This is a genomic window from uncultured Psychroserpens sp., from assembly GCF_947503375.1.
Lineage (GTDB): Bacteria > Bacteroidota > Bacteroidia > Flavobacteriales > Flavobacteriaceae > Psychroserpens.
This window is the reverse complement of the sequence record NZ_CANNDQ010000006.1, coordinates 1-57671: the sequence shown is the minus strand read 5'-3', so window position 1 is coordinate 57671 and position 57671 is coordinate 1. Positions and strand designations below refer to the sequence as shown.

Genomic DNA, 57671 nt, shown 5'->3' with positions numbered 1-57671 from the left:
AACTTTCGCTTTCCATAACATGACACCAATGGCAAGCTGAGTAACCCACCGAAATAACTATTAGTTTATTCTGATCTTGAGCCAGTTTTAAAGATTTAGAGTTCCAAGCCTTCCAGTCTACGGGATTGTAAGCATGTTGAAGGAGGTATGGACTTGTTTCATTGATTAGCTCATTTACATGATCCTGTTTTTTAGCAGTAGCTTTATCCTTATTACAATTGCTAACTAAAATTAATAATAAAGTAAGGAGGCTAATTTTCTTCAACATAAATTAAGTGATACTATTAAATTCTATACAAAAATAATCTATAAAGCGATTTTACATCATAAAAAAGCGTGTTTAAAATGATATAAACACGCTTTTTATATTTGTAAAAAATAAGAATATGTACTTATTCTTTAATTAGTTTTACAGTTTTGGATCCATTTAATCCTTCAATTCTTGCAAAATACATTCCTGGATTTAATGTAGATCCGTCAATCTTAACTTCTGTACTATTGGTAGATAAGTTAACAACTTGTTTGCCTAAAATATCATATAATACTACTGAATTAATTGTTGTACTACTTTCAATGTACCAACTATCTGAAGAAGGGTTAGGGAATACTCTCAATTGTGAAGCATCAAATTCTTCAACAGATAATACTGTTGGCATGTCTACAGTAAGTAAGAAATTATCAATATACAGAAAACCTGCATTATCTACAGATTGTCCTAATGGATCAAATTTCCATTGGAAGAAGTCAGCACTTGAAAAACCTAAACCAGTAAAGTAAGACATAGGTATTATAACTTTAGTCCAAGCTTCTTCAACAGTAGTTTCATTAACACCAACCTCATAAACAAATCCTGTTACGTTTGGATTATTGTGTATCATTTCTAATCGAAATCCTGGACTTCCATTTGTAGCAGTATACCAATAATCAAAAGAAACAAAGCCGTAAGGAGTGGCATCAACTGGACCTTCACCTTGTCCATAACCCGCTATACCTGTGTCAAAACGCCAAGCCGAATTTACATCAGCACTAGGGTCTAAATCCAACTCAACTGGAGGTGTACCAAAACCGTAAGCAAATGGCCAGTTAGTAGTATAGTTAGTAACATCACCTGCTAAGTTACCATTATAAATGCTAAACGTTTCACCATCAGGAGAGCCGGGCAATGGTGCTGGACCTGCTGGTTCTGGTGGACATGCAGGACATGAAGAACCACCACAATCAACACCTTCCTCATCTTGATTCATTATGCCATCACTACACGTTTCTATAGGCAACGCTTGACCAGCAACAGCAGTAATATTATCTACATAAACAATGAAATCTTGTCCATTGTTCCAAATAGGGTTTGGAGCATCTCCACCACTTCCTGCCCAATTAGGGAAGAAATTAATTTGACTGTATTCACCATCAGGCAAACTTTGGCCGTCAAGTACTTGATCGAATGTAAACGTTAAAGTTTGCCATGTTCCATTACTTGTATCATAAGTTGCACTAGCCGCTGATGAACTAGCCGTATTGAAAACATTGTCATCTACTCTAGCTAACATGTTAAAGTTTTGTGTACTGTATACATCAACTTCAACAGTAACATTAGATGTGGACAAATCAATCAAATTATTTTGCATAATTAGATTTGCCTGTTGCCATGGGTCTCCTGCAGCAGAAGAGATGATTTCTCCTACCATGTTTGTTCCATCCAAAGGATCTACAATAACATTTGCACCACCTAATCCATTGTCGGTAGTCCAAACAGCGTTACCACCTTCAAAATCTTCTAAATTAGCTTGTGCGAAACCTACAGAAGCAACCAAAAGACATAATAAAAATGTAATTTTTTTCATACTTTTTTGAGTTATTATTAATTATTGATACAAGAAACTGAATTTAATTGAATTATTCACTCATAGCCACCTATACAAAAACTATACAAAAAGAATTTTATGATAAAAACAACTATCTTGTGTATTTCTATAAATCCCTGATTACAAAATAATTAGAATGATAAATCTATTTAAACAAAGAAAACAGCATCCAATACATTAAGAGTTTTAACGTTTAATTCTAAAAAATGACGGATAAGAATTATTGTTAGTTACAATAATGCCTGTATCATTTTTGAAAGTTAAAAGTTCTATATTTCTACTATCTTCAGGAACATAGAATCCGCTTTTTAGAGGTGGTACATATTCAAAATTATTATTACCATCGCCAAAAAACACAGCTCCAAATCCAGCATCATAACGCGTTGTTTCTACCTCTACTCCATAATGATTACCAACTGTGATTATATCTTTGTTTCCATCTTTATTAATATCTAAAACTAGAGAAGATTTTATTGGAGATATTTGAGCTTCATTAGGGAGTGGTTTTTTTACTAATTTTCCGTTTTCATTCAATAGAATGATACTTTCAAAACTTTTTATTTCATAAACTACTGCATCTTCTACTTTGTCTTCAGGTAGTATATCTATCAATTTTGAAGAAGCAAAACTGTGATAATCTTCAAATTTTTCAGCTACATAAGGCATTTGCTGACTTGTACATTCTCTTCCTCTAAGTGGCACATAATCATCTTTATAAAATTTTGCAAGAACTACATCATTAGTTCCATTATTATCAAAATCATTAGCGAAAACTTTAAAAGGATGCTCATTTGAAGCCTTAAACTTATTGTTTTTACCTAAATTACCAATGATGTAATCGTCATCACCATCATTATCTATATCATTGCTTGTGATAGACCACCAGATACCTCTTGTGTTATTAAGTCCATATATTTCAGATTGGTCTTCAAAAACACCATTTTGATTTTTCAGTAATTTAATTTCCATCCACTCACCAACTATCATCAAGTCTTGATCGTTGTCATTATCTATATCAGTAAAAATGGCATCTGTAACCATACCTATATTTTCTAGCGCAGGTGCAATATCTAAAGAAGCTTTAGTAAAATTTCCTTTTTCATTAATCAATAAATAACTTGTTGCTGGGAATGTATATTTACCTTGAATAAGGCGAGTACCAACAAAAAGATCTTTATCACCATCATTATCTATATCTGAAGCTTTTATACATTGTGTACTTTGAGCAATATTTGGCAAAGCTCTTTCTCGTTTAACAAAATCTCCAGAGCCATTATTAATATATAATCGGTCTTTAAGTAATTCATTACCAATATTGAACTCGTTTCCTCCACTAGCTATGTACAAATCAAAATCGTTATCATCATCAACATCAATGAACAGGCAACCCATATCTTCAGAGGCTTTATCATTTTCCCAAGGTTGAGACTTACTTTTCACAAACTGTCCATTATCTTTTTGCAAATATAATATTCCACTTTGTCCGGCTGCACCTCCAATGAACATGTCATCTAATCCGTCACTATTTACATCTCCAACAGTAGTAAAAGGTCCATTTTGTGACAGCTTATGTGGTAATAAAATCTGTTCTTGAAAATCATCAAATTCATTTTCTTTGTGTCTATAATCAACACCAATTTTGTTGTTGCCAATTTGAGTAAAGAAGGTTTCTGAATTTTCTTTTTCAACTGAATTCAGCTTTGCATCAGAAAATTTAGCCATTATTTTTTGATTAGCGCTAATATTTTCAAAAACATTCATTTTTCCATTAGGCCAAAAAACTTCAACCTTTTCTACTTCAGTATCTTTACCTAAACCGAAAAACAAATTATGCTCTACTGAAGAGATAAAACCGCGTGTTACGGTATTTTCTGCAAATTGAATTTTACCATTATGATAAATAACAGCTTTAGCTCCAATTCCAAATTTATTTTTATCAGAACCTTCTAATTTGATTTTTAAAAAATTACCTGTGGCTTTATTTTCATAAATAAATGCTGGAGCGTCAATATTATTAGTTATTACATCTAAGTCGCCATCGTTATCTAAATCTCCATAAGCCATTCCATTAGAAAAACTTGGTGTATCGAACCCCCATTTTTCAGTTACTTTTTCAAATTCTAAATTTCCTTTATTTCTGTAAGCATAGTTAGAAATTTGCTGAGAAGGTGTGTCTTTACTCAATTGGAAAAGATCTTCCGCAGTAGCATTTTTGCCAAGATTTTGAACTTTGTTTCTGTAGTCATTATTATCAACATCTTTTTTTATGCCATTAGAAATAATAATATCTTTCCAGCCATCATTATCTAGATCAACTATAAGACTCGCCCAACTCCAATCTGTAAAAGATATGCCAGCCATGTTAGCAATATCAGAAAAACTCCCTAAGCCAGTATTTATTTGTAATGCATTAGTCATATATTGATAATGAGCCCCAGCCTCTACTAATGTATTAAATGCTTCTGTACTCATAGAAGCCATATTGGTTTTTGATCTGTAATGATCCTCAGGAGTCATATCTGTTGTTATTAGATCTAATAACCCATCATTATTGATATCACCGGTATCCGACCCCATACTTAATTGAGTGATATGTTTTAGCTTTTCATTTATAACGTTGCGAAATGTACCATCTCCATTATTATAATACATAAAGTCTGGTTCAGCATAATCATTTGCTACGTACAAATCCATCCATCCGTCATTATTAAAATCTGAAGCATTGACACTTAATCCATAAGCTACATTTCTAGAAATACCAACTTGATCTGAAACATCTATAAATTTTCCATTTTCATTTCGGTACAATCTATCCCTAAAATATTTGAATTGTTCTTTAGGTATTTTATTAATTAGCAATAATTTTTTATCAGCGACTTGATTTACTTGATACATATCTAAATCACCATCATTATCCATATCAAAAAAAACAGCTTGTGTAGAAAACCCAACATCTGCTAAACCATATTTAATAGCAGATTCTGTAAATGTCAAATCTTGATTATTAATATATAATTGATTTCTACGATCTTCAAGTTTGGAAGAATTACCATTACGACTAATGTAGATATCGAGATAACCATCTGCATTTACATCTGCCATAGTTACACCCCAAGTCCAGCCAGAGTTTTTCCCAACTTTAGATTTTTTTGTTATATCTTCAAATTGAAAATTACCTTTGTTAAGGTATAGTCTATCAGCAACTTGATTTCCTCCAAAGAAAACATCAGGCAAACCATCATTATTTAAATCTCCTATAGCTACACCAGATCCAACATACATCTGACTGTAGTAATAATGATTAAAAAAAGTTGATTCTTTTATCGTGTTGCTAAAATCTATACCCGTTTTTTCTGGAGCTAATAGTGTTAAGCCTCCAACTAATTCTTCTGGATATAAATTCCTCTGAGGCTCTTGCTCACAATTATAAAATAAGATGAGTACCAGTAATAACAACGCATAGCGAATCTTTATCTTTTTCATTTATAGTAAAAATTAATTAAGTAAAGATAATGAATTAATGATGTTTGATTTATCACTTTAACGCTTCTTTTAAAGAAATGTACAAGGGGAAAATCTAAAATTTTAATTTCTCATACTTGTCCCAAAGCCCCCAATATGCACCTACATCTCCCTCATCACCAGTTTTCCATGATTCATCGAATGATGAGAAGTAAAAGATTGGGATTTCATTTTGTTTGGTCCAATTAATAGCATCTATAAAATACTTCATAGCAGCTTCAGGACCTGCTACAGCTCCTTTAAGGCTTCCGCCTTCGCTTGGCCATCCGGTTTCAGTTATAATAATTGGTTTGCCTTGTGCAGCATCAACAACCTGACCATACATTGCTTGCATGTGGCCTAATGCATACTCTATTGGACAGCCTTCCCAATATGGATATAAATTGGCTAATATGACATCAGAATGCTCCACTAAAATAGGGTGACGTGAAAACTCATAATACGCATCTACATAACCAACAGGAATATCTAACCCAGAAAGCGCTTCCTTAACGCGAACGATATACGCTACCAATTCTTCTAAAGACAAATCATTTCTATACAACACTTCATTTCCTACTGCTGCCACATCTACGTGTCCATCTTTTGCAAGTTGTATTAAACCTTCTATTTCCTTTTCATTATCTTCTTTGTTATCACTCAACCAAGCGCCAACTAAAGTTCTCAAACCATGCTTTTTTGCTGCTAAAGGAACATATTCATTACCTTCTATACAAGAAAATGAACGAATCGCTTCAACGTATGGTTTTAATATTCTTACTCTTCTTTCGACTTGCTCAAAACTAATATTATCGCCTGGTTCTTGCCCATCTTCATACATGCTGAAACAAATTCCATGAAAACCGTCGTCTAAAGTTTTTCGCCATAACTTCTTGAGCTCTTCTATAGATAACTCTGATAGGTTAATTCCTTGAGTAGCTATTTGGCTATATCCTTTGTGCTTATAATAAGATTCTTCTCTATATGACATTTTTTTTCTTTATTTTTTATAATTCGCCTCGTCGTTCCACTAATTCTGCTTTAATTTCTCTAGCCCTTTTTTCTGAAAGACTATACTTCCACATTACCCAAACAGCTAGAGCTGCTGTCAATGACGGTACTAAAATATCAGCAATTCTAAGGTTAGTCATAGTTTCTACAGATTGTTCTGTTGTATTTGGATCAAATCCAACAATACTCAAGATTACACCTCCTAGAACAAGTGCAATAGACTGACCTATTTTTACCATCAACCAATAAATAGCTCCAAACGTACCTTCTTTACGAGGCATACCATTCTCTAATTCATCTAGATCACAAACATCAGCAGTCATTGACATCATCAACGTGAATAGCCCTCCCATACCAAAGGCGAACAAAGGAATTGGAACAAAAATAAGCCATGGCACTTCACTACCTGGATCAATACTAAACCAGGACATTCCTATATTTTCAAGTACAGGATTTAAAGATTCAAAAATAGAGCTAACACCTGAGTTCAAACTTTTACCAAATCCAGTTTGATTAAACTGGTTGTTTAATTCTTTATCAAATCCCCACCACTTTAGGAGATAACCAACAATAGATAAAACAGTAGAAATTATAAATGCTCTTCGCTTCCCCCACTTATTTGCCATTCTTGAAATAATAGGTATAACAATAAATGCCGTTATAATAGCATTTATAGTATTGAACCAAGCTGGCCATGTTCCTGCCAATTCATAACTACCATTATACATATAAAATACAATGATAAAAACTCCAAATGCAGCCACAAGTTGAAAGCCATTGAACACCAAAAATGTAGCACCACAAAGCTTCATAAAAGGCTTGTTTTTAGACACTTGCTTGATTCCATCAAATAAATCTTTCATATTTGAAGCTAAAGATTTTAGTGAGATTTCTTTACGATTCTCCATATTTGCTGAATCAATACCCTTACAAAATAATGCTGGTAAAATACCAAACACTATACATAAAGCACCAACTATAAGTGCCATTGTACGTACCCCTTCAGTTTGTGTATTAAAGGTATTTGAATCTGGAATAATTACATATAACCAAGGCACAATCATCCAAGCAATTTGCCCCATGGTGTTAGAAAAAGCCATTAAGCGTGTACGCTCGTTATAATCGGAAGTCATTTCATATCCCAAACCTACTAAAGGTGTAGCAAACATTGTATTTCCAATGAGAAATAACAACTGAAGAATCATGACATGCCAGATAATGTATGATTGAGATGCATTATCATCTATTTGCCACATTAAGAAAAATAATATCCCGCTTATAATAGCACCTATAAATATATATGGTCTTCTTCTTCCCCATCTTGATTTTGTATTATCAGAAATGAAACCCATTATTGGGTCGGTTATTGAATCAAATATTCTAGGTAAACCTCCTAAAAGTCCTGCCCATAAAGGGTCAACTCCCCAAGCAGTCAATAAAAAGAATTGGATAAAAACACCAAGAGTGCCTGGAAGAATATTCAATATAAAATGACCAGCACCGAAGGCAGCTTTCTGACCTACTGGAACTTTATCTTTTGCTGCTGTTTTAATATTTGACATAATTATTTTGTTTTAGTTGGTATCATAATCGTTTGAATTGCTTGAGGACTTATTTTTATATCTACAGTACTTTCATTTAAAGAAAGTGAAAATGCTTTTTCTGACATGCCCTCATTAAAAACCACCACAGCAATTGAATCATCTGGGTTTTTAGCAGCGGTAACCATCAAATCTTTATCTGGGTTTTCTACATCAATCACTACAGCACCAGGTCGTATATACTTACTAAAATGCGCCATTGTGTAATATAGAGGCGTGAAGTATACTTCATCTGCATCTGGATCTACAATAACTGGCGCTACACACCAGTTTTCGAACCAATTAGGTCCGCCTTGTCTGTCAAGAACCATATTCCAATCTACCCATCCGTCAACCCAATTGTTCAAACAGCCTATAATATCTCTTGCATAACGATTAACTGGTGCATATTTTGGATGTAAATATTTTTCATCTTCGGCAGCCCAATCCCAACCCCAATCTGTGGCTTCTTTAGACCAATACCAAATATCATCTTTCCATTTTGGCACTTCAGAATCTACACAGCCCTCGGTTTCAATTAGCAATTTATCTGGAGCCTTTGCATGTGCATACTGAAGAGCTTCAGGGAAAAAGTCATACGTACTTTCATACCAGTGGATTGCAGTTCCGTCGTAATATTTTGAAGATGCTTCATTTGCATACATTACATCAACCCATTCTTTTAAGCCTGCCCTGTTTTGATCATAGCCTAAAATAATCTTGTCGCCTTTACCGTCTGCTTCTAATTTAGGGCCTAAGTGATACTGTACAAACGTTGTCATCTCTTCAGGAGTAAAATGCATGCTTTCCCAATTATTACCATTACCATGAGGTTCATTCTCTACTGTAAAACCCCAAATATCGATACCTTCAGCTTTATATGCGTCTAAATATTTTGAAAAGAACAAAGCCCAAGTATCATAATATTTTGGAAGCAGTTTTCCTCCTACCCATTCATTATTATCTTTCATCCATGGTGGAGCTGTCCAAGGAGATGCAAAAATATCGAAACCATCCTCTGAAACAGCCATAGCATCTTTTATCATTGGAATGAGATCATCCATATCTTCTTTAATCGTAAAGTGCTCCAAATACATATCCTCTTTAACAGGAGCATAAGAGTATTGACTTAATGAAAAATCACAAGAATTCATGTGTGTTCTAGTTAAAGAATAGTTTGCACCTTCTCTACTGAAATATGCTTTCAATATTTTATTCCTGTTCTCTTTACTAAGTTTATTTAATAAATATGCTGAAGACTCGGTAAATGCACCTCCAAAACCAGTAATGGTTTGAAATTCCTTTTCAGGTGATATTTTTAAAACTATTAAAGAATCTGCAGCAGTAAATTTGGCAACCTTTGTTAATTTATTACCACTAGCAGAAGTTTCATAAACTTCTACTTCTAGCAGATCTACTAACTCTTCTTTTTTTTCATGCGTTTCTTTATAGCTTGCCATAATTAGTACTAAAAGGGAACAAATTAAATAGTTAAATGCTTTCATATTGAACTGTATTATTTGACATACTTATCGATGTGCCATAATTTCATTTAGTGTGGGTGGCACCAATACTTCTTGTAACAATGCGTTTTTATCTCCATTATAGGTCTTCGTTATTGGATTTCCATTTCTTGTTAATCCTTTAAAAATCCCTTTATCTACTAAGTCCCATATTGGATATTTAGCTTTTCCATCAATTGTAAATAATCCAAAGTGGTTTTCAGAACCATTTGGGTGGTGTGCATCTTTCCATTGTTCATTGAAAGCTTCAAAGTAAAAACAAGATATCCGAGCCGAATTGGTCCATTCTCTCATGAGTTTATGGTACAAGCCTTGTTTATATTCATCTGTTGCTCTAGAGCCATTTGCACCATAAAACCCTTTAGACACTGTTGCCCAACCCGTTTCGCCTATGTGTATAGGTTTCTTTACCCCTAAACTTTTCATATAATTGGCAACACTATCATATTGGTGTTTTGAAAAATTAATTGCACGTTTCATAGCTGCATCAATTTTTTCTATATCAGAAAGATTTTCTTCGCTTTCTGGAACACCCCAAAATTCAGGATTATAATGTGAATTATGGTAAGGATAGGTATGCATGGAGATGTAATCTACAGCTTTGACCAATTTCTCAAGATCTTCAACATGGTATTGGTGTTCTCCACCACCCCAAGAAGCAAAATCATCTGAACTAGTGATCCATAAATTCTTAGGTAATTTTCCAGATTTTTTTAAATCCTGTAAATGGTTTACCCATTTTAAAATAACATTTGGCTGCACATAATAACTTGTAGCCCATTTTACCATGGCTTCATTGCCAACGGCTAAAACCTTAATGATATCTGGGTATTGATTAGCCAAGGCTACAGCTCTTTCAATTTCTGCAGCATTATTGGGACTTTCAATATCATGATTTATTGGTTGGTCTGTCCATGCGTTTAAACAATCTATCCATGCGCCAAGCATTACATACATTTCAAAACTAGAATCTTCTTGTTTAAGTTCTGTGATTGCTTTCAAAATATTAGAAGCATGAGGCAATTGTACATTATAAGTTCTTAGTATTTTGATGCCCATTGCCGACAATATTTTCATATCATCTTTCAATTCTTTTAAGGTAGGTTGACTGTCTCTAGACTTTTTACGATAACCTCCATAGGATATTGCTAAATAGTTCGGATTTCCTAATATATCTTTAGCTGTCACTGTTTTTAGTGTCTGCATTTCTTCTTTTTTAGATTTAGAGTTTTTTTCACCACAAGACATTATGAAAATTGAACAAACAGTTACTAATATAATTTTAACTTTCAATTTCATAAGCGAATTGTTTTTATTTTAGCCGATCTGGATTAATATTAACAACAATTTTTTCGATTGTGCCTAATCTTTGAAAAACAGCACTACTTGTTTCTTTATCCAAATGAAGTTGGTTAAACGTACTGTTTTGATTATTGTCTTTAAAAACAGTGATTCCTTCTTCTTGACTAATATTATATATAATTGGTATTTGACAATATGTAAATGCTAACGAATTGATATCCAATGGGATTTCTTTCGCATTTTGCTTGAGGTCGACGTAATGATATACTTTAGGTTCTTGTATAAATTCATCTTTTCTCAACATGCATGGATTGAATGTTAACTGTCCGTTCTTTATAAAGACACCTAATTCTCCAATACGAGACAATATATCTTCTTTTACTTGACCAGTCATTCCTGGTTGCTGAGCTCCTTTTCCAGATGGTGTATGAGAATAAGGGTCAGTAGGAAAGGCACCATAAAGTTTTGGAGGCTTGTGAGCTCCTATTCCTTCGTTAATTTCGTAATAATGCTCTAATAGTCGCCCAATAATCTCTTCGCTTTCATTGTCATTTATGGCTTTTAAACAACATTCCTGTACTGCTAATTGTAACTTAGAAACCATATGCCAATAAATTGAACCCAATCCTTCATAACCATAGAATGTTCCTGAACGACCAGTAAATGCTTTATGGTTAAAGACTTCTTCGAAAGTTTTTAAGAGTTGTGATCTTTCATTTTCTATTAATGGTTCATATTTGGTTCCTATCAAATCGTTCAATGCTTGTTTTAAACTGCTAGCATTATTAAAATTACCATTGAAATGATAAATTCCATTGATATCCTTAACTATTATTTGCTTATGTTCATCATTGACTAATTTCTGTAATAAACTTGAGTTTTCGACTGCAGCTTTAGGAATTCTGTTTTTTTGCAAGAACCTTGGCAACTGCTTGTTTGGGTATAACAAATAACTATATTGATCTTCTCTAAACAATTCACTCGCTTTTAATGCATCAAGTAACTTGAGTGCTGCCTTGGAGGATACATAACCAGAACTTAAAGCTGCTACTTGACCTTCTAACATTTCATCTAAATAAGAAATAGAAATTTCATAGTCGTTTTCAAGAGTCATTAGGTTATAAGCATGGTATAAATTATCTGTTCGCTTATTGGCATCAATAGTATGATCTAAATACTTTAAAGTAATTGTAATGAAGTGTTTAAGGCTATCTTTAGAAATACTAGTCTTGTTTCCCGTAAATGCTTTTTCATATATCGTAGTTCTGTAAACGCTTCCTGCTTCACCTAGACCATCGAGAATTGTTTTTCTTTCTTTATTTGAAATAGAATTTGATAGTAAGTCTTTATGAGTTTCTAAAGTACTCAATACACTATTGAAAAACACTGATAATTCTTCAGAAATCAGGATTTCGTTTTCATTTTCATTTTCATTTTCATAAGAGACTATTTTATGAAAGAAATTTAGAAAACGCCTAAGATAATTTAAGGTTACCATTGAGACACCATTGCCAACTAATGCGTTATTAGCATCATTCCACTCAGGACGCTGGGTATTTAACCAAATACCTGCTTCAGGAATAAAATTTGACATTTTAGCTAGAACAGTTGCCAATATCTTTTCGACAAAATTGACCTTACATATAAAGAAATTTTGATCTCTAAGTAGTGCACCATCTGCACCTAATTCAGTTCGCTTTACATGAATTTTCTCATCCAACACTTCATCAAATTCAATAGTGTCTTTTGGGTTTTCAAGGATCTCTTTATAAGGTTTTATCTTGTAAGGAACATTAGCATAAACGAATAAATCTTTACTGAAATAGCTTGATAATTTGCCTGGATCATGATCTTCTATAAATTCTAAAAATTTTAATAGATAGATAATTTGATGGTCTCCCCAATATCCAATGTATGACCAAGGGTCGTCTGGCTCAATGACCTCCCAATCAAAACCGTCTTTTGTTACTCTGTAAGGGTTGTAGCCGTCAAAAGTAGTCGCATTTAAAAATTTATGGATCATACTTTCAATAAATTCAGGATATGCATGTGCTAAGGCTTCCCAATTTTGAAAAATATCACGCCAATTTCCCTCATAATCTAGTATTTTAGAGCCATCTATTTCGCTGCGTGTGTTTATTGAAAATTTATTCCAAGGTCTACTTGGGTCTCCATGACGACGACTAAACTTCAATGGCATATACTCTAAGCACAAACGACGAAAATTTTTATCGTCACTCTGATAGCCAATGGTTTTAAGTTTCGAAAGTGTAAATACATCTGGCAAAGAATTTAATACTCCTGCAGCTTTAGAGAATACTTTTCTATTAGCTGTAGAAAGGTAATTACTGAAATCCCATTTTTCAATATTATAATTATCGTCAAAAATTCCACCACGCATAATATTGAAAAGGGTATTAGCAAAGTGTCGTGTATCTCTTTGTTTGTCAGCTGTTAATTGAATTCCATCTGAAGATGCATTAAGTTGAATCAATCGTTTTGTTCCAATATTAATATCTGCTTGAATAGTCTCAACTAACTGCGAATCAGTCTTAATGAGGTTTATAATTTGAGCTATAGAGGCATGGTCTTGATTAACATTTCCAATGAGCATCCATTCTTTTTCAGAATTTGCCACTAATGTTATATTGGCATTGATAAAATAGGCTCCTTTTTCTGCTCTAACATCTACTTCATTTTGTATAGGTTCTTTAGATCTGAAGTTTTTAAGTTGCAATGATGATAATAAGTATTTTGGATTCTCAAAACCTACAGACCATGCTATATTAGACTTAAGAGCTTCACTTGGTTCAGCTTTATCCACAATGATTGCACTCAAAGCAAATATCCCTAAGCCGACCTCTTTTTCTAATTCACTTTTCTTGTATGCGTCAACTAAATTACTTACTCTGGTTTGAGTATCTGAAGGTACTCCGTATGGTAAAATATTTTGAAAGCCGTCAAGCATAGAAATTTCAACCTCAGAGGAAGAATTATTAATTAGCTTAGATTTTTTTACGAATCCAAAATTACTACTTGAGTTCCATTGATATCGAAACGTTAAATCTAGATCGTGGTTGATCTCTTCAAAGATAATTTTATTACCATATATATTCTTGTATAGGTTTCTACTGGTTTGATAAACACCTTCTTGTCGTATAGAAAAAGGCTCCCAAAGCTTAGTATCGGCAGTATCGGTCTTCACTAAAAAGATAGACTTGCTTCCAGTAATTTCAGCAGATTCAGTTATTTTATCATCTGTGTAATATGGGAAGAATGCATTCTCGCTATCTTTTCTTCCTGCACTTAAACCGCCATTGCTTGATATAAACATCCAATGATTAGAATCACTTACTATACTCATGAAAAATGGACGCATTTTGTCATGATTGGAAATTTTTAGATAGGACTCATTATCAATAGTTACCGACTTAAGTCTTACTGCTTTATCTTGTAAAGTTTGTGTATTGGGCATTAGCTAATTGCTTAAATTTTTATAGTTTAAAAAATCAATCAGTACTAACTGTGATCTTAAAAAAATTATCTATGATTTAGTTGATCTAATACGGCTTTAGCATAAAATGCTAAAGCCGTTATTTGTATTAATTATTGTTGAATTATATCATCAAAGTAGTAAATATCTCCATCACAAGTGGCATTCCTTTCGAAATAAATTATCATACTTTCAAATGTTCCAGAAGGAACATCCGTAAAATCAAAAGTAAGCTCTTGCCATTGACCTAATTGAGTGATAGTGGCAACTCTATCTTGCGATGGTTCTGTGTTAGGGAATGGCATAAACTCTAATCTTAATGTTACTTCTGTAAGTTGTGTTTCTGCCAAAACTTTCATTGTAAAAGTTTTATTAGTGATCGTAGAAAAATCTAAAGGAGCATCCAATGCAATACCTAAGCCAGCAAATGTTTGACAACCAGTTGTTTTTTCAAAACGTTGTACAAAACAACTAGGGTTTACGTTATCTATAACTGGGTTATCTACTACAAAACCCGCAGTGTTTCCAAAGGCATCAAAGGTTCCATCTGTAGTGAGAAATGTCCAATTTAAATCACCATTTGCAGGATTTATATTTTCCGCTGTTTCATCTGTACAAATAGGAATATCAATTACAAATGTTTCTTCAAATGTGTCAGAATTACCGTTTATATCAAAAGCAGTTAAAGTCACTACAAAAGTACCATTGGTTTCAAACCTTTGTACTGGATTAATTAGTGTAGATGTATTTCCATTATCAAAATCCCAAAAATAACGCTCAGCATCATTAGAAATATTATTGAACGAAATGGTTCTGGAATCTACATTAGCAATGAACCTAGCTTCTAGATTAATAACTACAGATACATCATCATCTTGTTTACAACTGAATAGTGTAACAGCGAGTATTGCCGTAAATAAAATACTTATTTTATGGTTTAAAAATCTCATTTTTCTCTTATTAAATTAATTATAAACTCTAACATAATCTACATACATACTTTGCGGAAACTCCGTTTCTGCATTTGGTGCACCTGGCAAGCTGCCTCCTACTGCCATATTAATAATGATATAGAATGGACGACCATTAAAAACCCACTCTCCCGAATTTGCAGGAGCATTAAATGTTAATGCTTCTTCTGCGGTTATTTCAGGAGTAATAGTTTGATATAAGTCTCCATCTACATAATAGTTAATATAATCAGGACCCCATTCTATTCCGAATATATGAAACCCTTCATCAAATCGATCGTTCTCTAGCGTATATTCTTTGGAGATAGAGTCACCAGCATTGTAACCTGGCCCGTGAACACTACCAAAAACCACCGTAGGACGATCACCAACATATTCCATGATATCAATTTCTCCACATTGTGGCCAAGCGTTTTGGTCACAATCATTACCTAATAACCAAAATGCTGGCCAAATTCCCTTTCCAACAGGTAGGCGTATACGTGCTTCAAAGCGACCATATCGTTGTTCAAATAAACCTTGAGTAGTTATTCTCGCTGATGTGTAATTAGAACCCATGAATGATTCTTCTCTAGCTGTTAGCACCATTACACCATTTTCAATCGTAACATTCTCAGGTCTATCTGTATAATATTGTAACTCGTTATTACCCCAACCTGGAATTCCTTGGTCTGTTCCATCACCAAGATCATAAGTCCATCTTGTTGGATCTGGTGCTCCTTCTACACTAAACTCATCTTGCCAAACCAAATTTGTAAGTTGAGCTACTTCCTGAGTTTCATCTGTATCACAGTTTGTTAGACAAAGCATTGCACAAACACACAGAATCTTGAAACTGTTAATTCTTAAGTTATTATATTTAAAGTTCATCATATTAAAGTGAAATTAATAATTAATTTAATTAGTGTAGAAGTATATATTATCCAAAATAAAATCTGGACCATTAACCAATATAATTGCTCCTAAATTATCTCTTTGTGTCGCTAAGTTTCCTGCTAAAGGAATTTCAAATTGTGTCCATGCTCCTGCAGTAAGACCAGATGCTGTAAATCTGTAATCAGCATCATCACCTTCTGGTTGACCTGTAAAAATATTCGTTTCAACCATTCCATTAGGTCCTATGTCTCTTATTTGAAATTCAACTGAAGTCGCTGCGTCAGAAACAAAAACATCAACGTGCATGAATTGCATTGCAGAAGCATCAATTGGACTATCATCCCATAAAATTCCTGTAAAATTATTATTAGTATAATTTGCTATTTCATCTCCGTTAATTGATGTTACTGTTGTTACTGTTGTAGAGCCTCCAAAATTTGGTGTAAAGTTCGGTATTACTTCAGCAGTATATGCATCACTGAAGACAGAGAGTACGTTTGTTGCTGGTTGTGTTGGAGTTGGCGCTGTAGGAAATGCGCCTTCTGATGTGATTGTTATAGAACCTTCAGCTAAAACATTGGCTAAGGTAGCCGTTACTGTTGTTGTTCCATCCCCTAAAACGGTAATCTCACCTAAATCATTAACTGATGCCACTGAAGGACTTGAACTTTCAAATACAAAATAACTAGGTGCTGCAGTAACTGTTGTATTAATACCTGTCGGTAAATTAGCAGTATAGGTCAAGGGATTAACCTGGAAAGTTGAACCAGTAAACGCTTCTTCTACCAATTCTTCCCCATTATAAATTCGAGGTCTTGGTTGGCCCAGAGTTCCAAGCTTTTCAAATCTTATTTCATCTAACCAAAATGTCCACCCTATTTCATTACCATTAGGACCATCTCCTAAAACATCGAAAGGAGCAGCGATATAAGAGAACAAACCTCTTTCTTGCTCCAGCTTAGAAGGATCTGGGATAGGTATTATATATTTAGTCCAATTTGTTGTTAGCTCTAAATCATTTCTAACTACTGTAAATTTATCTTCTTCAAAATCTGCACCAAAACCAACACTGGCTAAAGTAGCTGTTGTTGTAGCCTTAGCCCAAAATGTTAAAGCGTCATAGCCTGATAAATCACGGCCAACTCCGCGGTCTCTAAAAATACCACCTGCTAGAAATCCATTAGGATTATCTGGAGAAGGAACGTCAATTCTTATAGATGATGTTCCTTCATAAGCCTCATCACTAACTACCTCAAAAGTATCATCAGTATTATAGCCCTCTGCTGGATCGAACGATTCAAAAAACTCATCTGTTAATCCTACAGGATTATCTATAAATATATCAGCTGTTGAATTAAATGTAGCTGGAACAGCATCATCTGTTACATCTCTTTCACATCCATAGGCTAAGATTAATATTAATCCTAGAATATATGCATTACCTAGTTTTTTCAATTTTATATTTTTCATCTTTCACTATTTTTATCGTCCAATATTAATATGTACATAGGTTCTAATTTCCCATTCGTTTCCGTCCTTGAATCCAGCTGGACTTAACGTTAGTTCTGGAGGGAATGTATTTGGTGTAAATGTATTCGTAGGGGAATATCTAGGTGAAAACTCATCTAGAGACCTCCACGTTCCTCGAATACCAATTCTTGTACTTGGTAAAATGAACCAATCTGGTTTACCTAATGTTGTTGATACATCTAACATTAACTGCATTGGAAATGTTAAGTTGAAATCTCTGTGATAATCAAAAGGTCCCCAATCATTAACTTTAATGTGTGTTTCTAACTTAATGTTATCATATAACATTCTAATGTCACCACCGAAACGCTTTATCAACCTATCGCTATCGCCATTGGCTTGACCATTTCCATAATAGAAGTTACCAATAATTCCTAAATCTGGATTAAGTTTAGATACCATTCTTGAATGAATTTCCCATAAGTCTTCTTGTGGAGCAGAATTTGGAAACGCGAAGAATGAACGATCAGCCTGGAAACCAATATGTGCATCCATTGCTGAAGACATACGATGGTATACGAAACCTAAGTTCATAGCAAATTTTGCATCTTCAGCTCTGTCATTATCCCATTCATACATCCATGTTCCAGGTGTTGGATCAAAGGTAATCAAAAGCTCTCCAGAAGTCGATTTTCTATTACCTTGTCTAACTGCAAACGGATCATCAATTACATTTCTTAATCTTCCAGGAGCAGCGCCTCCATTTGGCATAGCATCTACAAGAGGCATTTGCCATCTAAAGTTTGGAGCAATTTGAAAATCGCCAACTCCATAAGTGAATCCTGTTAAGAAATTTGACATATTCCCACTTCCTGAATCTAATAATCTCCAACCTGTAAACGTACGAGTAGCATCAGCGCCTCCATTGGCAACTAACCCCATTATAGAACCCTGTGCATACCAGTTGAACTTTCCACCTTCATAGGTAATTTTAGCCTTACCACCCCAATTATCTTTACTTTCAACCTTATCTACAACAACTTGTCCATTATCAATATCTTGGAAAGAACTGTCATTGAGCGGACTTCCTCCCCAAATTCCACCAAGCATTAATCCAAATTTTCCAAAATCTCTTTCAACAACAAGCGTAGCTCTTTCAGTTGGCCAAGCAGGAATAATACCACTTCGCAATTGATTAGCATCTAACACACGTCTTCCTGTATCATCAAATTCTAAATCTGTATTGACATCTCTGTGATAAATACCAGTAACTGTATAATGACCTAGCTCTTTTCTATATTTAAACAACATTGTTGGGTTTGCGCCCCACCATAGTTGTGGGCCAAAAGCTGCTTTTGCTCCTTTTAAGGCACCTTTACCGTCTACCTCAAAACCAAAAATTTCACCACCATAGATATCTAAATTTGGTCCGTAATTCGCTTCAGGATATAGACCGAAGAAATCGCCTTCATAACCCCAATGATAATGCCCTGTTCTGTAAAAACCTCTTAAATCAAAATCTTTAGCATTCCATTCGTATTCGGCTTGATACACACGAAGCCTATTAAAATCTGCAATTTCAACATTTACATTATTTGGGCCTTCAACGCCTTCTACAGTAATAGGTCTTCCTACATTTTCATAAAAAATTTCGTTGATTGGATTTTCTGCTACATTTCCTAAAATGTTGAACGTAACATTAGCCTTCATTTGAGGCGCAGGTCTACCTTCTACTCCCACAAAATAAGATTCCATATGATCAAAACCTAATTGGTTAGGAAATTGATTAACATTTGGGTCTTCAGTGTCTGGAGTTGTAATTAAATTACCACCAGTATTGAAAGTTGTAAATTCTGCTCTTAATTGACTTAACCTAATTTTTTCGCTACTACCTCCTCCCAAGGCTGCTTTATCACCTCGTGCTCTTAGCACAGCATCCATTAAATTAATATTCTTAAAATAGTTTTGTACGAAATCAAGATTAATTTCTTCATTGTAAACATCTAACTTGTGAGCTTCTTTTAGGGCATAGTAAGATGCTCTAGGATATAGAGTGTACAAACCTCTAGGATTGGTTGGACCTTTAGCACAAATACCAAACCATTCCTCATTCATGTTATTTGCACCAGGATATGCTTCATCTAATTTATAACCTCCTGCATTCCAAGTGGATTCTGTTTGTTGAGTATCTGCGTCTTTTCTATCATCAAAACCTGCTTTCCACCAGCCGTCAGAAAATTGAAACGTAAAACCTCCAATGGAATTATTTGCCTTACCTAAACCTGCAGCATTTTCATAAATCTCTTTCCAGTTTTCAACCATGTAGAATGCTTGCATTTTTTGGTCTTCTTGATTTTCAATGGCATTATACGCATCAGATCCAAATTCGGTAAACATTATTGGCTTACCATATTCGTTTTTAACTCTTTCGAATGCATCTCCAAATGATTGTCCGCGATACATGTTAGTTCCATAAATATCTACATCTGGACATTCTTCAGCTATGATCTCTAAAAAGAGTAAATCACCATTACATATTGCAACTGGGTGATTAGAATCTATAGCTTTCATGGCTTTTGTAGCCTCGTTCATTAATTTATACATAGGTCTACCTCTTAATTGACCTACGGCATTGATCTTTTCTTCTCCATCAGGGAAATCTTCTGTTTCAGCACCCTGCCAAAACAATCCATAATTATTTTCATTACCTATAAGGTAAAGTAGTATCCCAGGTGTGTTCTTATAATCAGTAACCATCTTAGTGATTTCAGAAAGAAGCAACTCTTTAGTTCGAGGGTCAGAATAATCTGTTATAGGCGTCCATACGCCATCTATAGTTAATCCATAGCGACCAAATGAATCATTAAGCATGGTGTAAATACCATAATTTTCATAAATGTACTTAACCCATTTAGCAGGAACACCTGTATACTGTCTAATTACGTTAACATTCATGTTTTGCAAAAGAGACATTTCAGCGTCTAAGCCTGCTTTAATAATGTCATCTGATTTTTTGTAAAATTCAGCATTAACAACATTAGTGCCAATGGGTACATAATCCCAGTTCATTCCATTAATCATGAAAGGTTTTCCATTTACTGTAAGTTTTGTTCCGCTATCATCAGTCACAACTTGAACTTTATCTACTTGCGCAAATACAGATGTTGTAATTAATAAAAGAACAAATTTTAAGACTTTTTTCTTCATTGTATATTTTTTTAAGTTGGCTTTTGAAGTCATATAATAATTTAACTTAAAATTTTGATTTCATAAAAGTAAATTTAATGTTATGACTTGTTAAAATGACAAAAATCACCTCAACAAAAAACATACATGGTAAAAAAACATGCTTTTTTTTGAGAAATACTTAATTAACCCATAATTTATCTGTGATAATGATAGCAGATCTTTTTAACACTACAACGTTGTAATTATGCTAAAATGTTAAATGTATAGGTAATGTATAGGAAAATATATGGGTTGTATAGTCTTTAAATTTCTAAAATATAGTTTGTTAAGCTAGACTCATGTGGTAAATTCATTTTTTTACGCAACCTATAACGCTTAACTTCTACACTTCTAGGTGAGATATTTAACAGTGGTGCGATTTCCTTAGATGATAGATTTAACCTAAGGTATGCGCAAAGCTTTAGATCATTTGGTGTAAGATTTGTGTGCTTAGATTTTATCTTCTTTAAAAAATCTTTATCTGCATTGTTAAATGCTTCTTGAAAAAATTTCCAATCATCAGTATTGTTTAAGTTTTTATCAATAATCTTAATAACTGGCTTTAAATCTTTATTTTGATCAACTTGTTTTAACTCTTCTTTAATATTATTTAAGAATTCATTCTTTTTTATCAAACTCATAGTTGATATAGCTAATTCTCTATTTTTATTATCAATATCTTGTTGTAACTTTTCATTCTTTAGTTGCATAACTTGCTGTTCGTTCTCTAACTCTTTAAGTTCTAAATCTTGAGCATTTTTTTCAACTAATTTTGCTTTTTGTTTTCTATAATAAGTTCTATATACATTGTGCATAAATAATGAGAATAGAAGAATAGCAAATGTGTAAAGCACTATCATCAAGTTAGTTATGTACCATGGTTTCTTAATCGTAAATGAATAACTAACAGTATTATTCGTCATTATGTTACCAGCTCTTGCTCTTAAATTAAAGGTATAGTTGCCATGAGGCAGATTTTTAAAAAGTATATTTGTTTCGTTAGTCCATTCACTCCATTCATCATACAAACCTTTAAGTTGATATTGATATTCAGCTTCAAGAAATTTATCATAAACAGGTATACTGTACGTAAACTCCATATTATTAAAGCCATCTTCAAAATCTTCATTATTTGATTTGTCAATCAACCGTTTTTCAGATTTAATACCATAATTCTTTATAGAGTTTATAGAAATAGCGTATTCTTTATTTTCTATTTTATCTAAATCCATTATGACATAACCAGTAGATGTACCAAGTAAATACTTTTCGCCAGATATATGAAGTATGTTTTCATACCCTATCATCATCTTGCTTACCTTGTGCGGTAATGATATAGTATTGATTTTTTTAATATTATTTATTTGACCTTGAGATACATAGTTGATGTTTTTATTAGAAAACCCCCAAAGTCTTCTGTTAGTCTCATCTACTATAAGCTTTCCAGTTATGTAAGATGTGTCATCATAAAGTTGGCTTAATACAGAATCTTTTTTAAATGTACTCTGTTCTATATCGTATTTGAAGACACCGTCCTTATAAGCATAAAAAATATCACTTTCATACTTTATGAGTGATGAGTTTAGTCCTTTTTGTATCGTAGAGTCATTATTATATTTTATAACTTCTGTTAAATCGTCATTAAGTAATAACTTATATACTCCTTTGTATTCATGATTTACAAAAAGTGTTGAGTCATTTAAGAAATCGAAATATTTTGATGAAATATCAAAACCTCTCATCTTGTGTTTAAGTGACCATGATCCATTTTGCTTCTCTAAAACATTCAAGCCGTTATAGTTTCCTTGCAATAACACATCTTTAATAGGTTTTATGTTCCATGTTCCTTGAGCTGAAGCAATTAGTGATGCTTCATTATTTTTAACGACAAATGTTCCATCGTTATGGCCGCAAAATAAAGTATTGTCATGCTCAACTAAACACCAAACTTGACCTTTAGTACCTTCAATAAACTGAAAATCATCAGCTGAATCAATTTTTTTATAAAAAAGACCTTGATTGGTTCCTAAGTACAAATAATTGTTATGCTTAGCTGATGTATATATGGTTCCTAAGTTGCCATTTACATCTACAAAGAGTTTAAAAGGAGAATTCATATTGATGCAATTGATCCCATTATCTAAGCCTAACCAAATATTATAGTCACTATCTTCAAAAACAGATAATACTGTATTATTACTAATACCTTGAGAATGATTAATCGAATAGTCAATTTCACCTTGAGCTGTTATAAAAACAATCCCGTTAGAAATTGTTCCTAAAGCAAAGCTTCCATTATTTAGTTTTATACTATTATAAACACTAATTTGAGACAATAATGTCTTTGAGGGTGTATCCCATTCTTCCAATGCATTATCATTAAGCACGTAAAACCCATCGTTTTGAGTTTGAATTAAAAGCTGACCATTATTGTTGAAAATATTTACTAAAATATGATTCTGAATTATTGGATCATTAGTAACTAATTGCCCTTTACCATTCACAATTTTATATATACCGTCATTAAATTTCTGAAAGTAGATTGTACCATCTGCTTTAACCATCTTAGTTAATCTAGTTTCAGAATCAATAATCTTAAATGAATGATCAAATTTATTATAGCTGTATATTCTATTTAGTGACTGAAAAAGAATCCAATCATCAATAGCAATGATATTCCAGAATTGCTCATCTTCAATAAGTTGATCTTTAATTTTATCAGACAAAGATGTATATACCAATTGACCGTATTGGTCATGCATCCAATACCCAAATTCCATGTAACAACCTGTATATACAACGTCATCAATAACATTTACCGATCTAATGATTGTTTTATTAGGTGAAGGATACAATTTCCATCTCGCACCATTAAACTCGAGTAATCCATTATTGTTCGCTACGTATATGAGCTTATCAGAATCTTGAGCTATAGACCAATTTTGATTTTCAGCATCATATGCTGAGTTTGAGAAATATTCAATTGGAGGGAATTCTTGAGCAAGAGTTGCCAGAGAAAACGTGAAGATGAGAATATGAAAAATTAGATTCCTTAACATCATTGTTTATGAAAAATAGATATAAATACTTATTACAATAATACAAATTAATATCCCAACCTGTTTAGTATATCGCCATGGTGTAATATCGACTAATTTCGTAAATTTTTGATTGTATGATACTTTAAGAGGCCTTGCATAACCAATAATTAACATTATTAGAACATTAAAAATAAATAATAATGCCATGATATGTAAAAAATGTGGATAAGCTCCAGCTGCAATTACATCCAAACTTGCTTTATCAGTAATCTCATTCAATTTAGCGATTTCAAGAGCACCTTTCTCAAATTTAGGTCTTAAGATAAATTCACTAATAATATATAATATTGACCCAGATAACAGCCCAATTTTAGCAGCTAAAGCAGGCACTCTCTTTGTAGTGAAACCAACAAAAATAATAGTTAGTATAGGAATACTATAAATACCATTTACTTGTTGTAAATAATCAAAAATACTCTCCAAATTTTGAAACAAAGGCGCGATACACATGGCAGCAAAGGCTAATATTACGCCAAATATTTTACCATACTTTACAACAGTAACTTCATTTGCACTTTTATTTATATGTTGTTTATATATATCTACCCCAAATAAAGTAACCGAACTATTCAACACACTATTGAACGAGCTTAGAATTGCTCCGAATAAAACGGCGACAAAGAAACCAATAAGCTCTTTAGGCAAAATATTACGTACTAATTCTCCATAGGCTTCATCTTGTTTACCAATATCTAAAGGCAACAAACCATTATCACAAATGTAAAATGCAATAACCCCTGGTAACACGACAATTAATGGCCCTAAAATTTTAATAAAAGAAGCTAATAGAAGTCCTTTTTGTCCTTCTTTTAGATTTTTTGCACCTAGAGCTCGCTGAATAATTTGCTGATTCGTTCCCCAATAAAATAATTGTACAAGCATCATGCCTGTAAAAATGGTTGAAAAGGGTACAGAGGCAGATTTATTACCAATGGCATCAAACTTTTCGGGAATTTGTCTTTGTAAAATAGCAACTCCATCAAATACATTACCATCTCCGACAATTAATAAGCCAAATACAGGTATTAACAAACCGCCTATAAGTAAACCGATAGCGTTAATAGAATCTGAAACTGCTACTGCTTTTAAACCTCCAAAAACAGCATAAATAGAGCCTATAATTCCAATGCCCCAAATACAAATCCATAAAGCCGCTTTATGAGATACACCAAGCATATTTGGAATATCAAACATACCACTAATAGCTAAAGAGCCAGAGTATAGTATAGTTGGCAGTAACACAACAACATATCCTGTTAAAAATAAAACTGAAGTCATTGTTTTGGTAGTTACATCAAAGCGCTCTTGTAAAAATTGAGGCACAGTTGTTAGTCCGCTTTTTAAATATCTTGGCAATAAAAAAACGGCAGTAACTACCATGGCGATAGCTGCTAAAGTTTCCCAAGCCATAACTAAAATACCTTCTGTAAAAGCTGAGCCGTTGAGCCCAACAATTTGTTCAGTAGATAAATTAGTAAGCAATAATGATCCTGCAATCACTCCAGCCGTTAGACTTCTACCACCAAGAAAATACCCATCAGATGAAGACTCGTTTGTTGATCGTGTAGCCAAATAGGAAATTACTGCCACTAAAAGTGTAAAACCAACAAATGAAATGATTCCAATCATATACTATAGTCGTTGAATATGAATACTAATATAAACCATTCAAAAAACAATACAATATATGGGAAACATTATTGCTTACTTTAATCCACTGTTTTCTTAGTTTGTATTAACTCAGAATTTAAAATCGTTTTATTTAAAAACTCAAAAACAGCTTCCATCTCTTCAAAAGCAATTGCAGCAACTTCGTGCTTACCACTTTTCACTTTGTGCAGATAGTAAGCCTTTTCAAGCTGATCTAATTGATCTGCTATTGCTTTTGAACCATCAAGAATCAAATATCCTGGATCATCATGATGACATAAATGGTGTGCTGCGGTACTGTAGGGTACAATAGCATCTTCTACTCCATGAAATAAGACTGTTGGAATGGCATTCGCTTCAGTGATATAACTCACATCAAGTAGAGCTCCAGCAAATGATACAACACCAGCAAACGAAACCTCATTGTAATGCGATGTGTCTTCTATAAAATAATCATTCATGAATACTGCATTTAATATAGTCTCTGCTCCTGCACTACTTCCTGCAGCTATAAGTTTCGTTGTATCAATATTGAGCTTATCATTATGCGCTATGAGATACTTTGAAGCATCTAGAAAATCTTCAATGGCACTAGCAAATGTAAATAGCTTATCTTCTTTAGGGCAATTACACCCAAAACCAGTTTTGGCGCCTTTTCTTAACAATCTATAAGATATTGAAACTCCAATGTAATCTTTAGAAGTGATGTAATTCATAAACTTCATTTCTTCAGTACCAAATCTATTCCCGCCAGCAAAACCTCCACCATGCATCCATATAATTACTGGAAGTCTTTGATCTTTAGTAATAGACTTAGGAGTGTATACATCCAACTTTAAAGAATCTTTTGCTTTTACCGCATACGTGTATGTCTTTACATCTTGAGTATTAGCTACTAATGTGAAAAGAAAAAAGAAATAAAAAAGTGCAGATCTCATAAATCTAGAGTTGGAAAAATAAAAAACTATTTAAATAGTTCTAAAGATTAAGAACAAATATACCAATTTGCTTATTGGATGATAATACGTTAACTTTGATTTATGCAGAAATGAAATTATATGTATTGAAATTATAGATGTTGGATCATTGATGCGTTAAAAAATAAATATGATGAAGGCACCAAACTTATTCTTTTCAATATGTGTTTTATTACTTATTTCGTGTACCTCTAGCGATTCTGTTGATTACACCGTACCAACAAACGCTGAACAACCCGAAGACACATTTGATCCAAATGCAGATTACAACATTCTTTTTGTTGGCAACAGTCTTACTTACTATAATAATCTACCATTGTTAGTTAAGACTGAAGCTGCTTCAAGAGGTGTTATTGTTAATACTAAAATGCTTGCTAGTAGTAATTATGCCATTGTAGACCATTGGGCAGATGGTGAGGTGCAAACACTTATCAGCTCAGGCATATACGATTTTGTAATTATTCAACAAGGTCCATCATCTCAACAAAGCGGCTATGATATGCTCTTGAATAGTGGTGCTGATTATGCTGCAATATGCGAAGCCAATGATGCGAGATTAGCGTATTATATGGTTTGGCCAGCAATTGTTAATTACTTCACATTTGATAATGTTATAGCCAATTATACAGCTGCTGCAGAAGCCAATAATGCAATTTTATGTCCTGTAGGTAGGCGCTGGAAAGAACATTTTGATCAAACGAATGATTTTTCATATTATGGCTCAGATCAATTTCACCCTTCGCTTCAAGGGAGTCGAATTGCTGCCGAAGTTATTGTTCAGTCACTAGGACTGTAGACTGATTATTACTCTCCAATACAAAACTACTAATAATGCTTTTGTATATGCGCCTTATTTTCTACCTATATTCGTTATTCGGACAGTTTCATTTTTTTCTAATTCATGTGGAATTTCAGGGTTAGAATTAAAAACTATTCTGCATTCAGTTGAACCATTTCCGCGTAAAACAACTAAAACACTATCATTAAATACTTTGTAACCATATATACTTACGTTACCTAGTTCTTGAGAAATGAATCCATTTTCATCTCTTACGATCTCAAATACTCTTTTTTCAACAGCACTACCAAAAGACACAGATTGTAAACTTTCATTATTGTCCCACACTATTAAATCTTTGTATTTGAAATTGCCAGGATTAAGTGAAATTTGTGAGTAATCATCTAAAGCTTCAAAGTCACTAATTTCTTTTTTATTACCCATAACTACAGATGATAAATTATTAATTGCAATTTGAGTGTTTTGAAGAATAGGGGTTGGACCGTCAGAATTGTTCAAAGTAATTATGAATTCTTGTTTATCATTCATCCAGATCATATTTCTATAGCCAGGTAAATATCCTGCAAACATTTTATTTGATTGTTGTTTCTTAAATCCAAAATCGGAAAAGAACAAACTTCTTGTTTCTGAAGCTATAAAAGAATCGTCGTAAATGGTTTCAATAAGCTCTTTTATTGTATTAATATCTGTAGAAATACCTCCAGAAGCATATCTACTCTTTGTATCAAGAGCAGAATTTCTGGTTTCAATATTATTACCAGAAATAAAATGATTCTTAATAGATTGATCATTAGAAATAGTAAGTTCATTGAATGAATCACCATTTCTGTTGAGTATTAGCCTTACTGCATCAATATAAGGCATTTTCATTTGTTTCTCAATCAACATGCCTAAATACCAATATGCTATATTACTGTAAGAAATACGAGATCCTGGTTTGAATCTAGTTTGTATGCTATCAGATTTAGTCAATAATGAATTATAAGCCATTCCGTCAGCATCAAAATTTATCTTTTTCATATCTCTAGGAAACTCTCTAGGAAGTCCAGATGTGTGATTTAACAACTGTCTTATTGAAACACTATCAGACCATTTCCCTCTTAAATCATGAATACAGGATGATAATTTTTCATCTAATTCAACTTTACCATCTTGATAAAGTTTGAGAATACAAGTAGCTGTAAATAGTTTGGTTAGAGATGCAATATTGAACTTAGAATTAGTACTTACTTGACGATGTAAAATATTAGAATCATAATCGTAATAACCAACTTTTTTAAAAAATGCCGTATCACTTAATTTTATATATAATTCACCATTCAAAATCTTAGCATTCGAATAATTATCGATCAATTCATTAATTTTATTAATCTTATTACTTGAATTATCACACGAAATCATTACAATAAAGCCAAGTAAAACAAGACTCTTTAAATACTGCCTACATTTAATTAGTTTTCTGAATGGATTATTCATAGAATATAGTATATTATTGGTAGTTAGACTATAATACTTTTAGTCTATTAAAAAACAACTACGGTTTAGCCTTATTTAAAAGTCTATGTTTTAAGTAAGAAAAAAGGTGAAATTATTGCTAAATTCTTCTGGTTAAAATCTATAATATGAGTCAATGATCAGAATATGAATTACTTAAAAACTAACTTTTATTAGTTATTGCCGATAAAGGAAGTAACTTTTCAATGATTATAAATCATACGAGTGCGCGATAAAAATTCAAAACAATTATTTTTCAAAAAGCAAAGGTTGGCAAAATAAACTAGAACAGTATTATTTCTTATCTTTCAGTATATTTATTATCTTGATTAAGATATCACAAGTCAACTTTAAAAACATCAAAATGAAAATTTCTAAAATGTATAACATTCTTGTATTTGTTTTAAGCATAACAATAATCACAAGTATCCATAGCTGTAAAAATGTAGATAAAGAGTATCATGAACAGTTAGTTAAGATGCATACCGAAATGGATTCCATTCACAAAAAGATGGAGGAAATCCATGCTAAATTTGAAAAAGAACATGAAATGTGGCAGAGTAAACATCAGGTCATGGACAGTGTTTCAAACGAGGAAAATCATAGGAATTATGGAGAAGAGCATTCCAGGATCATTGAAAAACATGCATCATTAATAAAAAAGCATGAAGCTTTGATGAACGAACATGAAAAGGTAGAACAAAGTCATCTCGATGGTGATAAATCGATTGAAGAAATTAAAGTTGAACACAAAAAACTTAAATCCGATCACAAAATGATGGAGAGTGAGCACGAAATAATGGTCAAAGAACATGAGGAAATGAAGTCAGAACATAAAAAAATGCTATTAGAGCATGAAAATTCGGGTTCTGAAAATGGTAATAACCAATAGTTTCAGTCAAATATTCCAACTAAAAATGAATAAAGCACGGTTTAAATAGATTCATTTTTGATTAACTCGTTAGATTTCTCAAAGCTTTCTGAGGAGATAAAATCATTAGAATTTTGAGATTTAGCAAAAGTAAAAACAGTAATAAGAAATAATCAAAAGAGCTTTTGTTTAAATTTCCATCTGATAAATTTAGATATGTTTTTCATTATTTGCATGTATTTGCAATTAATTATTGGAAAACTTTCTTTAGGCTTTGCTCTGCTGCCTATATACTTCTTTAAAAGTGAGCCTGAGTCAGCTCTCAATACAACAATCACATTTTCTTTGGAATAAGTGCTATATACTCTCCACTATTTTCTCTTGCAAAATACCTTTTGTTTTTTTCATCAATCCACCATAAATAACCATAGCCGTAATAATAATCTCTGCCAGTAGTAATTTGCTTGGACTAAGAATTCTTCACCTAATTTTTAGGAACAATATGGCAGAAAAGTTTAATACAAGTAGTATTTCCAAAAAATAACTTGCTAAACAATTAAGAAAAACAGAATGAATGAATGAATGAATGAAGTAAGCTCAAGAAGTTGGCAAACAAATGAATAAATATATACCCAATTTATTTAAATTACTCTTCTCATATTTATAAGGTATTTTAAGAAAAAGGAAGCAAATACTGCAGGTTATAACAAACTATTTCCCGATACAGAAAATAATTAGTTATTATTCATAAAAATCTAACCATTGAGAAGTACAAATTTGAGACAAAAACTTTATAATTAATTAAATGAAAATCAAATATATAATTTCAATTTGATAAAATATAAATTTAAAAGTAGAACTAACAAATTACTAATTAAATTAAATTAATTTATATTTTTAAAATAAACCTCTAAGAATAATTTTGATAAGTAGAGTCATACTAAAACCTAAACTATTATATGAGCATTAAAGATTACTTTACTATCTCTATCTATTTATACGAAATGTATTGAATTTTACTAGTTAAGAAAATTCATTAATACTTAATCCATATTGATAATGCTTTAAAAATTTTTAATATTTCAAGATCAGCTTATAAAAACTATTATTACGCATAAATGCGAATCTTCATATTTTAAATGGTGTAATAGTGCCATTATTGGCTATTAGAATTCTATATCACAAACCTTTACTTCCTTTATGTTAAAAGCTTATATATAAAGTCCTAAAGACCATTATCAACTATAATTAGGGTTGATTATTAATGGCCTTAAAAAAATCTAAAACACTTTTGTAATATGCTTCAGGTTGGTCTAACCATCCATAATGAGCACAGTTATCTATCAAATTCAACTCTGAGTTTGTTAAAACCTCATGGATTGTTTTAGGCACGTCTGTCGAAATGATGTCGTCCTTACCATGAATAATAAGAACAGGCTTTTTAAACTGTTTTAATTTTTCACTACAGTCAAAGTTTTGTAAAATCATATCTTGTATCAACAATTGATTAATGATAATATTAACTTTTGCCAATCGAGTAGCTATATAATTAATATTTTTTTTGTTCTGTAAATAAGCATTTGCCAAATACTTTCCGCGCTGGTATTTAGCTTGATATGTAGTGTCACCAGAGCTTATTTTCGTAGTCCAATACAGTAGTGAATCTTGTTGTACTTTGTTTAATCTTGTACTTGGGTTGACTGAAAATAAAGACTTTATACTAAGGCCAGCAGAAGATGACAATACAAGTGCTTTTACATTATCAGGATACTCAGATGCATAATATGATGCTAACATTCCTCCAAATGAATGTCCAAAGATAATCCACTCGTCTAAACCTAAATCTTGTCTTATAGACTCAATATCTCGTAACATCGAATCCATGTTAACTGTTTCTTTACTTAGTTCATTGAGTTTTGATTTGCCAGTTCCTCTTTGGTCATAAAGTATAACGGTATTAGTAGTCTGGATTTTTTTTGCTACAGCTTCTAAACCATCACTATCTAGGCCAGGACCACCATTGATGATTAAAATGGTTTGCTTCAACTTATCTGTATTTTCAAAAACTTTATAATGAATGGTTTCATTCTCTAAGTTTATAAATTTTGAATCTTGCGCATTAATAATAGTAACCACCAAAAAGAATAAATAGATGACAATGTTTTTTTTAAGTCTCATTTGTATTTAGTTTTTTAAAGATTAATAGATAAAATATTCCTTTAAGCTTACCGAATAAATGAAGCTATCAATTTAGTTGTATAGGAGGTAATACTTATTTAACATTATAGTAACCTATCAATATGATTTGACAAGTCTTCTTCAATTGTTTCACTGAATCCAAATTCAATGAACTTAACCTTACCGTTTTTATCTAATACCATATTCGCTGGGAAGCTTTGTATTTCAAGCGTTTGCCTTATATAATCACCCATGGAAGGCACTATTGAATATTTAAAAGAAGTGTTATTTAAAAATTCAACTAACTTTACTTTTTTATCAAGAGCTGGCGCTATAAAAACTACATCTTTGTCTTTATATTTTTCCACTAAATTATTTAGCTGTGGCATTTCTTTAATACACGGTCTGCAATTCACAAACCAGAAGTTAAGTACTACAATCTTATTATTAACATTAATTAGATTGCCTTTGAGATCGTAAAAATCTGTTTTAGGTATTGTTTTGTTTAAATATTTCGTCTTTAAAATTTCTTTATCTTTTTCAAAAGAATCATCAACAGAATTATTAATAGATAATTTAAAAGAATCAACCTCCTTTGAATTTACAAGTTGATAGGTATACTTTTTACCACTATCTACTAACGCTTTAAACTTTTGCTTAGATAGTTCTTTACCTTCTTCATCAAAAAATTGATATACATTTTTCTTTTCAATTTGTATTTTGGGTTTATTAATATTCTTGGTTGGCAGAAAAACTATAGTTTTTTCTACCCCATTAATAACACTTTTTCTGATTTTAAGTGTTTTTCCATATTCAATCTTTAAACTGTCAAATTGTTTTACACTTAGCTTATTGTCGTCTGAATCATAATAATTTGACTGAGAACTTACTGATGAGCAAAAAAGAAATAAACTAAAAACCATTATTAATTTAAACTTCATAATCTGTTTAGTCATTAGTAGTTCTATTTCTGAGTTTATAGAGAAAGTAAAGACTCGCTAAAACAAATACAGATCCAAGACCCGTACTGAAGTCCGTAATTTCACTATTTATATTTATACTGTTGCTCAGTAGTTTTGGCACACCTAGCAAGAGTAACCCAACTATTAGGAACCAAATTTTTTGATTTTGTAAATTGATTTTTGATTTCATTATTTCTAATTATTTTTTTATGAGCTTCCCTTGATTTACGATATTTGAATTGTTATATATGGTGTACAAATAGTTTCCTGCAGCTAAACTTGCGAGATCGATTACAATTTTAAGCTTCCCATCATTAGTTTTTATGTTTTTAATCTCTTTTACCACCTTTCCGTTTAAGTCAAATAATTTAAGATTGAGGTTTTCTGAACTGACAGCTAAATCTGATTCTATTAAAAATTTATCTGTGACTGGATTAGGATAACCATTTAAGTTTGATAACGGATTCACAGACTCAACTGACAGACTCCCAGATTGTACGCCTTTTATTAGACGAATGAGTTGTGGGTTTAGAGTACTAATATTAGGATTAGTAGAGCTATTGATGTAAATAGAATCACCTGTTTGGGTTACTGCTACTCCGTTGGGATACATAAAACGAGACGTTGTAGCATCACCATCTGTATTTCCCAAAACTCCACTACCAGCTAGTAATTCTGCTGTTGGTTGCGGAAATTCATCTTCTAAACTTAGTGAGAAGATTCGATGCCCTGCAAAACTCGCTATATATAATCTGTTTGAAACTGGATCATAGTCCAAATGGCCATTCCCAGCTCCAGTACTACCGATTATTGACGTTGCTCCATTTGGTGTTATTTTTATTATGTTAGGATTTGAAAAATTCACAACATAAAGATTATCGTTCTCGTCGATAGTAATTCCATTTGGACAATTAAATATCGAGGCATTTCCTGAAGCGAAAAGTGTTGACACACCAGAAGGTGTTACTTTTCTAATTGTATTATTACCGCAATTACACACATAAAAATTATCGTTGCTATCAAATATTATACCTACAGGACCAGAAATACCCGTGTTAGTTACAAATGTTCTAATACCATTTATAACCTTATAAATAGCACCAGCTCCAATATCGGATTGGTATAAAACTCCGTTACTATCGAAAGCATTTCCAGAAGCTCCTATAAAACCTTGCGAGTAAACTGTTAAATTTAATTCTGTATCTAGTTTCCAGACACTATTAGGTTGACCATCAACATCTCCTCCTGAAAGAAAGTCACCAAAATCACCAATGTACAAATTCCCTTCATTATCTAGAGATAAACCACCACTTCCTGTAAAAGGTGATGTTAAGGTATTAACAGTAATATCTTCCTGTGCATTACTATTCATCGAAATGAATAGTAATATCAGTATTAACTTTAAGCATTTCATCATTTCTGTATTAGTTTTTAATTATTTTAATTGTATCTACTACATCGTTGTTCACTATAGCCTTTAAAAAATAAATTCCATTAGAAACTTCCATAGGAATATTCAGAGATTGAATATTTTGCTTCTTAATTGTCTTGATTTGTTGACCAATTGTGTTGAACAACTGAATCTCAACAGAGCTATAGCTCGTACCAAAATTAACTGTTATATTGTCCTTTGTTGGATTGGGGAAAACAGAAATAGAATTCTTAACTGACGATATATCTTCAATATTAAGTAGATTTCTACCTATAGTTACTCTACTATTATTTTGAGGGATTCTATAATTATCTATCTCTAATCCGTCAGTACCATCAGCATTCTCAATACCAATTAATATTGGATTAGGTCTAAAATGCATTTGGCTGGGGTAGTATCCTTCCATATCTAGATATTGATATCTAATTAGACCATCAGGATTAGAGGCATTCTTAGTATAAATCATTTGAAAAGTATTGCTTCCTGTAAACCCAGTTAAAGGTGTGTAAAATGGAACATTTTCATAGGTAACTATAAACGTATCAATATTATTAGACCAATAATAAATTTTACCAATGTTACCTGTTCCAGTAAAATTAAGGTCAGTTAAAAAGGGGGCAAAGAAATCGTTATTTGAGTTTTGCCAAGGAATATTACCTAAAATTAGACCTGATGCACCTGAATTTGGAATTATATTAGTCGTCGAGGAAAGCGAAACATATCCATTAGAGCCAATATATATTTGACCAAAATTTTGATCATAAAATTTACCATTAAATCCAATATCAAAAGGTCCAACAACATTGTCGTCTAATAAACCTGTGATTTCTGTTCCAGTAGCACTTATATCTACCCAATCATTTGGATTGATATTTTCTTCCTCTGTAAATTCATAGCCAAAATTGTCCGAGTTAACATATGGTATCTGGGGATTCGTAGTATCTAACCAAACATTTCTTAAGGGATGCGATTCTATATAACAATGCATCCTTGCCACCTGTTGTGGTGTAAATACTAACTTGTTATCAGAGTAACTCATATAGTTAGTATGCGGTATAGAACCAAAAGGGATACCATTACAGTCATTAGTAGCGTTAAATCCTGGACTTGTAGTACGATCTTGTGGTGGTGTATCTGAACACCAATCACCTACATCGTCACCTATAGAATTCATATTCTCTGCACAATTATCAAAACAACTTGGAACTTCTTGCGAGCCACGAAAAGTATGTTCCAATCCTAATAAGTGACCTATTTCATGAGTAAACGTTGACCTCATGTTCCAAGGATAGGCTTGAGCTAGCGTACTTATAAGCACACCGAGCTGCCCGATTGGCTGGCCACTAACGGTTTGCCAAGGAAACCATGCCGCAGATACGTTTATTAAATAATCTGTAAAGAAAACATTACAGTATTGATCCGTTTCCGTAGCATAAGTAAAAAAAAGTGTTCCTAATTCATTTCCATTTGCAATTTCAAGCATATCGGTATCATCAATATACTCTATAAAATATGTAAATTGAATGCCGTATTCAGCAAAGTCTTTATTAAGATGATGATATTCCATAGCTACTGCATGATCTGATATTGCAGCATTAAGTCCATTATCATCTCTAACAATTCTAGCTTTGGTTTTAATTATTTTCATAGGTTGTGAGCCGACATAAGTGTAGCTGTCTCTAATAGACGCATCATCACAAGCAAAATTTTGAGAACAATTGGCTAGTCTCTCTAAACCCATTACATTTCTAATTTCTTCAGTACCACAATCACTTATGGGAACAGAAGTTAAGCTTCTATCTTTTTGAGCAAATACTCCTGTATTCATAAAGAGTAAACCGAATAATAATATAATAGCTTTCGTTTGTAATTTTTCTCTCATAGCCTTTATTTTACAATTAATCTTTTTGTTTTTTCAATGTTATTTGATGACATCTTTATGAGATAAGTTCCAGATGATAGCGTTTTCACATCCAAGTTAAAAGTGTTAACACCTTGATTGAGATTTCCATTGTAGATGGAACTTACTAATTGCCCTAGCAAATTATAAACTTCAATATTAACTGTACTTAATGCCTGTTTTACTTTAATCTCAATTATTCCATTGGATGTCATCGGATTAGGATATATGTTAATAACATTGTCTTTAGTAGAAAACGATTCAACCGAAAGTGCATCATTAACAACATCTCTCTGCCAAATTCCGTGACCATGAGTTGCAATTCTAATTTTCCTATTTGAAGGTGATAAATTTAAATCCATTACCATAGTAGCATCAGGAAGTGCATCACTAAAATCCTCCCAAGAGGTTCCTCCATTTTCAGAATAGTAAACCCCTAAATCATTTCCTACATAAATATCATCTGAGTTCAATGGATCTACTAATATGGTGTTTGTCGGTAAGTCTGGTAATCCATTTTGTATAGATATCCAACTATCTCCTGCGTTAGTAGATTTATAGACATGGTCAGTTCCAAACCCAGAAAAAGTTGCATATAAAACATCATCATTAGAAGGGTCAATTTCGATATCTTTACATATTCTATTTGGTAAACCACTTGAAATATTTGTAAACGTCACACCACCATCAACAGATTTTAAAATCTTAGGTGGTATGCTAGGCAGCCCAGCTAATGGTACTGTTGACATTGCTACATAAAGAATATCTGGATTGATATTAGAAATTGCGATTTTTGAAACTACATTCGTTCCGTCGATTGGTTGGGTTCTTGTTGGACTCCAACTTTGACCACCATTCAATGACTTATATAATATTCTTGTTCCAGCATAAATCATATCGTAATTTGTTGGTGCTAATTCATAAGGTGCTAAAAACGCTGAATAATCGTTAGCAATAAGTGTTGGTGCTATACTAATCCAATTATCACCTCCATCAGTAGACTTAGCAAGACCTCCAATACCTTGCAGTGAGCCATATACAATTTGGTCATCATCTTGATTGACAGATGCAGACATACCATCTCCACCAATGACCTTAAACCAAGAAGGACTGCCTTTGTAAACCCATGTTGAATTATCTTGTGCACCACCTATACAAAAATTAGGGTTTGTTGGTGAACTTGCCATATTAGGGTAAAATTGAGTGGTTTGTAATCCTCCATTGTGAGTTACAAATGTCTCTCCCGCATCACTTGAAGAGAAGACACCACCATCAGTTGCATAGAATATTTTATTGGGAACAAGAGGATGATAATAAACAGCATGTATGTCTGCATGCACGTAAGTAGGCCCACCTTCTGGCTGTGTAACTGTAATTTCTCCAAATGTTTCAGTTGTCCAATCAGATTTTTGAATGAAATTTATTCCAGCATTCGTTGATTTCCATGTATTTATCCCAGTATATATAATTTCATTTGAGTTCAGTGGATTGATAGCAATATCATGAGAATACCATCCTTGAAATTGAGCAATATTTTGGTTATTGATGTACGACCAATTTACACCTCCGTTGGTTGATTTAAAAATGCCACCAGGAGTTGTAGGTTGAGTATTAAAAAAACCAACTTGTACTGATGCATATAAGGTATTAGAATTTGATGGGTCTATAGCTAGTTTAGCATTGCCAGACCATGCAGGTATTAAACCACTATCTATTAGCTCAGTAAATGAATTACCTCCATTTGTGGATTTAAATATTCCTGAGAGAGATGGATTTAAGTTTGAATTAAAAGCGCCTTGAGTAACATAGATAATGTTATCATTAGTAAAATCTATTTCTATATCAAAACAATTGGGTTGATTGAATACCAATGACCAATTATCACCTCCATCAATACTTCTATACACGCCATCGGTTGTAGCAGCAAAAATTAATAAGGAATTTTGATTACTGATTTCAATATCTTGGACACCTTTTAAATCTGAATTGTCAAACTGAAGGGTATTAGACCAACTGGAACCTCCATCGATTGATTTCAATACTCCTATGCCATAAGTCCCTCTAGTTAATCTGTTTAATGTTCCTGGTTCAGCTAGACTCGATCCATAATTCTCTCCTGTGCCTATAAAAAGAATGTTTGGATTGGTTTGATCAATAGCAACAGCTGAAACACCTAAAACTGGAAACCCAGTAGGTACATAATTCCAGGCATTTTGACCAATTCCTTGTGTTTCTGTTTTCCACAAGCCTCCACTAGCTGTACCTGCATATATAATATCTTGGTTAGTTGGGTGAAACGCTAGGCTTAATGTTCTACCACCAATATTCTCTGGACCTAAACTTTCCCATTCGCCTTCGATTAATGATGATCTACGAAAACTTTGAAATCGTTTTTCTTCAAAAGCATTTTTATACTTTTCTATCGAAATACTCTGATTTGGATAGGTTCTTTCGAAAGCCCATAGGTCTAGACTTTTTTCTGCTCCTGATTTTTTTTCATTATGAAAGTCAGTAGATTTTTCTTTATTAAAAATTGTATTATTTTTAATTGCTACAATACAAATAATAAAAAGAGCTAAAACCGCTAGTTTAACAGATATTTTCTTTTTCATTATATCTAAATTAATTTGATTTGTCATCAAATTAAAATACATCTTATGTTATCTATAATATGTGCTGATAACCAGAGTATTTTAATATTAAATTGAATTGCTTTTTCTTTTAAAGTTAGGTAGTTATATAGATGATTTGGAACAAATGTTTTGAACTAATAGTATTATGGTTTAGGATACTAGCTTTTTGTTTTGAGTTAAAAAAAGCTCAAATCTCCTTTAATGTAAATGTTTTGAACACATAATTTTTAGAGTTGAATTACTTTTAATATGCTTCGGAATATTTATTAATCGTTTTATTTTATTTGGTTTTGCGGAAAGAGTTTATCTGTATTCATTAAATTTATACCATATTGTGGATATTAAAATTAGTTTAAGATGCCTTTAAATTGCTTAATTATAGATGATGAAAACCTAGCTAGGAGGCGTTTATTTGATTTAATTGAAAAAAGAAATGAGTTAAAGATCTTGGCAGAATGTAAAACTGGTAATCAAGCCATATTAGATATTAACACTATAAAACCTGAGTTAATATTCTTGGATATTGAAATGAAAGATATGACAGGTTTTGATGTTTTAAAGCAAGTTAATCACAAACCCTTAGTTATTTTCGTCACTGCCTATAAAGATTATGCCATTAAAGCTTTTGAGTTTTTTGCTTTTGATTATTTACTAAAACCATTCAATAAAAAGCGATTTAATGTTACGGTTGATAGAGTGGTTTCATTTCATAATAGTCTTAATAATGAATGGGAAACATCAAAATTAGATGACTTACTAAATCATTTAGAAAATCGTTATTCACAGTCGTTATATAAATCTTACAAAAAACGTCTTGCTGTAAAAAGCGGTAATGAGATTATTTTTGTCAATTACCAAGATATTACCTATATAAAAGCATCTGGAAGCTATATAGAAATATACAGTATCAATAAAAATTATGTGATTCGCTCTTCTTTGAATAAAATTATGGAAGAACAAACTAATGATTTTTTAGTACGAATTCATAGGTCTACAATTATAAATATTCATTTTGTGGATAAGCTTATTTATTCCGATTATGCAGAGATAGATGTCAAAATGAGTGATGGGTCACTTTATAGAGTCAGTAAAAGCTATAAGAAAAATGTTCAAAAGTTGTTGGGAATATAAATATGTCAAAAAAATATATTGATATTAAACTCATTAAGTATCTCGCAAGATTTTATACTATAATTACAATATTATTGATTTTAGTACAGATGTACTGGAAATCACTAGGGCAATTAGATAATATTGGAATCCCGTTTCTAACTTACATCTACTACAATTATATATTAAAGTGGTTTGCAGTATTGATCTTTATGATATTTGTGAGTTACATTACAAAATTAATGTTTGAAAGAAACTGGAACTCAAAACTAATAATTGTTGTACACCTTATACTATCTTTAGTTATTCAGGTGTTTGTGTTTTTTACTTCTATTTCGATAATAGCTATTACATCTAATCGCAATTTTAAAGAATTTTTGCCTTATTTTAAAAGTGAGTATATGAGGTACCTAGGGGAAAACGTGATGATTTATTTTTCCATGCTAGGCATAATGTACATATATTATTATCTAAAAAAAATAAGAATAGTTGAAGTTCAAAAGTCCAAATTGGAAACACAGCTTGTCAACTCTAAATTAAATATGCTAAAAGCCCAGTTAAACCCTCACTTTGTTTTTAACACTTTGAATAGTATATCATCTCTTGTAGATATAGATAAAGAAAAATCTCAAGATATGATTACAAATTTTGGTGACTTATTTAGAGATATCTTAGATCTTAAAGATGCGAATCTTATTCCTTTAAGCCAAGAATTAGAAATGCTAGAAAAGTATATCGATATTATATCTGTTAGGTTTGAGGATCATATAAGTTTTAAAAAAGATATTAATGTAGACTGTTATGGCATTTTAGTACCTGCATTACTTTTACAACCTATTATTGAAAATTCGGTAAAGCATGGTTATTCTCTACAAATAACAGATATAGAAATATGCCTCAAAATTTCAACAGTGAATAATATGCTAATTATTATTATAGATAATAGTGGTAAATCATTAAACAATGGGTTAAATGATTTATTTAAAACAGGTTTAGGACTTAAAAACATTAATGAGCGCCTTGAAACTCTTTATGGCGAACACTTTGAGTTTAGCATGGTAAATAAAGAAAATAATTTAGGTGTAAAAACAATTATTAAAATCCCAATTCAATAAAATAATTAAACTATACGAAACTGAAAATATAAGATATAAATTTGTTTTAATTTACTTATATATGGATGCATAGTTTGCGTTAGTTACTTTCCGATACAGAAATTAGCAAAAATATTGCCTAACAGATCATCATTAGTAATCTCGCCAGTAATCTCGCCAAAATGATACAATGCTTGCCTAATATCTATAGCTAATAAATCTCCCGAAAGTCCTGAGTCTAATCCGTATTTAACTTTTTGAATCTCTTCAAACGCTTTTAATAGTGCATCATAATGACGCGTATTGGTCACAATGGTTTCGTTATTTCGAAGAGCTCCTGTATTGATTAAATTGAGAAGCGAATTAGTAAGCTGTTCTACACCAAAACCAGTTTTTGCAGAAAGTAATTGAATACCTTCTATTTTATTTTGAAGTACTGCTAATGCACTATCACTCAACTGATCTATTTTATTTGCTATGATAAGTAATGGCTTTTGTGGATACTTATTTTTTATTTTTTCGATTTCAACTTGAATGGTTTTTAAATCTGAAGTTTTCTGAGAACTATCAAACAGATAAATTACCACCTGAGCTTGATCAATTTTTTCAAAGGTTTTTTTAATTCCAATCGACTCAACTACATCTTCAGTTTCTCTAATACCAGCAGTATCAATAAAGCGGAAACCTACGCCTCCAATTGAAATTTCATCTTCAATCGTATCTCGTGTTGTACCTGCAATTTCTGAAACTATAGCACGCTCCTCATTAAGTAACGCATTTAACAATGTAGACTTCCCAACATTAGGTTCGCCAACAATAGCAACAGGAATCCCATTTTTAATCACATTACCAACAGCAAACGAATCGATCAAACGTTTTAATACAAAAGTAATTCTATCGACTAAAGCTTTAAACTGAGAACGATCAGCAAACTCAACATCTTCTTCAGCAAAATCCAATTCCAATTCAATTAATGATGCAAAATTGAGAAGTTCTTCGCGTAATTTGGCTATTTCAGAAGAAAATCCACCTCGCATTTGCTGCATAGCGACCTGATGCGATGCTTCATTATCACTTGCAATCAAATCAGCTACAGCCTCAGCTTGAGACAAATCTAATTTTCCGTTTAAAAAAGCACGTAAAGTAAACTCTCCCGCATTAGCCATTCTACACCCTTTACGCAAAAACAACTGAATGATCTCTTGCTGAATGTATAAGCTACCATGACACGAAATCTCTACAACATCTTCACCAGTATAAGAATTTGGATTTTTAAATATAGAAACTAATATTTCATCTATCACACGTTCATCGTCAACAATATGACCTAGGTGAATGGTATGTGTAAACTGATCTTTTAGTAATTTATTAGTTGTAACCGACTTAAAATGATCATCTACCACAGAAATCGCATCGTTACCAGAAAGCCTTATGATGGCAATAGCTCCACTTCCAGAAGCTGTTGCTAACGCTACAATTGTATCTTGATGAGTCATTGATAATTGTTTTTTACAAAAATATTGCAATTTTGGATTTAAAGTATGTTTTATTAAAGTTCTTTAAGTTTTTATTAATAAAAATGAATGGATGGTTTTTTACATAACTTACTATATTTGTAGCTCAACTAAATAATAAAATCATGAAGAAGATTACGACTATATTAGTTTTATGCCTATTATTTACAGCATGTAAAACTGAGCAAAAAGAAAAAGTTCAAAGAGATGGCTATTATGTAACCGGAAATGCACCTGGCGTATACAATGGCATTAGAGCTTATTTGAATTCTACAGATGAGCGTGGTAGACAAGTAGCTATTGATACAGCTATCGTTATGAATGAGAAGTTTGTTTTTGAAGGTAAAGTCACAAATCCACAGATCTCGTTCCTTACCATTAACAGTGTAAATGGTCTCTTTCCATTTGTTTTAGAAGATGGTGAAATTAACATTGATGTTAATGCAGACAATATAAGAAACTCAACAGTAGGAGGTAGTGATGGTAACAAAGCATTAGTTGAATTTGAGAAAGAATTTAAATCGATGAGCAAAGAACTCCAAGATTTAAACAAACAACTAAATCTACAAACCATGCAAGGCGTTGAAGCTAGCTCTAATCCTCTTAATACTAAAATTGCAGATCTCACAGCTAAAATGGGTGCATATCCATTTGAATTTATCGAGAAAAATAAGGATAATGTATACTCGCTTATATTGATTGAAGGGATGACGAGAAATAATAAAGCAAATTTTGATGAAGTTCTTAAAGCTTTTAATAGTTTAGATGAAGGCTTAAAGAACTCTGCTAAGGCACAAATTGTAAACACACAAATTAAGGTTGCTAAAACAAAGCAAGATGCAGTTGCTGCCACAGAAATTGGCAAATTAGCTCCTACATTTTCAGCTCCAACACCCGATGGAAAAACATTATCACTAAATGATGTAAAAGGTAAATTAACCCTTGTAGATTTTTGGGCATCGTGGTGTAAGCCTTGTAGAAGAGAGAATCCAAACGTGGTTAAAGTTTACAATAAATACCATGATAAAGGTTTAGAGATCATTAGCATCTCATTAGATGGCAGTCGAACTCAAAAAGATCCTAAAAATGCTTGGCTTAAAGCTATAGAAGACGATAAACTTACTTGGAATCATGTATCAAACTTAAGTTATTTTAACGACCCTGTTGCTAGAGCATATAATGTACAATCCATTCCTGCTACATTTTTGTTGGATGAAAATGGTACAATTGTAGCAAAAAATTTAAGAGGTCCTGCGCTTGAAAACAAAGTTGCAGAGTTATTGAATTAAACATTTTTTAAGCAATGAAAATTCAGGTTATTTACCTCTTTATATGTATCTGCTTAGTTTCTTGTAAAAAAGAGAATAGTACAGCTGATGTACTCGTCAAAAAAGAAGGCTATACAATTATTGGTAATGCACTTGGTATGTATAATGGTACAAGAACATACTTGAAAAGTTTAGATGAAAAAGGGCGTTTAGTTAATAGAGATACTGCTATTATAATGAATGAAGCATTTGTTTTTGATGGCAAAGTAGACTCACCCGAAATTTGGTACTTGTATGTAAATAGTATTGACTTTCCTTTATCATTAGTAATTGAAAATGCAGCATTATCTATTGAGCTTGATAAAGGGGAAATCAAACATTCAAAAGTTCTTGGAACAGATTTTAATAATGCCATAACTAATTATTACTCTGAATTAAAAGCTTTAAACGATACGCTTGAAACGACTAGTAAACTTTATAGAGACCATCTTATCAATAAAAAGATTGTCGCTGGTATGACTGAACAGATAATTCAATTTAAAGAACAGATCGCGTACCATCCTCATCAATTTATAAAAGACAATCCAAAAAATCCATTTTCAATACTTCTTTTAGACCAAATGCTACGAAGAGGTGATATTAATCATGAGCACATGGTTACATCATTTGATTACATACAAAGTGATCTTAAACAAACCACATTAGGAAAAAAGGTATCTAAAAGAATGCCTGAGATAAAAAAGCAGTATGATAAGATTATCGCTACTAATATTGGTAAAATTGCTCCAGATTTCTCAGGATTGACACCTAGAGGTAGAACGCTCAAGTTAAGTGATGTAAAAGGTAGAGTTACCATTATAGATTTTTGGGCATCTTGGAGTAAACCATGTAGGATAGAAAACCCAAAAACAGTAAAAATTTATAATAAATATCACGATAAAGGCTTAGAAATTATCGGTGTTTCATTAGACGGAAATCGGAATCAAAAAAACCCAAAATCGGATTGGATAAACGCCATTAAAGAAGACGGGTTAAATTGGAACCACGTGTCAAGTCTAAGCTACTATAATGATCCAATTGTAAACGACTATAATATAAAATCGATTCCTACTACGATTATTTTAGATCAAGAGGGTAAAATTGTAGCAAAGAACCTTAAAGGGAAAGCTCTTGCGCTTAAAATTGAAGAGTTACTTAATTTATAATCAACCTATATTTTTCCAGTTTTATGCATGAAGAATAAAACAATGATTGGTATTGCTAATATACCAACCATCAATAAACTATTTTGAAATAGTGAAGGATCTATAATTAACGTAAGTAGATAACCACCTACAGCTCCTCCAAAATGTGCATCATGTCCAATATTGCCTATGCGTTTTTTCATTCCATAAATAGAATATAACAAATACCCAATGCCAAATACAAAACCAGGAATAAAAAAATTAATTTGCATCCAAGGGTCAAATAATATTGCAGAATATATTACTCCCATAACAGCTCCACTAGCTCCAACTGCACTATATTGATATTCATCTTTATGAAAATAAAGTGACATTAAACTGCCTATTGCCAGACTTCCAATGTAAATGATAATAAAATTTAGTTCACCTACGTTATAAATAACTCTATCTGCAAAGAAGAACAATGTGATCATATTAAAAAGCAAATGTGTGGTATCAATATGCAAAAAACCTGAACTAAACATTCTAAATTGTTCTCCTCTTCTAATGCTTCCTACATTGAACTTGTAACGTTCAAAAAATCCATAATCTTTGAAGCCTTTCAAGGATATAAGTACATTTGCTACAATAATTAAAATAGTCACTAAAGTTAAACGACCCATAAACTATAAACGTTTTATTATACATATATTTGCTCTTGCAAATCTAAGATTTATTAATGCAATTTCTAGTTTACATTTTAATTTATCCGTTTTTATGGTTGGTATCGCTATTACCATTTAGACTATTGTATGCTTTTTCAGATGGTCTGTATTTTTTTATCTACCAAACATTTGGTTATCGTAAAAAAGTAGTTCAAGAAAATTTAAGACTTGTTTTTCCAGAAAAATCAAAGGAAGAAATTAATGCTATTACCCGAAAGTTTTATCATCACTTATGTGACATGATAGTTGAGGCTATAAAATCGTTAACGATCACAGAGGCAGAAATGAGAAAACATTTTACATTTTCAAATATTGAAGAGATCCATAAAATTGAAAACTCTAATCAAAGTATTGTGTTAATGTGTGCCCATTACGGTAGTTGGGAATGGATATTCATATTACAAACCTATGTCAAATCAAAAGGATATGCTGTTTATAAACGTTTAGAAAATAAATATTTTGACCGATTAGTTAAACGCATAAGAGCTAAATATAATAGCTACCTAATCACTACTAAAGAAACGATCCCAAAACTTTTAGAAGCTAAGAAAAAAGGCGAATTAACTATTAACGGCTTCGTATCTGACCAATCACCTAGACGAAGCAAAGCATTTCATTGGACCGAATTTATGAACATTAAAGTTCCAGCACATACAGGAGCAGAAATGTTAGCCAAGCGTTTAAATATGGCAGTAGTTTTCTTTAGAGTTAAAAGGTTAAAACGTGGTTATTACGAAACAACATTTGAAACAATCACTACCACCCCAAATGAATATAAAGACTATGAAATTACAGATAAATTCTTAAAACTAGTTGAAAAGCAAATCTATGAAGCGCCAGAATATTATTTATGGACACATAAACGATGGAAACATAGAAATAGAGTGCCTGAAGAATTCAAATAGTTACAACTCAAACCAAGAATTAATCATCGTGTCCTCAGAAGATATACTATTGCTCGTCGAGCGATGAATAAACTCATTATTCTTAGGCTCATAATTATACTCTTTTGCCCATTCTTTATGTTGCTTTGAAAGCTCTATAATACAATCGCAAACATATATGATTTCTTCATTAGTAATTGTTGGGTGAATTGACATGCGAATCCATCCCGGTTTTCTAACGAGATCACCAATAGAAATTTCACTTGTAAGCTCTCTGCTGGTCTGTTGATCTACATGTAATAAAAAATGACCATATGTTCCTGCACAGCTACAACCTCCACGAGTTTGAATGCCAAATCTATCATTCAATAATTTAACCCCTAGATTGTAATGCAGCTCATCAATATAAAACGAAATAACACCTAAACGATCTTGATGCTGACCAGCTAATATATTGATATTCTTAATATTTGAAAGTTTCTCAAAAACAATGGCATTGATCTCATGTTCACGCTTCAAAATATTAGCAACTCCCATTTGCTCTTTCAATTTGATTGCTAGTGCTGTTTTTATCGTCTGTAAAAACCCAGGAGTTCCACCATCTTCACGATCTTCAATATTGTCGATGTATTTATGTTCTCCCCAAGGATTCGTCCAACTTACTGTACCTCCTCCTGGACAATCAGGAATCATATTCTTATATAATGATTTATTGAATACCAATACACCAGAAGTTCCAGGACCTCCTAAAAATTTATGTGGTGAAAAGAAAATAGCATCCAAAGCTTGGTTTTCATTTTCAGGATGCATATTGATAGTAACATAAGGTGCCGAACACGCAAAATCAACAAAGCAAACTCCACCATGTTTATGCATCAGTTCTGCAATATCATGGTAAGGCGTTTGAATTCCTGTTACATTAGAGCCTCCTACAACAGAAGCAATTTTTAATGTGCAATCTTTATATTTTTCAAGTAGTCGTTCTAGGTTTTTTAAACTAAATAAACCTTCCCCATCAGGTGGTATCACCTCTACTCTAGCAATAGTCTCTAACCATGATGTTTGGTTGGAGTGATGCTCCATATGAGAAATAAATACTACTGGCCTTATTTCATCAGGAATATCTGTAAACTTTCTTAAATTCTCTGGAACTTTTAACCCAAGAATTCTTTGGAATTTATTCACCACACCTGTCATTCCATTTCCAGAAACGATAAGTACATCATCTTCATTACAGTTTACATGTTGTTTGATGATGTGCTTAGCTTCATGATAGGCCTTGGTCATTGCTGTACCAGATACTGTAGTTTCGGTATGTGTATTGGCTACAAAAGGACCAAACTCATTACATAATTTTTCCTCTATAGGTCTATACAAGCGTCCAGATGCCGTCCAATCTGTATAAATAATTTTCTGCTTGCCAAATGGAGAGTCAAATTCTTGGTCAATACCAATGATATGCTGCCTAAACTTTTGAAAATACTGTTCAAGTTCAGTTGGTTTGGTCATGCCTATACTTACATCATTCATACAATTGTTTTAAAACCTTAAGTCTTAATGACTTTCTTTGTTAATATACCATTATTTAAATAGATATTCAAATAATAAACTCCCGAATTGAGACTAGAAACATCTAATATTGTAGCCTTGCTTTTTTTGAGTGATTTTCCTAGAGCATCAAAAAGTTCAAAATAAAAATCTTGTCCTTTTACATTTTGAATGGTAATTGTATGAGATGCAGGATTAGGAAATATAGCAATGGTATTTGCTAGAAATTCGTCAACACTTAAATTATCACAATCGCCGTTAAAGCTAACACCAGAGTCAATGTTGGTCCAATTCATCTCACTATATACAGGATCGTCAACTTCAATACAATTTAAGTTTGGATTATTGTTGGCATCAAAATTAGTCACGTTGGTATTGTTACCGTTTTTCACATTCAGATAAGTTAATTCATTTGAATAAGTGCTTAAATAGACTAAAGCAGAATTGTTCACTAAATCTAGAGTTGTAATATCATTCTGGAAGCACAATAAGGTGTTCAAATTTAAATTATTAGATACATTTAAACTGGTTAAATTATTACCAGAACACCATAAAAGTTCTAACTGACTATTTTGACTAACATCTAGATCTGAAAGCTCGTTATCGTAACACCACAAAAGCCTTAACTGAAGGTTATTGGTCACATTTAAACTAGTTAGGTTATTATTTATAAGACTCAAACGATCTAGGTTTGGAAGGTTACTCACATCGATTGATGTTAAGAAATTGTCATAAGCCCATACCTGCTCTAGCGTAGTATTAGAACCTAGTGTAAGTGTTGTCAAATCATTTTGATAGCATCGTATAATTCGCAATTGATGATTATTACTTACATCTATAGTTTGCAAATCATTGATATAACAATCTAAGTGATCAAGAGCTGTAAAATCTTCTATACCTGTTAGATCTGAAATATTTAAGCTGCTTATATTCAAATAGCTTATTGTATTTATCATATCTGTAGGCACATAATCATCTAAAGGACCAGAATCTAATCCAAGATTGATAATGGCTTGTTCAAAATTATCATCTGGAATAAATGTTGTTTGTGAAAAACCAATAGCACTACTAAGTAGAAATAAAAGAGTGAATCTCATAAATTAGATATTAGCAATTACTTTAATTTCTGCAATAATTTTATCTGCTAAAGCATTTGCTGCTTCTTGTGTAGGTGCTTCAGTATAGATACGAATTATAGGTTCGGTATTACTCTTTCTTAAATGCACCCAAGAATCAGGAAAATCAATTTTCACACCATCAATGGTTGCTAAATTCTCGTGAGCATAATTACGTTCCATTGTGCTTAAAATCTCATCAACATCGAGATTTGGTGTTAGTTGAATTTTCTTCTTACTCATGAAGTAGTTAGGATACGACGCTCTTAAATCACTAACACTCACTTTCTTTTCAGCTAAAAGACTTAAAAAAAGAGCCACGCCAACTAAAGCATCTCGTCCGTAGTGAAGTTCTGGATATATAATTCCACCATTACCTTCGCCACCAATGACTGCGTTATTCTTTTTCATGAGTGCCACAACGTTCACTTCGCCTACTGCACTAGCTTCGTAAGTACCTCCATGTTTTTCAGTAACATCTCGCAAGGCTCGTGTTGAACTCATATTACTTACTGTATTGCCTTTAGTTTTACTCAATACATAATCTGCACAAGCAACTAATGTATATTCTTCTCCAAACATATCGCCTTTTTCATCCATAAATGCTAAGCGGTCAACATCTGGATCGACTACGATTCCAAAATCTGCATGCGCTTTTACAACGGTTTTAGATAAATCGGTCAAATGTTCTTTCAAAGGCTCTGGGTTGTGAGGAAAATGTCCGTTAGGCTCACAGAAAAGCTTAACAGGGTGCACACCCAAGCGTTCTAGAAGCAAAGGAATAGCTATTCCTCCTGTTGAATTGACACCATCAACCACCACCTTAAAATTAGCAGCTTCAATTGCCTTTTTGTTCACTAACGGCAAGTTTAATACTTCGTCAATATGCAAGTCGATATAGGCTTGATTAATTGTTATCTTTCCTAAACTGTCCACATCTGCAAACAGCATATGATCAGATTCAGCAATCTTTAAAATTTTCGCACCTTCTTCAGCATTTAAAAATTCACCTTTTGCATCTAATAATTTTAATGCGTTCCATTGTTTCGGATTATGGCTTGCCGTTAGAATAATACCTCCATCAGCATGTTCCATTGGCACAGCAACTTCAACTGTTGGTGTGGTAGATAAACCTAGATCGATCACATGAATTCCTAAACCTACTAAGGTATTCATTACCAAATTTTGAATCATTTCTCCCGAAATTCTAGCGTCACGACCTACAACGACTCTATAGTTCTCTTTTGTGCGTTGTTGCTTGATCCATGTACCATAAGCCGAAGCAAATTTAACAGCATCAATTGGTGTTAAGTTCTCTCCTACTGCGCCTCCGATGGTTCCTCGAATTCCTGAAATAGATTTTATTAGTGTCATAGGTGTTTATATTTTCAGCAAATATACTATTTCAAAACCGTAAAACTTAACACACAATTCGTAAATTACACCAATGAATTTCTTAGCACATATTTACCTTTCTGGTGACAATGATCTCATCACCGTTGGCAATTTTATAGCTGATGGCATTAGAGGTAAACGCTATAAAAGCTATACAAACGCTATTCAAATAGGTGTTTTATTACACCGTGAGATCGACACCTATACAGATGCACATCCAATTGTAAGACAAAGTACTAAACGGTTACATAAGAATTATGGTCATTATAGTGGTGTAATAGTAGATATTTTATACGATCATTTTTTAGCTAAGAACTGGGCTGATTATTCAAGCGAACCTTTAGCAGATTATGTAGAGCGTTTCTATGACAGTTTAGAAACGCATTTTGAAATTTTACCATCGCGTATTCAAAAACTTATGCCATATATGATTGCCGATAATTGGTTATTGAGTTATGCTGAAATTGAAGGCATACAACGGGTACTTAATGGTATGAATAGACGTACGAAACTCAAGTCTGGAATGCATCTAGCCACCAATGAATTAAGAACATTTTACACCGAATTTGAAAACGAGTTCACCGCTTTCTTTAAAGAACTTGAAACTTTTTCTTTAGCTAAGCGAAAAGAACTCATCAACTTATATAACCAATGAAACCTATATATTTTTATATCTTCTTATTCTTGATGTATTGGTCGTGCAAAGACCATACAGCTGCATCAAAACTACAACAAAAAACTGGGTTAATTACTGAAAACGCTATGGTGGTGACTGCACGTAAAGAAGCCTCACAAATTGGTAGTGCTATATTAGAACAAGGTGGGAACGCCTTTGATGCCATGTTTGCTACAGAAATGGCTTTGGCGGTCGTTTATCCTTATGCTGGAAATTTAGGAGGTGGTGGTTTTATGGTATATCGATTGGCAGATGGTGAAACTGGCGCTTTAGATTATAGGGAAAAAGCACCTCTAGCTGCCAATAAAACCATGTATTTAGATGAAGCAGGTAATGTTATCAAAGGAATGAGTACTGTTGGTGTGCATGCTGTTGGTGTACCAGGCACAATTGCTGGTATCTTTGCTGCACATGAAAAGTTTGGAAGCTTGCCTGTTAAAGAGTTGATGCAACCAGTGATCGAGTTGGCACAAAGGGGATTTACTGTAACCGAAAAGCAACATAAAAAATTAGTACATTACGATAGCATTATAACTGCTGTAAATGGAAAGACCATACTGTTTAATAAAAATGTACGTCCAAACGACACATTAAAGAACATGGCTTTGGCAGCTACCTTAAAGCGTATTGTAATGAACGGGAAAGATGAGTTTTATAAAGGCGAAACTGCAAGGCAGCTTATAAGTTTTTTGCAAGACAAAGGCAGCATCATGACCTTAGAGGATCTGGAACGCTATGAGGCTAAGTGGCGTGACCCAATAACTTTTAAATACAAAGATTACAATGTGATCTCCATGTCACCACCTTCTAGTGGTGGTTTGTGTCTGGCCCAAATTATGAAAATGATTGCACCATATGATTTACGCACTTATGGTCATAATTCGTTAAAAAGTATTCAGGTAATGGTTGAAGCCGAACGCAGAGCTTATGCAGATCGAAGCTACTTTTTAGGTGATCCAGACTTTGTAGACATCCCAACAGATACGCTGCTAAGTGATGCTTACTTAAAAGCACGTATGGCAGACTTTTCGTTTGACCGACCTACACCTTCAAGTTCTATTTCCTATGGTGATATCTTGGGTTATGAAAGTGAGGAAACAACGCACTATTCAATTGTTGACCCTTTTGGAAATGCTGTTTCGGTCACTACAACATTAAATAGCGGTTATGGTTCTAAACTCTATGTAGACGATTTAGGGTTTTTCTTAAACAATGAAATGGATGATTTTAGTAGCAAACCTGGTGTACCCAATGTATATGGGCTTATTGGTGGTGAGGCCAATAGTATTGCATCAGAAAAGCGTATGCTTAGTGCCATGACACCTACTATTTTAGAAAAGGATGGTGAACTTTTTATGGTATTAGGCACACCTGGAGGTTCTACAATTATCACTTCAGTTCTACAGACCATTTTAAATGTGGTTGAATTTGATATGACGATGCAGGAAGCTGTTGATGCACCACGACTGCATCACCAGTGGTTACCAGATCGTATACGCATGGAAGTCGATCTGTTCTCTGAAGAATTGAAACAACAATTGGAAACCAAAGGCTATGATATCAATGAAGCTTCTGCACCTATTACTGCACGTGTTGAAGCTATTTTAGTATTAGAAGATGGTCGTTTAGAGGGTGGTGCTGATTATAGAGGTGATGATACCGCTGTTGGATTTTGATTAAAAAATATATTTTAATTGAAACTGTAATGCGGAATAAAAATTCCTGTTTGTGGGAACATAGACCCAAAAAACGAGTATATTTATCTCTATATAACGAGTTGTGCTTCATTATCCAGAACGCATAGATTGAATACGAACAATGGAAATAAAAGAAGATAAAATAGAACGAGATATTGAAATTCTGAAAGACGGACCAATATGTAAATACTTCAAAAACGGAATTTTGGACGAAGACATAATTTGGTTTAGCAATAACAATTTTAAGATTATAGAAATGAATTGTCGGAATTGGAATCGTAAAAACGCTCATCAAAAATTAAAAATCGCTCTGAATTTTCCAGATTATTATGGAGAGAATTTAGACGCATTTAATGATTGTCTGGGAGATTTATATAACAAAAAATATAAAGGGTTAATATTAGTTTTTAGGAATTTTGACAACTTTGTGGAAGAAGATGGAAAATTTGCAGAAGGAATTCTTGACAATATTGCGGATGAATCTCGAATTTGGCTTGTAACTGGACAAAAATTAATCGGACTTGTACAATCAAACAATCCTGATTTGAATTTCCCAAAACTGGGTGGAATAAGTCCAAGTTGGAATTCATCTGAATGGTTTGATGCTGACAGAAAAAAATAACGAAAGCACAACAACGTGTATAATTCATTGCTAGTGATAGCCTACTTACGAAAGTCCTCGCGGACTTTCTATCTGTGATTTATTTGCTAACTTTAGTACTTGAAAACGCAACGAAATCATACACAAATCCGTTGTGAAACATTTTGATAAAACTTTGAGAACCAATTTAACGAACATATTAAAAGAAAAATCTAAGGAATATAATTTCCCTCTTTTAAATGCCAAACTTTACTCACAACTAACTGAAAATGAAAAATTAAATGTAAATTTTATAACTCAAAAGTTAGAAACTGATAAAGCCGAATTAATCTATAATTCAGAGAAAATTTCTCCAATTATAATTACTCAAAATCATATAATTATATCGGAAAGGAAAATCGACTTAGCTCAAATAGAATATTTAAAAACGAATAGTTCTGAACAAAAACTTGTTCGTGAGAATTTTGATAAAATGTTAGCTAAGTTTGAATTGACTAAATGGAATATTGGCTTACAAAATGGAGAAAATATAGAAATCGAATTAAAAAAAGGAAAAACCTATTACAGCTTTTATCACATAATGCAAAAACTACTTAGAACAAAGCAGTATTGGAATTAAGAGTTATAAAACGTTACACAACAACGTGTATAGTTAATGCTATCGCATCAACTTCAATTAAAATTCTTAACTTTAAACAAACAAATGATTTTTATCGGAAAATTGGCAAGTCAAGCCTCGCTATTTTCCTCCAGCGGATTTTTCGCCGTAAACGGCTCATCCAAAGCTAAAAATAGCTTCGGCTCAATCCGCACAAACCATACACGAACACGTTAGCCATAATATCTGCGGAACGATATTTGATAATTACTATTAAACAAATATTATGAAAAAAATCGTACTACTTTTAATACTAACCTTTGGATCAAAATTAGCATTTGCAGATTGTTCAAGTAGTGGAATGTATTTCTTTCCTGAACAAAAAGAAATTAGTATTAGTTCAATATTCATTATTCAAGGCTATTACAATAGTCAAAAAACAATAAATAGTTTTAAAAATAGAACGGTTTATTTAGAAAATGAAAATGGAGAATTAATTGAACTAAATCTTCAAGAAATTTTAACAGGACAAATGCATTTAACACAAGCTATTTTTTGTCCAACAGAAGATTTAAAGCCAAATACGACCTATTATTTAAAGTACTCTGACCAAACTGAAAGTGAAACTAAAAAAATGTTAGTTTACAATAGAGATAAGGAGAAAAGAGAAAAAGTATATTGGAAAACGACAGAAAAAAAAGCAATCAAAGCTATAAATCCCAATTTGAAAGTTGAATTTGAAAATACAGCAGTTGTACATTATGGCTGCGGAACTTCTGCAAATGCAATTTTCAATATCAAAAATAAATTGGATTCTGAAATTTGGTTTAAAACTGAAGTTGTTGACTTAAGTACTAACAGTAAAAACGTCTTCTATATTACGGAATGGGATGATAAATTAAATGTTGGCCACGGAATGTGTTCTGGAGCATTTACTTATAAAAATAAAGGAAAATATAAAGTTAGATTCACACCAATGAATATTGATGGAAAATCATTAAAAACTACTAACTGGATAATTTTTGAAAGTCCGTTTATGAACGACAAAGGTCCATTCGGAAATTAAAAATACTATGGCTAACAACGTGTATAATTCATGCTTTGTTGATTAAGACGAGGAAATTCTCTTACAATTTGTATATTTAACTATTCGGAAAACTAGCAAGTCAAGCCTCGCTATTTTCCTCCAGCGGATTTTTCGCCATAAATGGCTCATCCAAAGCTAAAAATAGCTTCGGCTCAATCCGCACAAACCATACACGAACACGTTACCACACATTTGAGAATAACCGCAGAACATATAAGAGAAAATTATCTGATTTTAATAATTAAGCTATCGATTTTATGCTTATTTATCTATTCATTGATTTCTGGAATTTCCAATATAATTGAACATTTTAATGCTGTTATTGATTATACCGCGAATCAATTTGAAGAATACTTTTACATTGCAACAAGCAATTATTATTTGAGACCTTCATTAATCTTATTATTTCCAATAGTCGGAATTTCTACTAACAAAAAAATTGGTTGGATATTAATTCAATCCTATTTCTACTTTTTGATTACAAATTTGGCGTTTCCTGCAACTAAAATTGACTTGACAGACAATACTCTGATTATTCTAAATGTTATCGGATTTTTACTCATACTTCTGATTATCATACTAATGAATAAAAATAAAATAAGTAATCTCGTTTATGGAATTAAAAAATCGAAATTAATTAATATGAATATTATAGCTTCTATTATCGGAATTTCAATAACGTTAATTTTAGTTATGTTTTAAGGGAATAGAATATAAAAAACGTGTGGTAACACCGCGTATAATTAATTGCCTGGTCTTTGCATACTTGGAAAATCCTACGGATTTTCCTTTGGTTCGTTTTCTTTTGCTAACTTAGTTCTAGCCAACGCAACTAAACCATACACGAACACGTTGTAAAACATATTGAAATATGAATCCAATAACTACATATTACCTATTCCTATATTTAATGGTATTGGTAATTAATTTTTTTCGAGTTAGAAAAAAATATCAAATTCCTGATGAGAATACACCTAATCCTGAAAATTTTAATTGGAAACCTGTATTTCATATAAGCTTGGATATTGTTTATACGTCGGCGGGATTTATAGTTTTATTAATTCAGAATCTTGAAGAATGGGTGCCAGCTCTATTAGTTTTCTATTTAATACTAGTTTTAATTAGTTCTAATTTAGATAGTATTTCAGAAAAGCTTGGAGAGGATTTTAAACTAACTGCACATATATTGATAGTACTAATAATAATATTTACAACTTACATTACTTTCAATACTGATTTTATAATCAGTAACAAAAATAAATATGATGTGGCTATACCTTATGTCGATAAAACTGTAATTGACAAAGTTGGATATAATTTGATTGGTGAAAAAGAATTTATTTTTGTCACTCAAATTGAAACAGAAGAAATTGATTCTGTCAAAGTTTTAGCAATAAAAAAGTTTTGGGATTCTAAAGACTCAAAACCATTGGATAAAGAAACTATAATCGAAAATCCAATATTAATAAATGAAAAAAATATAATCATCAAACAAAAAAATAATAACTAATGACGAATTTAAGATGGAGAAAATGTAAAGGTGATGTTTGGTGTAGCTTTCTAACATTAAATATCGAACATCCTTATTTTGGAAATCCAATGGGTGTTTACATAATATGGTCAGGAAAAAACACAATATACATTGGTAGTGGGAATATTAAGGAGAGAATTGTAGAACATCGCTTAAATAAAGAAATTACAAAATATCCAAATCTAAAAATTGTTTGGGCTGCGACTCAAGAAAATCAGATGAGAGGAATTGAAAAATATCTATCAGATAGACATAAGCCTTTGGTTGGTGAAAGACATCCAGATGTATTACCAATTGAAGTAAATCTTCCTTGGCGATAATACGTTTTACAACAACGTGTATAGCTCATTGCTTCTGAATTTACTACTCGGAAATTCTTGCGCAATTTGCTATCTTGTTTCCTTAATCGGAAAATCATACTGATTTTCCGCAACAAGCCATACACGAACACGTTATAAGCAATTGCTATTTCTTACTCAAACTCTCTTTATGTGATTACTCATACTCACTTTACGTGAATAGCTTTACGGCTAAATGTGCTTACTCAAATGGCTAAACGTGAGCTCATTGCGGCTGGACGTGATTACTCATACTCGCCTACTTCTAGCGTCCTCGAGGCAGTACGTGATTACTCTGCTGTTTCGCAACAGCGTATAACAACGTGTATAATAAATGCTAAACTCATAACTTCAATTTAAAATCTTATATTTAATCATCTGATTTGATACAACCTTAAATCCTGCGGATTATAGGTCGCACAAATCATACACGAATACGTTGGCAAACATTTGTAATGTCAGAAAGAACTATTCTATTAATTGGAGTTATAGCTGGCTTGCTCTTTTTTAGGC

The 57671-nt window shown here is 32.5% G+C and carries 41 protein-coding genes (1 of these 41 running past the window's edge); 15 read left to right on the top strand and 26 right to left on the bottom strand.

Annotation, left to right across the window (positions count from 1 at the left end):
- From Q0876_RS11150 to Q0876_RS11080, 15 genes are all read right to left on the bottom strand, one after another.
- Positions 1–268, bottom strand: the beginning of a protein-coding gene (locus Q0876_RS11150; protein WP_299227833.1) for a thioredoxin domain-containing protein. It extends 1844 nt beyond the left edge of the window; the window shows 268 of its 2112 coding nt (coding positions 1–268); the start codon lies at positions 266–268; its stop codon lies off the left edge, out of view.
- Between the two features lie 124 nt (positions 269–392).
- Complete coding sequence (locus tag Q0876_RS11145) at positions 393–1841, bottom strand: T9SS type A sorting domain-containing protein (protein WP_299227831.1); 1449 nt, start codon at positions 1839–1841, stop codon at positions 393–395.
- A 207-nt stretch (positions 1842–2048) separates the two neighbouring features.
- Entirely contained in the window at positions 2049–5345 is a 3297-nt protein-coding gene (locus tag Q0876_RS11140; RefSeq protein ID WP_299227829.1) for a VCBS repeat-containing protein, read from the bottom strand.
- A 94-nt stretch (positions 5346–5439) separates the two neighbouring features.
- Positions 5440–6354 (bottom strand): glycosyl hydrolase family 17 protein, encoded by a 915-nt coding sequence (locus Q0876_RS11135; protein WP_299227826.1) that lies wholly within the window; start codon positions 6352–6354, stop codon positions 5440–5442.
- Between the two features lie 16 nt (positions 6355–6370).
- Positions 6371–7936 carry an MFS transporter gene (locus Q0876_RS11130; protein WP_299227823.1) on the bottom strand — a complete coding sequence of 522 codons (1566 nt, stop codon included), beginning with the start codon at positions 7934–7936 and terminating at the stop codon, positions 6371–6373.
- A gap of 2 nt (positions 7937–7938) precedes the next feature.
- Entirely contained in the window at positions 7939–9414 is a 1476-nt protein-coding gene (locus Q0876_RS11125) for a glycoside hydrolase family 30 protein (RefSeq protein ID WP_299227820.1), read from the bottom strand.
- A gap of 69 nt (positions 9415–9483) precedes the next feature.
- Positions 9484–10776, bottom strand: coding sequence for a glycosyl hydrolase family 17 protein (locus Q0876_RS11120; protein ID WP_299227816.1), 1293 nt, complete (start codon positions 10774–10776; stop codon positions 9484–9486).
- A 13-nt stretch (positions 10777–10789) separates the two neighbouring features.
- Complete coding sequence (locus Q0876_RS11115) at positions 10790–14254, bottom strand: hypothetical protein (protein ID WP_299227813.1); 3465 nt, start codon at positions 14252–14254, stop codon at positions 10790–10792.
- A gap of 131 nt (positions 14255–14385) precedes the next feature.
- Positions 14386–15222 (bottom strand): PKD domain-containing protein, encoded by an 837-nt coding sequence (locus tag Q0876_RS11110; RefSeq protein ID WP_299227810.1) that lies wholly within the window; start codon positions 15220–15222, stop codon positions 14386–14388.
- Between the two features lie 15 nt (positions 15223–15237).
- Positions 15238–16053: a glycoside hydrolase family 16 protein gene (locus tag Q0876_RS11105; protein WP_299227807.1), complete on the bottom strand. Its 816-nt coding sequence runs from the start codon at positions 16051–16053 to the stop codon at positions 15238–15240.
- A gap of 87 nt (positions 16054–16140) precedes the next feature.
- Positions 16141–17589 carry a glycosyl hydrolase family 16 gene (locus Q0876_RS11100; RefSeq protein ID WP_299227805.1) on the bottom strand — a complete coding sequence of 483 codons (1449 nt, stop codon included), beginning with the start codon at positions 17587–17589 and terminating at the stop codon, positions 16141–16143.
- A 12-nt stretch (positions 17590–17601) separates the two neighbouring features.
- Complete coding sequence (locus Q0876_RS11095) at positions 17602–20796, bottom strand: glycoside hydrolase family 2 TIM barrel-domain containing protein (RefSeq protein ID WP_299227802.1); 3195 nt, start codon at positions 20794–20796, stop codon at positions 17602–17604.
- A 284-nt stretch (positions 20797–21080) separates the two neighbouring features.
- Positions 21081–23879 carry a triple tyrosine motif-containing protein gene (locus tag Q0876_RS11090; protein WP_299227799.1) on the bottom strand — a complete coding sequence of 933 codons (2799 nt, stop codon included), beginning with the start codon at positions 23877–23879 and terminating at the stop codon, positions 21081–21083.
- 3 nt (positions 23880–23882) lie between these two features.
- Complete coding sequence (locus tag Q0876_RS11085; protein ID WP_299227796.1) at positions 23883–25547, bottom strand: solute:sodium symporter family transporter; 1665 nt, start codon at positions 25545–25547, stop codon at positions 23883–23885.
- Between the two features lie 80 nt (positions 25548–25627).
- Positions 25628–26506 (bottom strand): alpha/beta hydrolase, encoded by an 879-nt coding sequence (locus Q0876_RS11080; protein ID WP_299227793.1) that lies wholly within the window; start codon positions 26504–26506, stop codon positions 25628–25630.
- Between the two features lie 169 nt (positions 26507–26675).
- Here Q0876_RS11080 and Q0876_RS11075 point away from each other — a divergent pair, with 169 nt between their 5' ends.
- Complete coding sequence (locus tag Q0876_RS11075) at positions 26676–27341, top strand: SGNH/GDSL hydrolase family protein (protein ID WP_299227783.1); 666 nt, start codon at positions 26676–26678, stop codon at positions 27339–27341.
- 54 nt (positions 27342–27395) lie between these two features.
- On the opposite strand, the gene Q0876_RS11070 is transcribed toward Q0876_RS11075, so the two are convergent.
- Positions 27396–28820 (bottom strand): serine hydrolase, encoded by a 1425-nt coding sequence (locus Q0876_RS11070; RefSeq protein WP_299227781.1) that lies wholly within the window; start codon positions 28818–28820, stop codon positions 27396–27398.
- A 343-nt stretch (positions 28821–29163) separates the two neighbouring features.
- On the opposite strand from Q0876_RS11070, the gene Q0876_RS11065 reads away from it, so the two are divergent.
- Positions 29164–29730, top strand: coding sequence for a hypothetical protein (locus tag Q0876_RS11065; protein ID WP_299227778.1), 567 nt, complete (start codon positions 29164–29166; stop codon positions 29728–29730).
- A 1227-nt stretch (positions 29731–30957) separates the two neighbouring features.
- Here the strand turns inward: Q0876_RS11065 and Q0876_RS11060 are convergent.
- From Q0876_RS11060 to Q0876_RS11040, 5 genes are all read right to left on the bottom strand, one after another.
- Entirely contained in the window at positions 30958–31887 is a 930-nt protein-coding gene (locus tag Q0876_RS11060) for an alpha/beta fold hydrolase (RefSeq protein WP_299227775.1), read from the bottom strand.
- Positions 31888–31991: 104 nt separating this feature from the next.
- Positions 31992–32828: a TlpA disulfide reductase family protein gene (locus Q0876_RS11055; RefSeq protein WP_299227772.1), complete on the bottom strand. Its 837-nt coding sequence runs from the start codon at positions 32826–32828 to the stop codon at positions 31992–31994.
- Between the two features lie 220 nt (positions 32829–33048).
- Positions 33049–34266 carry a T9SS type A sorting domain-containing protein gene (locus Q0876_RS11050; RefSeq protein ID WP_299227769.1) on the bottom strand — a complete coding sequence of 406 codons (1218 nt, stop codon included), beginning with the start codon at positions 34264–34266 and terminating at the stop codon, positions 33049–33051.
- Between the two features lie 7 nt (positions 34267–34273).
- A complete protein-coding gene (locus Q0876_RS11045; protein WP_299227765.1) occupies positions 34274–36163 on the bottom strand; it encodes a zinc-dependent metalloprotease in 1890 nt (629 codons plus the stop codon).
- A gap of 5 nt (positions 36164–36168) precedes the next feature.
- Positions 36169–38793: a T9SS type A sorting domain-containing protein gene (locus Q0876_RS11040; RefSeq protein WP_299227762.1), complete on the bottom strand. Its 2625-nt coding sequence runs from the start codon at positions 38791–38793 to the stop codon at positions 36169–36171.
- 378 nt (positions 38794–39171) lie between these two features.
- Between Q0876_RS11040 and Q0876_RS11035 the strand changes: the two genes are divergently transcribed.
- Both Q0876_RS11035 and Q0876_RS11030 read left to right on the top strand, forming a co-directional pair.
- A complete protein-coding gene (locus tag Q0876_RS11035; RefSeq protein ID WP_299227759.1) occupies positions 39172–39945 on the top strand; it encodes a LytTR family DNA-binding domain-containing protein in 774 nt (257 codons plus the stop codon).
- 2 nt (positions 39946–39947) lie between these two features.
- Positions 39948–41039, top strand: a complete 1092-nt coding sequence (locus tag Q0876_RS11030; protein ID WP_299227756.1) for a sensor histidine kinase — start codon at positions 39948–39950, stop codon at positions 41037–41039.
- An 83-nt stretch (positions 41040–41122) separates the two neighbouring features.
- Here Q0876_RS11030 and mnmE read toward each other — a convergent pair whose 3' ends face one another.
- Positions 41123–42514 (bottom strand): tRNA uridine-5-carboxymethylaminomethyl(34) synthesis GTPase MnmE, encoded by a 1392-nt coding sequence (gene mnmE / locus Q0876_RS11025; protein ID WP_299227753.1) that lies wholly within the window; start codon positions 42512–42514, stop codon positions 41123–41125.
- Positions 42515–42657: 143 nt separating this feature from the next.
- Between mnmE and Q0876_RS11020 the strand changes: the two genes are divergently transcribed.
- Both Q0876_RS11020 and Q0876_RS11015 read left to right on the top strand, forming a co-directional pair.
- A complete protein-coding gene (locus tag Q0876_RS11020; RefSeq protein WP_299227750.1) occupies positions 42658–43821 on the top strand; it encodes a TlpA disulfide reductase family protein in 1164 nt (387 codons plus the stop codon).
- 14 nt (positions 43822–43835) lie between these two features.
- A complete protein-coding gene (locus tag Q0876_RS11015) occupies positions 43836–45005 on the top strand; it encodes a TlpA disulfide reductase family protein (RefSeq protein WP_299227747.1) in 1170 nt (389 codons plus the stop codon).
- 5 nt (positions 45006–45010) lie between these two features.
- Here Q0876_RS11015 and Q0876_RS11010 read toward each other — a convergent pair whose 3' ends face one another.
- A complete protein-coding gene (locus Q0876_RS11010) occupies positions 45011–45646 on the bottom strand; it encodes a rhomboid family intramembrane serine protease (protein ID WP_299227744.1) in 636 nt (211 codons plus the stop codon).
- Positions 45647–45702: 56 nt separating this feature from the next.
- Here Q0876_RS11010 and Q0876_RS11005 point away from each other — a divergent pair, with 56 nt between their 5' ends.
- Positions 45703–46593, top strand: coding sequence for a lysophospholipid acyltransferase family protein (locus tag Q0876_RS11005; protein ID WP_299227742.1), 891 nt, complete (start codon positions 45703–45705; stop codon positions 46591–46593).
- Here Q0876_RS11005 and Q0876_RS11000 read toward each other — a convergent pair whose 3' ends face one another.
- The 3 genes from Q0876_RS11000 to glmM are packed head-to-tail and all read right to left on the bottom strand — an operon-like array spanning position 46594 to position 50609.
- Entirely contained in the window at positions 46594–48102 is a 1509-nt protein-coding gene (locus tag Q0876_RS11000; protein ID WP_299227739.1) for an aminotransferase class V-fold PLP-dependent enzyme, read from the bottom strand.
- A gap of 17 nt (positions 48103–48119) precedes the next feature.
- Positions 48120–49217, bottom strand: coding sequence for a T9SS type A sorting domain-containing protein (locus tag Q0876_RS10995; RefSeq protein ID WP_299227736.1), 1098 nt, complete (start codon positions 49215–49217; stop codon positions 48120–48122).
- A 3-nt stretch (positions 49218–49220) separates the two neighbouring features.
- Complete coding sequence (glmM, locus tag Q0876_RS10990; RefSeq protein WP_299227733.1) at positions 49221–50609, bottom strand: phosphoglucosamine mutase; 1389 nt, start codon at positions 50607–50609, stop codon at positions 49221–49223.
- Between the two features lie 73 nt (positions 50610–50682).
- Between glmM and Q0876_RS10985 the strand changes: the two genes are divergently transcribed.
- The 8 genes from Q0876_RS10985 (at position 50683) to Q0876_RS10950 (ending at position 57140) form a co-directional block, all read left to right on the top strand.
- A complete protein-coding gene (locus Q0876_RS10985; RefSeq protein WP_299227730.1) occupies positions 50683–51285 on the top strand; it encodes an acyl carrier protein phosphodiesterase in 603 nt (200 codons plus the stop codon).
- Positions 51282–52982: a gamma-glutamyltransferase gene (gene ggt, locus Q0876_RS10980; RefSeq protein WP_299227727.1), complete on the top strand. Its 1701-nt coding sequence runs from the start codon at positions 51282–51284 to the stop codon at positions 52980–52982. Before Q0876_RS10985 ends, ggt begins: the two co-directional genes overlap by 4 nt.
- Positions 52983–53124: 142 nt before the next feature.
- A complete protein-coding gene (locus Q0876_RS10975; RefSeq protein ID WP_299227724.1) occupies positions 53125–53625 on the top strand; it encodes a barstar family protein in 501 nt (166 codons plus the stop codon).
- A 154-nt stretch (positions 53626–53779) separates the two neighbouring features.
- Positions 53780–54223, top strand: a complete 444-nt coding sequence (locus Q0876_RS10970; protein ID WP_299227721.1) for a hypothetical protein — start codon at positions 53780–53782, stop codon at positions 54221–54223.
- Positions 54224–54488: 265 nt separating this feature from the next.
- Positions 54489–55268, top strand: coding sequence for a hypothetical protein (locus Q0876_RS10965; RefSeq protein WP_299227718.1), 780 nt, complete (start codon positions 54489–54491; stop codon positions 55266–55268).
- A gap of 141 nt (positions 55269–55409) precedes the next feature.
- Positions 55410–55991, top strand: coding sequence for a hypothetical protein (locus Q0876_RS10960; RefSeq protein ID WP_299227715.1), 582 nt, complete (start codon positions 55410–55412; stop codon positions 55989–55991).
- Between the two features lie 169 nt (positions 55992–56160).
- Positions 56161–56799 carry a hypothetical protein gene (locus Q0876_RS10955; protein ID WP_299227712.1) on the top strand — a complete coding sequence of 213 codons (639 nt, stop codon included), beginning with the start codon at positions 56161–56163 and terminating at the stop codon, positions 56797–56799.
- Positions 56799–57140 carry a hypothetical protein gene (locus Q0876_RS10950; protein WP_299227709.1) on the top strand — a complete coding sequence of 114 codons (342 nt, stop codon included), beginning with the start codon at positions 56799–56801 and terminating at the stop codon, positions 57138–57140. Before Q0876_RS10955 ends, Q0876_RS10950 begins: the two co-directional genes overlap by 1 nt.
- The last annotated feature ends 531 nt before the right edge of the window (positions 57141–57671 follow it).

What these genes read in the sequence shown, in the direction of transcription:
- Q0876_RS11145 (WP_299227831.1), bottom strand. Translation starts at nt 1,841, where the DNA reads ATGAAAAAAATTACATTTTTATTATGTCTTTTGGTTGCTTCTGTAGGT.
- Q0876_RS11140 (WP_299227829.1), bottom strand. Translation starts at nt 5,345, where the DNA reads ATGAAAAAGATAAAGATTCGCTATGCGTTGTTATTACTGGTACTCATC.
- Q0876_RS11135 (WP_299227826.1), bottom strand. Translation starts at nt 6,354, where the DNA reads ATGTCATATAGAGAAGAATCTTATTATAAGCACAAAGGATATAGCCAA.
- Q0876_RS11130 (WP_299227823.1), bottom strand. Translation starts at nt 7,936, where the DNA reads ATGTCAAATATTAAAACAGCAGCAAAAGATAAAGTTCCAGTAGGTCAG.
- Q0876_RS11125 (WP_299227820.1), bottom strand. Translation starts at nt 9,414, where the DNA reads ATGGCAAGCTATAAAGAAACGCATGAAAAAAAAGAAGAGTTAGTAGAT.
- Q0876_RS11120 (WP_299227816.1), bottom strand. Translation starts at nt 10,776, where the DNA reads ATGAAATTGAAAGTTAAAATTATATTAGTAACTGTTTGTTCAATTTTC.
- Q0876_RS11115 (WP_299227813.1), bottom strand. Translation starts at nt 14,254, where the DNA reads ATGCCCAATACACAAACTTTACAAGATAAAGCAGTAAGACTTAAGTCG.
- Q0876_RS11110 (WP_299227810.1), bottom strand. Translation starts at nt 15,222, where the DNA reads ATGAGATTTTTAAACCATAAAATAAGTATTTTATTTACGGCAATACTC.
- Q0876_RS11105 (WP_299227807.1), bottom strand. Translation starts at nt 16,053, where the DNA reads ATGCTTTGTCTAACAAACTGTGATACAGATGAAACTCAGGAAGTAGCT.
- Q0876_RS11100 (WP_299227805.1), bottom strand. Translation starts at nt 17,589, where the DNA reads ATGAAAAATATAAAATTGAAAAAACTAGGTAATGCATATATTCTAGGA.
- Q0876_RS11095 (WP_299227802.1), bottom strand. Translation starts at nt 20,796, where the DNA reads ATGAAGAAAAAAGTCTTAAAATTTGTTCTTTTATTAATTACAACATCT.
- Q0876_RS11090 (WP_299227799.1), bottom strand. Translation starts at nt 23,879, where the DNA reads ATGATGTTAAGGAATCTAATTTTTCATATTCTCATCTTCACGTTTTCT.
- Q0876_RS11085 (WP_299227796.1), bottom strand. Translation starts at nt 25,547, where the DNA reads ATGATTGGAATCATTTCATTTGTTGGTTTTACACTTTTAGTGGCAGTA.
- Q0876_RS11080 (WP_299227793.1), bottom strand. Translation starts at nt 26,506, where the DNA reads ATGAGATCTGCACTTTTTTATTTCTTTTTTCTTTTCACATTAGTAGCT.
- Q0876_RS11075 (WP_299227783.1), top strand. Translation starts at nt 26,676, where the DNA reads ATGATGAAGGCACCAAACTTATTCTTTTCAATATGTGTTTTATTACTT.
- Q0876_RS11070 (WP_299227781.1), bottom strand. Translation starts at nt 28,820, where the DNA reads ATGAATAATCCATTCAGAAAACTAATTAAATGTAGGCAGTATTTAAAG.
- Q0876_RS11060 (WP_299227775.1), bottom strand. Translation starts at nt 31,887, where the DNA reads ATGAGACTTAAAAAAAACATTGTCATCTATTTATTCTTTTTGGTGGTT.
- Q0876_RS11055 (WP_299227772.1), bottom strand. Translation starts at nt 32,828, where the DNA reads ATGAAGTTTAAATTAATAATGGTTTTTAGTTTATTTCTTTTTTGCTCA.
- Q0876_RS11050 (WP_299227769.1), bottom strand. Translation starts at nt 34,266, where the DNA reads ATGATGAAATGCTTAAAGTTAATACTGATATTACTATTCATTTCGATG.
- Q0876_RS11045 (WP_299227765.1), bottom strand. Translation starts at nt 36,163, where the DNA reads ATGAGAGAAAAATTACAAACGAAAGCTATTATATTATTATTCGGTTTA.
- Q0876_RS11040 (WP_299227762.1), bottom strand. Translation starts at nt 38,793, where the DNA reads ATGAAAAAGAAAATATCTGTTAAACTAGCGGTTTTAGCTCTTTTTATT.
- Q0876_RS11035 (WP_299227759.1), top strand. Translation starts at nt 39,172, where the DNA reads ATGCCTTTAAATTGCTTAATTATAGATGATGAAAACCTAGCTAGGAGG.
- Q0876_RS11030 (WP_299227756.1), top strand. Translation starts at nt 39,948, where the DNA reads ATGTCAAAAAAATATATTGATATTAAACTCATTAAGTATCTCGCAAGA.
- mnmE (WP_299227753.1), bottom strand. Translation starts at nt 42,514, where the DNA reads ATGACTCATCAAGATACAATTGTAGCGTTAGCAACAGCTTCTGGAAGT.
- Q0876_RS11020 (WP_299227750.1), top strand. Translation starts at nt 42,658, where the DNA reads ATGAAGAAGATTACGACTATATTAGTTTTATGCCTATTATTTACAGCA.
- Q0876_RS11015 (WP_299227747.1), top strand. Translation starts at nt 43,836, where the DNA reads ATGAAAATTCAGGTTATTTACCTCTTTATATGTATCTGCTTAGTTTCT.
- Q0876_RS11010 (WP_299227744.1), bottom strand. Translation starts at nt 45,646, where the DNA reads ATGGGTCGTTTAACTTTAGTGACTATTTTAATTATTGTAGCAAATGTA.
- Q0876_RS11005 (WP_299227742.1), top strand. Translation starts at nt 45,703, where the DNA reads ATGCAATTTCTAGTTTACATTTTAATTTATCCGTTTTTATGGTTGGTA.
- Q0876_RS11000 (WP_299227739.1), bottom strand. Translation starts at nt 48,102, where the DNA reads ATGAATGATGTAAGTATAGGCATGACCAAACCAACTGAACTTGAACAG.
- Q0876_RS10995 (WP_299227736.1), bottom strand. Translation starts at nt 49,217, where the DNA reads ATGAGATTCACTCTTTTATTTCTACTTAGTAGTGCTATTGGTTTTTCA.
- glmM (WP_299227733.1), bottom strand. Translation starts at nt 50,609, where the DNA reads ATGACACTAATAAAATCTATTTCAGGAATTCGAGGAACCATCGGAGGC.
- Q0876_RS10985 (WP_299227730.1), top strand. Translation starts at nt 50,683, where the DNA reads ATGAATTTCTTAGCACATATTTACCTTTCTGGTGACAATGATCTCATC.
- ggt (WP_299227727.1), top strand. Translation starts at nt 51,282, where the DNA reads ATGAAACCTATATATTTTTATATCTTCTTATTCTTGATGTATTGGTCG.
- Q0876_RS10975 (WP_299227724.1), top strand. Translation starts at nt 53,125, where the DNA reads ATGGAAATAAAAGAAGATAAAATAGAACGAGATATTGAAATTCTGAAA.
- Q0876_RS10965 (WP_299227718.1), top strand. Translation starts at nt 54,489, where the DNA reads ATGAAAAAAATCGTACTACTTTTAATACTAACCTTTGGATCAAAATTA.
- Q0876_RS10960 (WP_299227715.1), top strand. Translation starts at nt 55,410, where the DNA reads ATGGCTCATCCAAAGCTAAAAATAGCTTCGGCTCAATCCGCACAAACC.
- Q0876_RS10955 (WP_299227712.1), top strand. Translation starts at nt 56,161, where the DNA reads ATGAATCCAATAACTACATATTACCTATTCCTATATTTAATGGTATTG.
- Q0876_RS10950 (WP_299227709.1), top strand. Translation starts at nt 56,799, where the DNA reads ATGACGAATTTAAGATGGAGAAAATGTAAAGGTGATGTTTGGTGTAGC.